A 57,146-nucleotide genomic window follows, 5' to 3' on the forward strand; every position below is an offset into this window, starting at 1 on the left:
ACGTCCTCCCAGCGGTCGAGTTCGCCTGCGTCCAGCGACAGTTGCTCCGAGAGTTCCGAGCGGCGGGCCTCGGGCAGGTCGCCGAGCAGGTCGAGGCCGCGCGCGAGCACCCACGCGGCGGTGGCGTTGGTGTAGGCGTTGTCGTCGATGCCGGGCGTCGAGGCGTCGGGATAGGCGTCGCGGTACCAGTCCGGTCCCACGACCCCGCAGAGTCCTCCTACGGCACATGAGCCGGTCGGCCCACGAAAGGAGCCCGCTTGGACCCTCTGGACCGGCTCGGCCGGATGCGAGGGTGGAGACCGGCCCCCACCGAAGGAGGGCTGGCCATGTCCGAAGCAGCCCCGAACCCCGCTCCCAGCACCCCGCGCCCGGCACTGCTCAGCTTCCTGGGCGGCGTGGGAACCGTCACCGGCAGCAAGTTCCTGGTCGAGAGCGACCATGCGCGGATCCTCGTCGACTGCGGTCTCTTCCAGGGTTTCGCGACCTTGCGGCGTCGCAACTGGGAGCGGTTCGCCCGCGACGCAGCCGACATCGACGCCGTGGTCGTCACCCATGCCCACCTGGACCACTGCGGCTACCTGCCACGCCTGGTCCGGCAGGGTTTTCGTGGACCGATCCTCACCAGCGCCCACACCGCCCGGCTCGCCGGGATCGTGCTGCGCGACAGTGCCCGCCTCCAGATGGAGGCCGCACGGCATGCCGACGAGCACGGCTGGTCCAAGCACCGCCCGGCCAAGCCGCTCTACGACGACTCCGACGTCGAGAAGACGCTGGCGTTCTTCGACCCCGTCGCGGTCGACGAGGACGTCGAGATCATGGCCGGCAACCGGTTGACGCTGCACCACGCCGGGCACGTCCTCGGGTCGGCCTGGGCCCACCTGACGCTGGAGGACGGCCACACCCTGGCCGTCTCCGGAGACCTGGGGCGCCCCGGACACCCGCTGCTGCTGCCACCTGAGCCGTTCTCGGGCGCCGACGTCCTGCTCATGGAGTCGACGTACGGCGACAGGCGCCACGACGAGGAGTCCGGACGCTCGGAGTTCGCCTCCGTCATCGGCCGGACCCTCGCCCGGAACGGCACCGTCGTCATCCCCGCCTTCGCCATCGACCGCACCGAGGTCGTCCTGCACGAACTGACCCGCCTGCGCGAGACGGGCGTGCTGCCCCGGTCCGTACCGGTGTACGTGGACAGCCCGATGGCGCTGGCCGCGCTGGACGTGTATCAGGACGCCGTACGCGAACGGTCCGCCGAACTGCGGCCGGAGATCCTGGCCCGGGGCGAGGCCGACCTGAGCCCGGCGCCGTTCCTCGCCGCCCGCACGGTCCAGGAATCCATCGACATCAACAGCGCGCACGGCCCCGCCGTCATCGTCTCCTCGGCCGGCATGGCGACCGGCGGCCGGGTCCTGCACCACCTGCACCGGCTGCTCCCCGATCCGCGCAACGCGGTCGTCGTGGTCGGCTTCGCCGCCGCCGGCACCCGGGCGCGGGACCTGGTGGGCGGTGCCCGGACGCTGAAGATGTTCGGCGAGTACGTGCCCGTACGGGCCGAGGTCGCCGACGTGCCCCACTTCTCGGCCCACGCCGACGCCGGCCAGATCATCGACTGGCTGCGCGGCGCCCCTCCCCCGCACACCACCTACCTCGTCCACGGCGAACCGGCCGCGTCCGAGGCGCTGCGCGACCGCATCGACCACGAACTGGGCTGGACGGCCGTCGTCCCCCGCTCCGGGGAGGCCGTCCTGGTCCGGTGAGGCGGGCCCTTCGGTCCCCTGGTGTGACCTGCGCGGCCCTGCCCGTGCCCGCACGCCGCGCGGGAGCCTGTGAGGGAAGGGCTGGAGGACATCATGAGCACCACGCGGACGCTGCTGAACGAGCTCTCCCCCGAGGCGCGTGACCGGCTCCTGGAGCACTCCCGCCCGGTCCACTTCGCCGCCGGGACGCGCATCTTCCACGAGCGGCAGCGCGCCGACCGGTTCTGGATCATCGAAACCGGCAGGGTCGATCTCGACACCCATGTCCCGGGGCACCGCAACGCCGTCGTGGACACGCTCGTGGGCGGCGCCCTCCTCGGTTGCTCCTGGAGCATGCCGCCCTACCACTGGCACCTCGGCGCCACGGCGGTCACGGAGGTCCGCGCCCTCGAATTCGATGCCCAGGCCGTGAGGGAGCTCTGCGCGGAGGACCTGTCCGTCGGTGAGGCGGTGTTCGCGTGTGTCGCCGCGACCATGGCGCGGCGGCTCCTTTCGGGCCGCAGCCGTCTCATCGACGACGTCATGCCGCCCGTATGGGCGGAACCCCTCGCAGACGCCCGGTGAGGAGAGAGCCATGACCACCCAGCCGTTCACCGTCGCCGACGTGATGACCAAGAAGGTCGTCGCCGTCCTGCCCGGCGCGGAGTTCAAGGAGATCGTCACCACCATGGAGCGGTGGAAGGTGACCGCCGTGCCCGTGGTCGAGGGGGAGGGCCGAGTCGTCGGAGTCGTCTCCGAAGCGGATCTGCTCCTGAAAGAGGAGTTCCACGACCATCGGGTCGGCCTCGTCGAGCAGATGCGACGCCTGGATGCCACCGCCAAGGCCGGCTCCCGCCGGGCCAAAGACCTGATGACCTCGCCCGCCGTCACCGTCGCCCCCGAGGCGTCACTGCCGCAGGCCGCGCGCCTCATGGCCGCCCATCGCGTGAAGCGGCTGCCGGTCGTCGACGCAAGCGGCGTGATCCAAGGAATCGTGAGCCGTGCCGACCTCCTCAAGGTCTTCCTCCGCCCGGACGACGACCTCGCCGCCGAAGTGCGCCACGACGTCATCGAGCACCTGTTCCCCCTCTCCCGCCACCAGGTCGACGTCCATGTCGACGGCGGCGTCGTTACCCTTTCCGGCGAGGTCCGCGACAGCACGCGCATCCCGCTCGCGGAACGCCTGGCACGGGCTGTCGAAGGCGTGGTGGACGTGCGTTGCGAGCTCACCGCCCCGAGCCGGACGTAGCGCGTGGGGCCGTCCCAGGCGCACGATCTCCGCCACACCCGTGGCCGTGTACGGGTCGCTGAAGAACCCGAGAGCCCGGGGTTTCGAGACGCGGAAGGTCCGGCAGCGCTCTTGGGCCGCGGACCGCCGCCCCGCGGCGCCCGTGGCTGGGGCCCCGGCACACCAGATGGCCTGGCTCCTCAGCGACTGGAGACCGAAGGGAAGCCGGTCCAGAGGGTTTGACCCGATCGCTACCGCACGCATGCCAATGCCACATTCGTGGCGGCACGCGAGGCGCGAGCCTCCCCTTGCCTGTCCATCTCGATCGGCACCGCCGCACCTCGCTCCTACGACCAGGCGGCCCAGCCCTCAAGGAGCTCCGTGAGCGAGAAGTCCCGCCGCATCGCCGCACGGATCGACGATCCCCGTGAGATCCGGCCCCGCATGCCCGTGCGGCCGGCAGGTCAGTCCGTTTCGGCGCGGGCCTCTACGTCCTCGATGCCGGACGGGCGGCCCGCACGTACCCAACGGACGTAGAACGCCCCGGCGATGAGCATGGTCGCGACGAGCGAGAGGACGGGCCAGCCGCGCAGCAGGTTGACGACGAGGGTGAAGGCAACCGCGGCGGCGGCCGTGCCGTTCAGCCAGGCGAGGACCGGCTTGCGCTCGGTACGGGCGAAGCGGGTCATGGCCAGCAGGCCGACGAGGAAGCTGACGAAGACGGCCACCGCGTAGAAGAGGACGAGCTCCTGCTCCTCACCGGCGGCCGCCACGATGATCACCGCGGCAGCGGCCAGGTAGACCACGACGGACCAGTACGGGGTGTGGTGTCGGTTGGTGCGGCCGAGTACGGCGGGCAGCACGCCGGGCCGGTCCGCCGTACCGGCGAGCGCCTTCAGGAGCCCTGGGCCGGCCTGGAAGGAGGAGCTGGCTGCTGCAAGGAGCAGCAGGGAGCTGGTGAGCTGGAAAGCCCCGTAGAGCCAACCGGATCCGGTCGCGGCGTGGGCGATGTCGGCGATCTGGGTGGAGTCCTCCCCGGGGATGCCGATGCGCAGCTGGACGGCGAGGGCGGTCAGCGCCAGGGTCAGGCCGCCGACGATGACGAGGAGCAGGGCGAGGGTGCCGCGGCCGAAGCGGCGGCGGTGGGTGTCGTCGAGCTGGCCGAGCTGGGCGATCGCGGTGGAGGGCGCCTCGACGCCGGTGGCCAGGGCCATGGCCACCGGGAAGGCCAGGACCACGGCGAGGGCCGCCGATCGCCCCGGGTCGGTCGACGCGGGCGCCGTACCGGCCCCGTGCGGCGATACGAAGCCCTGGACGAGGACCGCGACCGCGACCAGCACGAACAACACGGTCATCACCGCGAACAGCAGCCGCCCTCCGTGCCCGAACCAGGTCAGTCCCGCCACCGCAAGGAGCAGGAGAAGGGCGAGCGGGATCCGCCAGGCGCTCATGGCGGGGAAGAGCGCGATCACGGCGCTCGCGGCGGCCGCGATGGAGATCCCGATGGTCAGGACGAAGTCGACGACGAGCGCGCCGATGGGCACGAAGGTCCAGCGCGGACCGAAGGCCCGCCCGGCCGCCGCGGCCGCTCCCCCGCCCTTGGGAAACCGGCGGACCAGCTGCCAGTAGTTCGCGGTCACCACCACGACCAGCCCCACGACCAGGCTCATCGTGGGCAGGAGCAGCGCGAGGTCGCCGTGGAGGGCCCGCAGGGCGGCCTCGATGGCGTAGGCGACCGACGAGACGGGGTCGGCGATGACGGCGAACGCGAACGCGAAGAACAGGACAGACCTGCGCGGTGCGCGCCGCCCGGTGGGTACCTGCGCTGTGGCAGGCGCGGCGGGCTGCTGTATGGCGGTCACGAGAAACGCCCTTCGGGCAAGAGCCGGTCGCATGGACGAGCCCATGCGTGCTCGGCCGCCGACCAGACTTCCCGGCACACCAAGCATCAAGAATACGTCAGCAAAGCGTCAAAGAGTAGCCGAAATACGTTGCGCTCCAGGCGACTTGGTCCACTGAAGAGCCGGCCGACGTGCTGCTGCTCGCCCTCGTCGCGATCACGATCCAGGCATGGATCACCAATCCCAAGGGGCACTGAGGACCCCGCCTACGCCACGCGCGCCCGGCGCTGGTTCTGGGCACTCACCGTGACAGCGGTCTTCTCCGCAGGCCGGCTGTACGACGGGCTGCGGGCCGAGCCGGGCCCGCCACCAGACTCCTCGTCCTGGGTAACACACTCCTGCCGGTCGATTCGCTCGTCCAAGCGGCCAGGAACCTGGCCAGGATCGGCCGCGGACACGGCGGTGGTGCGCGCCCTGACCGGCAAGGGCCGCGGAGCGATCGGCGTCTCGGAGGGCACCGTCGCCCTCGGCGTCCTGGGCAACTGGATGCCCGTGTCACGACGGTACTCGCCGCGGCGGGCGTCCTCCTCGCCCACCCGCGCCAGCGCGCCCTCGTGAGAACGGCCCTGAGCGCGACCTTCGCGTGCCTGGTCGTCGCCATCGGCCTGGTCATCGCCCGCCGCTACTACCTGGGCCACCTCCTGCACTTCCTGCGGATCGCCCTGCGCACCGCTCGTGCTCAGCCCTGTCATCGCCCTCGGCGCCTACTTCATCGGCCCCGGCCGGCTGGCCCGCGCCACCCGCTCCACGGCCGAGCGCGGCGCCGGCTTCGCCGCCGGCTGGTGGAGCGGCCACGGGGTCCACACCGACCCGGTGGGTACCTGGGCGGAGGCCCACCGCCGGTGGCTGGACCTCGGCACGCTGCTCCTCGTCGCCCTGCTGGCCGCCGACGGCCGCAGTGGAGCGAAACCGGACAGGGTCTGACGGCAGAAAAAGAGATTCGAGCCGAGTCCGCACCCGCTTCATATCGCCGGCGTCCAGACCTCGATCAGGTCCTCCGGCTCCCAGGGCCCCGAGCGGGTCTTCGCGGCCTGCGCCGCGGACGACGGACACGGACGTCTCCTTGTGGGCCGTACGGCCCTCCCCGAGCCGAAGCGAGCGGCCCATCCTGAGAGACGGGGCCGCCTTTCGAACGCGCGAGAAGGTGACAAGCGATGAGGCACCGCAGCGTCGCGGATCTGATGACGCCCACCGTGGTCAGCGTCGTGCCGGACACGACGTTCAAGGAGATCGCGCGGCTTCTGGACGAGTTCGACATCACCGCGGTGTGCGTGGTGGACGGGGCGAACCGGCCGCTGGGTGTGGTCTCGGAGGCGGACCTGGTACGCCGCCGTGCCGCCGGGGCCGGGCTCGACACCGCGGGCGCGCTCATGTCGAGTCCCGCCGTCGTCGCCCGACCCGAGTGGAGTGTGGTGCGCGCCGCGCGTGTGATGGACCGGGCCGGCGTCAAGCGCCTGCCCGTGGTCGACGAGGACGGGCAGCTCGTCGGCGTGCTCAGCCGCAGCGACCTCGTCCAGCTGTTCCTGCGCAGGGACCGGGCGATCCAGGAGGAGATCGTCGAGGACGTGATCACCCACACCCTGGGGCTGAGCCCGTCAGCCCTCTCGGTGGAGGTCACGGACGGCAGGGTCACCCTCAGCGGCACGGTCCGCCGCCGCAGCCTCGTTCCGGTGCTTCTCCGGCTCTGCAACAGCGTCGACGGTGTCGTGGGGGTCGTCGACCGGCTCACGTACGAAGACGACGACCTGACGAGGACGTGACGATCATGGACGACCTGAGTGCCTCGTACGCTCCCGTGACGGTGACAGCCGAACTCGACAGTCGGCTGTCCCGCTGGCTGTGGCTGGTGAAATGGATCCTGGTGATCCCCCACTGGATCGTGCTGTTCTTCCTTTGGATCGCCTTCTTCGTCGTGACGGTGATCGCGTTCTTCGCCATCCTGTTCACCGAGCGCTTCCCCCGGGGCCTGTTCGACTTCAACCTCGGCGTCCTCCGCTGGTCCTGGCGCGTGTCGTACTACTCGTACGGTGCCCTCGGCACCGACCGCTACCCGCCCTTCAGCCTGGGCCCCGAATCCGACTACCCCGCCCGGCTCGACATCGCCTACCCGGAGCGGCTCTCCCGCTCGCAGGTGCTGGTCAAGTGGTGGCTGCTCGCCATCCCGCACTATCTGGTGATCGCCTTCTTCACCGGCGGGATGGAGGTGCACTGGTGGAGCGGCGGCCTGATCACGCTCCTCACGCTCATCGCGGGCTTCGCCGTGGCCTTCACCGACCGGTATCCGCGCGACCTGTTCGCCCTGATCGTCGGCCTGAACCGCTGGGTCCTGCGCGTCGCCGCCTACGCGAGCCTCATGACGGACACCTACCCGCCCTTCCGCCTCGACCAGGGTGGTCACGAGCCGGCCGTGGGCGCCGCGCGCTGACGACGGCGCCGCCTGGCGCGCCGGAGCTCGTCCGTGCCCCACACCAGGACCGGGAACATCGCGATGAGCAGGATGACGTCCAGGGGGAGGGCTGCTGTGCCGAAGAGGTGCTGGAGCGGTGGCGCGTAGACGAGCGCTGCGGTGAACGCGAGCTCGAAAGCGATGCCGGTGAGGAGCAGCGGGTTCGAGAACACCCCGATGTCCCGCAGCGCGGCGTGGTCGGTGCGGGCAGCGAAGGCGGTGCCTACCTGGCAGGTGACGATGCCGGCGAAGGTGGCCGTCGTGGCCGTCACGTAAGCGTGGTGCAAGGGGCTGCCCGTGCCTGTGGGATCGCCCGGCTGCCAGCCCGCGCGCCAGAGCACGTAGAAGTAGCCCGCCATGACGAGGGCCGCCGACACCAGACCCAGATAGCCCCAGCTGCGGACGAGCATGTCGCGGGAGATCACGCCCTGGTGCCGTGGCCGGGGCGGCCGCTGCATGATGCCGGGCTCGGAGCGCTCCCGGCCGAGGGCGAGGGCGGGCAGCGTCTCGGTGCCGAGGTCGATGGCGAGGATCTGCAGCACGGTGAGCGGCGGCGGTACCGCGCCGGCGGAGAGCGCGAAGACGAGGAAGGGCACGATCTCCGGGGTCGCGTGGGCGAAGATGTAGACGATGAACTTGCGGACGTTGTCGTAGACGCGGCGCCCGGATTCGACCGCGGTCACGATCGTGGCGAAGTCGTCGTCGGTGAGCACCATGGTGGCGGCCTCGCGGGCCACGTCGGTGCCGGAGCGTCCCATTGCCACCCCGATGTGGGCGCGGTGCAGCGCGGGGGCGTCGTTGACCCCGTCACCCGTCATGGCGACGATCCGGCCGTGGGCCCGCAGGGTGTCCGCCACCTTGAGTTTCGTCTCGGGCGAGGAGCGGGCGAAGACGACCTCGGCGTCGCCCTCCACGAGGAGCCGGTCGAGCTCGTCGTCGCCCAGCGACTCGGAAGCCGTGACCACGTGCAGGCCGGGCACTCCGATGCCCACCTCCCGGGCCACCGCCGCGGCGGTGGCTCCGCTGTCCCCCGTCACGATGTGCACGCACATCCCGGCCTCGTGGCAGCGGCGGACGGCCTCCCCCACCTCGGGGCGCGGGGGGTCGTACAGCCCGACCAGCCCGAGCGGCGCCAGTCCTGACTCTGCGTCCTGACGGCGAGACGGCGGCTCCGCGCCCGGCGGCAGGTCGCGTACGGCGACGGCCAGGACCCGCATACCACCCCGGGCGAGTTCATCCGCCGCCGATCGGGCGGCGTCCGTGGCAGGGCCCGGACGGACACGGGCCAGGACCGCCTCGGGCGCTCCCTTGGCAACGATCCGCAGGCGACCCGTCGCCTCGTCGTCCTGCACGACCGACATCAGCCGCAGCCGCGGATCGAAGCGGAACAGTCTGCGCCGTCCCGCGTCGCGCCGGGTGAGATCCACCGGAGCCCCGTGGTCGGCGGCCCCGGTGACGAGGGCGGCCTCGGTCGGATCGCCGTGCAGCTCGCCCTCCTCCTCGCGGGTGACGGTGGTGCACAGCGCGCTCGCCCGCACCAGCTCCTGCGCCCAGGGGCCGGGCTCCGCTCCGTGCTCTGGGGTCCAGAGAGCCCTCAGACGCATGCGGTTGCGGGTCAGCGTGCCGGTCTTGTCCGTGCAGATGACGCTCGTGGAGCCGAGCGTCTCCACGGCGCTGAGTCGTTTCACCAGGGCGCCCTCGCGGGCCAGCGCGCGGACCCCGACGGCGAGGGCCAGCGTGATGGTCGGCAGCAGTCCCTCGGGGACGTTGGCGACGAGGAGCCCGATGGCGAACATGAGGGAGTCGGTCACCGGCAGTCCGACAGCCACTCCGACGACGAGGAACAGGGCTCCCATGCCGGTGGCGACGCCGGCGATGAGCCAGGCGACCTTCTTGACCTGTCGTTCCAACGGGCTCGCCTCGCGCCGGGTCCGTTGGCTGAGGGCGGCGATCCGGCCGATCTCAGTGTGGTCGCCGGTGGCTAACACGGTGGCCCGGGCCTGTCCCTCGACGCAGGTCGTCCCGCTGAAGACGAGGTTCGGCTCCTCCAGCAACGGGGCGCCGAGGAGTCCGGCCGCGGCCATGCGTTCGGCGGGAACGGACTCCCCCGTGAGCATCGACAGATCGACCTCCACTCCGCCTTCGGTGACGCGCGCGTCGGCGGGGACCTTGTCGCCCTCTTCCAGGAGGATCACGTCGCCCGGCACCAGGTCACGCGCCTCCACGGTGAGCGGCCTGCCGTCGCGTACGACGAGGGCGTGCTCGGGCAGATACCGCGCAAGGGTCTCCACCGCCCGCTCGGCCTGCCGTTCCTGAAGCAGCGCGAAGGCCGCGTTGACGGCGATGACCGCCAGGATCGCCCAGCCGAGCACCCCGAGATCCGCGACGAAGGCCAGTGCGGCGGCGGCCCAGAGCAGCAGTGCGAGGGGGTGGACCAGCTGCCCGACCAGCTCCCGCGCGAAAGAGGAGCGGGCCTTGCGTCGTACCTCGTTGGGCCCGTGAACGGCGAGCCGGCGGGCGGCCTCGCGGGCGGACAGCCCATCCGGCCCGGTGGCCAGTTCCCGGCGCAACCTGGGCAGGGGCTCACTGGGGTCGAAGGGCAGCGCCGGGGCAGGGGCGGTGCTCGGGCCCGCTGCGGTTCGCCCGGCAGCGCGGTCAGTCACCGTCGCCCCCGGCACCACTGCCCCGGTGCAGGCGGCCGGACCACACGGGTTCCACTTGCTCCCACTCCCGTTCCCAGGCCGCGAGCCGGTGGCCTTCGCTCCGCCGCCGTACGAGGAGGACCACGCCGGCTCCCGTCACCCCGACGGCACCCGCTGCCGCCATACCGCCCGAGAGAGAGGTGAACGCTCGGTCCGCAGCGCTGCCCGGGGGTCGGGTGGGGGACCCTGCGTCGTCCACCCAGATCGTCACGACGCGGCCCGGGGGCGTCCTCGGCGGGACGTGGATCGTCCCGGAGCGGCGGACGTGCTCCGGCTGTTCCCACACCGCCGGTGCGAGGGCCTGCGGCTTCGTGCCGTACCCGGCGGCGGGTGTCTCCTTGGCCGGCCCTGTGGTGGTCGCCTGCACCTGATGACGGTGGGCGGCGAGTTCACGATCGGCCCTCGCTCCGGCGTTCCACAGCATTCCGCCGGCCACGGCGCCGCAGACCATGGCGATGATCAGGACGAGGACAAAGACGGCACGCCCGCGGGATCCTTCCACAAGCGGGCTGGACCCACTGCCCGAAGGCTCCTGGTGAGTCATGCCGCACCTCCCGCCGGGTGTGGCCGGATGAGGAACCGCGACACCGCTCAGGGGGTGGTGTCCAGTTCCGTTCCCATGTGGTGGGTCCATGCCCGGATCCGTTCCGGACTGCGGAAGTCGCCGCCCGGCAGGACGACGGCGTCGAAGCCGTCGTCCCGGAGCGTGTTGCCGATCTCCCGGGCGATCCTGGCGGTCCTGCCGGCCTTGCTGCCGTAGGCGACCGGGACTCGCTAGGGGTTCACGACGTGGTGCCTTCGGGCGGGGTGCCGCCTCGCTTCACCGGGATGGTGCGTGCGGTGCCGGTCTCCTGTTCGGGCATCGGGACGCGGATGGTGAGGATGCCGTCCTCGTACGACGCCTCGACGTCGTCGGCCGGGATCGTGGCCGGGAGACGCACGGTCCGGCGGAACGATCCGTAGCGGAACTCCGAGTGCTCCTTGTCCTCCGTGCTCTCACTGTGCTCCGCACTCACCGTGATCAGGTTGTCGTCGACGGTGAGGGTGACGTCGTCGGGGTCCATTCCGGGCAGTTCGGCCCGCAGCACGTACCCGCCGGCGTCGCTTGACACCTCCACGGGAATGGAGTGAGCAGCCGTCGCGGGTCGCCAGCCGGGCAGCCCGGGAAACTCCCGGTTGAACCAGTCGTTGAAGTCGGGGAAGAGGCTGTGCCTGCGTTCCACCTTGCCTCCGGCCATTGTTCTGCTCCTCGTTCCCGGGGCCCAGGGCGGTCGCCGTGGGCCCGATTCGGTACGGACGGGCGGTGGACCGGGTTACGGGGCCGGTCCGACTCCGTAACCCCATCGTCCGCCCGCGAGGTCACATGGCGCAGCATCCAAGGGGGCTGTCCGACGAGGCCGAACGGGCCGCACCGGGACCGACCGGCCCCTTGCGCCACGGTTCCGGTGCTTTCAGCGGCAGATCTCCTCGACGAAGTGGCCCACCCGTTCCTCCGGAAGGTGCCGGGCCAGGTCCGCCTCGCTGATCATGCCGACCAGTCGGTGGTCGTCGATCACGGGCACGCGGCGGACGCGGTGCTCCTGCATCGTGCGGAGCACCTGCTCGCTGTCGGCGTCCACGTCGACCGTGACCGGCTTGCCCTGGGCGAGAAGTCCGGCCGTCATGTGGTGGGGGTCCTTGCCCTTGGCGAGGCACTTCACCACGATGTCCCGGTCGGTGATGATGCCGTGCAGCCGGTTGTCCGGCCCGCAGATGGGCAGTGCGCCGACATCCAGTTCGCTCATGCGCCGTGCTGCGTCCATCAGAGTTTCGTTCTCCTGCACGCAGCTCGCACCGGTGTGCATGATCTCCCTTGCGGTCGTCATGGCCGCGGCCTCCTTTCAGGCCCCCCCTCACTCGTGATCCGGCCGATAGGCCGTTCATTCAGAGTTCAGGGGAAGAGCGTCGACACCCTGATGGTGTGCACGGGGCGCAGGGGAAGCCGGTTCGTTCCCTCCGCGGGTGGCTGGTGCTTCTCGGGGCGACCGCGGCGCGTGTCTGTGGTCGCCGGTCGACCGGGCTTGGCCGTCGGCCCGGCGTCCCGGGCGAGTCGGTGCCGTGTCTTCCTGGGCATGGTCACTTCTCCCTTCCTCCAGTGCCTCTTTCAAGCGTCGCCTCCGCGCGGGCCACGTGCCGTTTGACGGCTGCGAAGCTGTCCGGCGCCACGGAGATGGAGTCGAGGCCCGCGTCGACCAGGATGGCGGTGAACGCCGGATCGTCGCTGGGCCGCTGCCCGCACAGTCCGACAGGGCGGCCGGCCACGTGGGCTCGGGCGGCGAGGACCTGGACACTGCGGACGACGGCGGGATCCCGCTCGTCGAAGACATGGGCGAGGGCCTCGGAGTCACGGTCGACGCCGAGGGTGAGCTGGGTGAGGTCGTTGCTGCCGATCGAGAACCCGTCGAAGCGTTCCGCGAAGTCCTCAGCGAGGATGATGTTGGCCGGTATCTCCGCCATGACATAGACGCGCAAGCCGTTCTCACCTCGTACGAGTCCCTCCTGCGCCATCACCGCGAGCACCTGGTCCGCCTCTCCGAGGGTGCGGCAGAAGGGGATCATGACGACCACGTTCGTCAGTCCCATCCCCTCACGGACCCGGCGCAGCGCACGGCATTCGAGGGCGAATCCCTCGCGGTAGCCGTCGCTGTAGTAGCGGCTCGCACCACGCCAGCCGATCATCGGGTTGGACTCGTCCGGTTCGAAGGGCCGGCCGCCGAGCAGCCTGGCGTACTCGTTCGTCTTGAAATCACTGGTCCGGACGACGACGGGGGCCGGCCAGCGGGAAGCGGCGATCCGGGCGATCCCGTTGGCAAGGCGCTCGACGAAGTACTGTCCGCGGTCGAGGTACCCCTCGGCGAGCCGGTCGATCACGTGACGGTCGTGTGGATCGAGCCGCTCCGGGTGCAGCAGGGCCATCGGGTGGACCTTCACCTGGTGGGCGACGATGAACTCAAGACGCGCGAGGCCCACCCCGTCGGCGGGGAGCCTCCACCAGCGGAACGCGGCCGATGGGTCGGCCAGGTTGAGCATCACCCGGGTGCGCGTGTCGGGCAGCTCCGCGAGGTCGGTCAGGATCTCCTCGTACGCCAGCAGACCCTCGTGAACCCGTCCGTGCTCGCCCTCGGCACACGAGACGGTCACCTGCCTGCCCTCCTGGAGAACCTGGGTGCCGTTGCCGGTGCCGACGACGGCGGGGACGCCGAGTTCGCGGCTGACGATCGCGGCGTGCGAGGTGCGTCCGCCGTGGTCGGTGACGATCGCCGACGCCCTCTTCATGACCGGTTCCCAGTCGGGGTCGGTGACTCGGGTGACGAGAACCCCGCCCTTCGGGAAGCGGTCGAGGTCGGCAGGGGCGTCGAGGGCGACGACCGGGCCCTGGCCGATCGCCTCGCCGACCGCGATGCCCTCCACCAGGGGTGCGCTCGGGACGGCGGTCAGCCGACAGCGGCGCAGGGTCGTGGACCGCCGGCGCGACTGCACGGTCTCAGGGCGCGCCTGGACGATCCAGAGTTCGCCGGTGAGGCCGTCCTTGGCCCATTCGAGGTCCATGGGGCAGCCGTAGTGTTCTTCGATGGCGGCCGCCCAGGCGGCGAGCTCGCGGATCTCCGCGTCGGCGAGTACCCGTTGGTTCCGCTCGGCGTCGGGGGTGTCGACCGTGCGTGTCAGCCCGGTGTCCGCGTACACGGTCTTCAGCCGCTTGGTGCCGATCCGCACGTCGATCACGGGGTCGAGGGAAGGGTCCTTCATGCTGGGCTTGAACACCGTGTACTCGTCGGGGTCGACCTGTCCGCTGACGACGGTCTCGCCCAGACCCCAGGCGGCGCTCACCACGATCACCTCGGGGAAGCCGCTCTCCGGGTCGAGGGTGAAGGCGACGCCGGCGCCGGCGAGGTCGGAGCGGACCATGAGCTGGACGCCGACGGAGAGGGCGACGGCGAGGTGGTCGAAGCCCATCCGCTCGCGGTAGTCGATCGCCCGGTCTGTGAACAGGGAGGCGTAGCAGCGTCGGCACGCCTCCAGGAGCGCCTCGGGTCCTCGTACGTTCAGATAGGTCTCCTGCTGTCCGGCGAAGCTGGCCTCGGGCAGGTCCTCGGCCGTCGCGCTGCTGCGCACGGCCACTTCGGGTGTCTCCCGGTCGCTCTCCTCGGCCAGCCGCTCGTACGCGGTCAGGATGGCGTCCCGCAGCGGCGCGGGCAGTGGCTGCGTGAGGAAGAACGAACGGATGGCCGCCCCGACCTCGTCGAGCGGGGCCCCTTGGTGCAGGCGGCCGACCTGCTCCTCGACGGAGTCGCGCAGTCCGTGGCTCGCGAGAAGTTCCTCGTACGCCTCGGCGGTGGTGGCGAAGCCCGGCGGTACGCGTATGCCCGCAGCGCCGAGCCGGTTGGTCATCTCTCCCAGCGAGGCGTTCTTGCCTCCCACCCGGCCGACATCCGAGCGGCCCAGCTCCGTGAACCGTACGACGCGTCCCATCGGTCCCATGACATCCTCCGTGCTCCGTGGTCTCGGGCGTCCTCAGTACGGGAGCTGTCGGCCGGACGGGGTGCGCAGATCGAGGGAGCTCGGCCTGCGGGGCTGTCGGGGCCGGGGGCTGATCCGGATGCGCTGCATCGTGCTCACCTCTCCGGGGAACCGGCGGACGGACCGGGGTCGTCCTCTCGCCCCACCGTCCCGCGCGGAGGCCGTAGCGCCCAGTGCCGAGCGGGTCAGCGGGCGGGGGCCGGTGGGGTCGTACCGGAACGGGACCGATCGGCCCATGCAGGGTCGCCGGTCCGCCCCTCGCGCCACGGGAGGGGGACGGTGATCACGGGACACATGGCGCGGTGCAGCAGGCCGTGGACCGTCGAGCCCAGCCGCATGCCGGAGTAGCCGCCGCGGCCTCTGCGGCCGACGACCAGGGCGAGGGACTGCTGGGACACCAGGGCGAGTTGCTCGACCGGGTGTCCTCGAACGACCTCTTGGGAGATGGCGACGTTCGGATACCTCTGCGCCCACCCGGCCACTGACTCTGCCAGCAGCCGACGGCGTTCGGCCAGCCCCTCGGCCACGTCGTCGTGGGCGAGGACGGAAGGGGGCCAGACCCAGACGGCGCGCAGTCGTGTCTCGCGCAGGCTCGCCTCCGCAACGGCGAAAGCGACTGCGGCCCGTGAGGACTCGCTTCCGTCTACGCCGACGACGAGGGTCGGTGGGTGCACGGCGCCGTGTTCGGGTTCGCGGACCACGACGACGGGGCATTCGGCCCGCGCAGTCAGCGGGACGACCACGGAACTCTCGCTGAACGCTTCGGCCGCCCTGCCGAGACGGCGCGAGCCCACGACGACGAGTGCGGCGTGCGCCGCCAGGTCGTGGAGCACGGTCGCCGGCACACCGTTCACGAGTTCCGTCGCGGTTCGCAGACCGCCGTGGAGTTCCCGTACGAGGTCTTCGGCGTTGGCGATCGCCGACTCCGCTCGGAGTCGCAGGACTCTCTGGTGGGCAAGCGCGTCGTAGCGGAGCCTGTCGTGGGCGGGCGGTACGGCGACGACCAGACGGAGCGCCAGCCCTCTTCGCACGGCCTCGTCGGCGGCCCAGACAAGAGCGGGGATCGACTGCTCCCGGGGGTCGATTCCGAGCAGTATCTCGTTCACGTCTCCTCGACCCGGGTGGCGAAGGCGGGTGGGACGATCTCCACCGGTGAGCGGGCGTGGTGGAGCAGGACGTGGGCGACGCGCCCCAGGGACGGACCTGCGCCCAGAACACGGTGTTCTCTGCCCATCACGAGCAGATCGGTGTGGGCACTCGCCTCCACCAGGATCCCGGGCGTGCTCGTGCCCGTCTCGACGTGATGACTGACGATGAGCCCGGGATAGAAGTCACGCACGCGGTCGGCGAGCGCCTTGATCTCGTGCACGCGCTGCCGCGCGATCTCGTCGAGGTCGTCCAGCATGGTTGCGACGCTGCCGACGTGGGTGAGCACGTTCCAGACGCTCACCAGTCGCAACACCGCCTTACGGGCGTCCGCCTCGGCAGCCGCGACGAGCAGCCACCCGAGATCCGAGGCGCCGTGCACCGCTGCCGTCACCGAACCCGACTCTGGGCGGTCGCTGTCACCACGGACGACGATCACGGGCGTCTCGGCACGGGCCGCCACGCCCAGACCCACGGAGCCGAGCATGAGCGCGGAGAATCCTCCGAGGCCCCGGTTGCCCACCACGATCGTGCCCCGGTGGCCGGCGGCCGCCCAGAGGCCGGCGACCGGCTCCTGGCGGCTCAGTTCCTTCGTGACGGCAAGGTCGGTAAAGCGCTCTTGGACCGTGTCCGCGGTCTCGATCAGCAGGTCGCGGCCCGCTTCGCGTACCGCCTGGATCGTCTCCGCATGGGCGAAGAGGGCCCGGCGGTCGGTGTCGGCGGCGTGGACGAGATGCAGGGTCCGCCCCCGGCGGTCCGCCTCGGCGGCGGCCCAGAGAACAGCCGTGCGCCCGGAGGGGGACCCGTCGACTCCCACGACGACGTTGCCGAGCTCCGGTCGAGCGGGGATCTCGCTGGTCATGGCTTCCTCCTCCGAGGTACGCCCGGCGCTCGGGGCACGTCCCAGGGGGCGACACCTCCCACGCTGACACCGTGGTGGGCGTGCTCGGGATGGGCCGTTCGGCCCCGATCGAGACCTGCCCGGCCCTGCTGCCGGGAGGCGCGGGACCACCAGCCTGGGATTCGGGATGTCCTCTCCGATCCGGACCACGCGCGGAACGGAGAGGACACGACTGAGGAGGCAGGCCATGACTGCTCAGGTCACCGTCGGTCTGGACGGCTCGAAGGAAAGCCTCGCCGCCGTGGGCTGGGCGGCGACGGCAGCGGTGCTGCGTGAAGTGCCCCTCCGGCTGGTGCACGTGGAGGAGTGGCCGAACACCCCTGAGGTGCCCCTGCCATACGCCCGCACCATGGGCGAGCGGAGCGAGAGTCTCCTGCGGGATGAGGCGGACCGCGTGCGGAAGGACCACCCCGGCCTCGAAGTACTCACGGAGCGTGCGCGGGGTCGGGCGGCCGAGGAACTGACGGCCGCCGCGAACGAGGCGGATCTGACAGTGCTCGGATCGCGTGGGCTCGGTGGCGTCCGGGGCTTCATCGTCGGCTCGGTCTCCCTTGCCGTCGTCGGCTCGGCGCGCCAGCCCGTCGTCCTCGTGCGCGCAGAGGGCGCCCCCGTGACTCCCGAAGGCGGAATCGTGGTCGGCGTCGACATCTACCACCCGTGCGAGGCCCTGCTCGCGTTCTCGTTCAATGAAGCCGCCCGCAGGAACACGCCGCTGCGCTTCCTGCACAGCTGGACGCTTCCCGCCTCGTACGGCTACGCGGCCGTCATGGACCCGGGGATCGGCGAGGAGCTGGGCGGCCACCTCCTCGGCGGTCTGGACGACCTGGTGGGTCCGTGGCGGAAGCGGTACGCGGGCGTGGACGTGGCGGCCACAGCGGTGGTGGGCTCGCCTGCCTATCAGCTGGTCGAGGCGTCACAGAACGCGCAGCTTGTCATCGTGGGACGCCGGAATCGCAAAGTCCCACTCGGCGCGCATCTCGGCCATGTCGCCCACGCGGTCATCCACCACAGCCCCGCGCCGGTCGCCGTCGTCCCTTTGCCGTGATCTCTACGGATGTCGGCGGCTCAGGAAGAGCGTGTAGCGCTCGGGATCGGCGTCGTACGTGGTGGCGCAGTGGGTGGAGCAGAAGTGGAGTGGGCCTGCGGGACTGTCTCGGTGCTCGGGTGCGGTCGTGGGGTCGACTTCCATGCTGCACACGGGGTCGACGGGCATCTCGCGTCCGTCCGGGCCGTCCTTTTGGCGCGTCGTGTCGGTGGCGGTCTCGACGTCGGGTCGCGTCGGTGTGTCGCCCGCTTCGGGCAGAGGTGCGGGGTGCCAACGGCGCAGGCGGGAGGCGTTGGTGACGACGGACAGGGAGGACAGGGCCATGGCGGCCGCGGCGATGATCGGACTCAGCCGGATGCCCCAGAGGGGGTAGAGGGCGCCGGCTGCGAGCGGGATGCCAACGGCGTTGTAGACGAGGGCGAAGAACAGGTTCTGCTTGATGTTGCGCATGGTCGCCTTCGAGAGGCGGATGGCCGTGACGACTCCGGCGAGGGAGCCGGAGATGAGGGTGATGTCGGCGGATTCGATGGCGACGTCCGTGCCGGTGCCGATGGCCAGTCCGACGTCGGACTGAGCGAGGGCGGGGGCGTCGTTGATGCCGTCGCCGACCATGGCGACGGTCCGGCCTTCGGCCTGGAGGCGGTGGATCTCGTCGGCCTTGTGCTCAGGCAGCACCTCCGCCAGGACTCTGGGGATGCCGACCTGGCCGGCGATCGCGGCGGCGGTGCGGGCGTTGTCGCCGGTGAGCATGACGACCTCGGTGTCCAGGTGTCGCAGGGCCGCGATCGCCTGGGCGGAGTCGTCCTTGACGGTGTCGGCGACGGCGAGCACCCCGGCGGGGCGGCCGTCGACCGCGGCGAGGACGGGTGTCTTCCCCTCGGCCGCCAGGTTCGCGGCGACGGTGTCGAGAGGGGTGGTGTCGACGCCGGTGTCGTGGAGGAGCCGGCTGGTGCCGGCCAAGAGGGTGTGGCCGTCGGCCGTGGCGCGGACGCCCTTGCCGGTGACGGAGTCGAAGCCGGTCGCGGTCGGCGGCTGGAGACCGCGGTCGCGGGCACCGGAGACGACGGCCTGGGCGAGGGGGTGTTCGCTGTCGGTCTCGGCAGCGGCGACCAGCCGCAGGAGTTCTGCCTCGTCGACTCCGTCGACGGGGCGGACGTCGGTGAGGACCGGCTTGCCGACGGTGACCGTGCCGGTCTTGTCGAGAACGACGGTGTCGAGCTTGTGGGCGGTCTCCAGGGCTTCGGCGGAGCGGATGAGGATGCCCGCCTGCGCGCCTTTGCCGGTACCGACCATGACCGAGAGAGGGGTGGCCAGGCCGAGGGCACAGGGGCAGGCGATGATCAGGACGGCGACGGCGGAGACCAGGGCGAGGGTGAGCGCCGGTGCGGGTCCGATCGTGTACCAGAGAGCGAACGTCGCGATCGCGATGCCGATCACCACGGGGACGAAGTAGGCGGAGATCGCGTCGGCGAGGCGCTGGATCGGAGCCTTGGACGCCTGCGCCTGCTGCACCAGCCGGATGATCTGGGCGAGCACGGTGTCCGCGCCGACCTTGGCCGCGCGCACCCGCAAGGAACCGGTGGTGTTGACGGTGGCGCCGATGACACCTTCGCCCGCGTGCTTCGTGACCGGCATCGGCTCGCCCGTCACCATCGACTCGTCCACGGCGGACGAGCCCGACAGGACCTCGGCGTCGACGGGGATCTTCTCCCCGGGGCGGATGACGATCTCGTCCCCGACGACCACCTCGTCGACGGGCATCTCGGTCTCGGCGCCGTCGCGCAGGACGCGTGCGGTGCGGGCCTGCAGCCCGATCAGAGCGCGGATCGCCTCACCCGTGCCGGCCTTGGCCCGCGCCTCCAGAAGACGGCCCAGCAGGATCAGGGTCAAAATGACGCCGACCGCTTCGAAGTACACCTCCCGTACGTCCTCGGGGAGCAGCCCCGGGGCGAGGGTGACGAGCAGACTGAATCCGTAGGCGGCGCTCGTGCCCAGGGTGATCAGGGAGTTCATGTCCGCCGACCGGTGGCGCAGGGCCAGCCAGCCGATGACGTGCACAGGCCGGCCGGTGTAGAACATCACCGGCGTGATCAGTGCGAGCTGGAACCAGTGGTTCAGCATCCAGCCGGGCACCCACTCGGCGCCGAACAGCTCGTGCGCCATCACGGCGAACAGCACCGGCGCGGTGAGCACCGCGCCCACGGCGACGCGGCGGGTCAGGTCCTTGATCTCCGCCTGGCGCTCGGCGATGTCGGCCGCCTCCGCGTCCTCGGCCGCCGGCTCCCCCGCGCTCGGCGCCGCTTCTTCTCCTGACACCGCGCCCGGCTCCGGTGCTCTGCCGTCGGCGGGTTCGACGACGAGGGTCCCGTGGATCATGTTCATGCCGCAGGCGAACCCGTAGGTGCCGGGCCGGTCAGGGTTCAGCCGCACGGTCGTGCGGGTGTGGGCGGGAAGGCCGGCTCCGACCTTCAGATCGGGGAACACCACGCGGGAGGTGCATTCGCCGGCCTCCTGCCGGTCGAAGACGAGTTCGACCGGTGTGCCCTGGCGGACCTTGATCAGGTTCGGGCTGTAGCCGCCCCGCACGGTCACGTCGACCCGCTGTACACCTTCCTCCACGCGGACCGTGCCGACCTTGCGCGGTCCGAAGAAGTACCAGCCCAGGACGGCGATGAGCCCGGCGGCGGCCAGGATGACGACGACGTCCGCGACGGACATGGCACTCGCCTCCTCGTGCCTGCTCTCCCAGCCTCCCGCTCAGCATCCGCGTCGGCCACTCTCGGCCGACACGGACTGACCGGCCCGCCGAGGAGGAGCATCGCAAGTCTTGCCACGTCCACGCGCTGCCGCTGGTGTCGGGCCCTCGGATAGGCGCATCATCGCTGTCTCGGCGCAACTTCAGTGTCGACGGAGAGCAGTAGCCATGACGAACACGCATCCGATGGATCGGCAAGCGGTGTACGACGACTACGAGCGCGTCCGGCAGACCTTCCACCGTCTCCTCGATACCGCCTCAGAGGCTGCCCTGGCCCGGGCTACCGACGGAACCCGGTGGAACAACGAACAGCTGCTGTGGCACATGCTCTTCGGCTACATGGTCACCGTGCGGCTGCTGTTCCTTGTGCGCTTCTTCGGGCGGCTTCCCGCAGGCGTGGGGAAGGGGTTCGCCCAGGCACTGGATGCAGCAACAGCGCTGTTCGACCTCATCAACTATCTCGGGCCGTGCGGGGCCGTGAAGGTCTACGGGCGACGCCGGATGGACGCTGCGTTCGACCGCCTCATCGACTCACTCCACCGCAAGCTCGCGGCGGAGTCCGAGGCCGCCCTCGCCCGCGGCATGCCCTACCCGATGCGATGGGATCCCTTCTTCAAGGACTTCATGACGCTCGCGGACATCTACCGCTACCCGACGCAGCACTTCGACTTCCACCACGCTCAGCTCACCCTGGACGGTGCCCGCTGACCCCGAAGGCGTCCCGGGCCGTCTCATCAACGGGCCGATCGGCACACCTGCCTGGTCCGGACGGCCCTAGGCGGTCCTTGCGGCCGCAGAGAGGCTGGAGGGGACATTTCCCGCGGCCACCGATCCCACCGCCGGGCTGAACGGCCGGGAAGGGTGACGAGCATGCCCAGGACGAGCAGGCTGACCGCCGCCGTACTGGCGGCCCTCGTGCTGTCAGGCACACCGGCCTCTGGATGCGCGGCCGGCGACAGCACCGGCGGCACGTCCCCCAGCCCAGCCGCCGCCCACCCCCACCCCGCGAGCAGCGATTGCTGGAGGCCAGGCGTCTCGGGCGACGACTGGGACGACTGGGAGTCGTGGGAACCCGGCATGGGGCCGGGCATGATGGGCCGCGATGACTGCGACTGGGGTCCCGGCATGGCGAACGGGCACTACTGGCAGCGTGGCGACGGCACCCCGGTCAAGACCCTGGACCAGGCCCGCCGGCGGGCCGAAACCTTCGCCGACCCGCTCGGCCTGCGTGTCGGCGAGGTCATGCAGTTCTCGAAGAACTACTACGCCGAACTGGAAACCCCTGACGGGAAGCCGGCCACGGAGATCCTCGTCGATCCGTCCGACAGTGACACCGGAATCGAGTACGGGCCGGCGATGATGTGGAACACCGACTACGGCATGCACCACCGCGGCCGGACCCAGACCCGGATCTCCCCCGACCAGGCCCAGAACCGCGCCCAGAAGTGGCTGCGTGACCGGGGCAGCGGCCTGACCGCCGGCGAGGCCGAGGCGTTCCCCGGCTACTACACCCTGCACACGCTGCGCTCGGGGAAGATGGTCGGCATGCTGTCGGTCAACGCTTCCACCGGCGCCGTGTGGGACCACACCTGGCACGGCACCTACGTCGCCACCAGCGAGCACTGACGCCGCGTCCGCCCCTGACCGGGGCCGTCAGCCATGTGCTGACGAACGCTTCTCTGCGCGATCGTCAGAGCCGGACGGGGCGGGCACCGCCGCCGAGATCACGCCTGGTCAGCAGGCCCGTTCGAAGTGCCGGGCGCGCCCGGCACCCGGATGCGGCGGCCGGTCACGCGACGCGGCGTGAGCGTCACCATGGTGTCGCGCCCCTCCCCGGCCCACGGCTCCGGGCGGCCGGCGTCCGTGATCCTCCGTACCGGGGCCTCGTCCGACACCGTGCGTACCGGACCGACGAGGAGCACGCTCCAGCCCTGGCTGAAAGCCTCGTCCAGGCGGTCCTCCTCGAAGGCGACCTCCGCGCCGGATCCCGAAGCGCGCGCGAGGGACGAGTCGGCGGCGGTCATGAAGACGATCTCTCCGTCGACGACTCGATAGTTCACAGGGAAGACCGCCAGGCCGTCCCCTCCCTCGACGGCGACCCGGCCGACGCCGTGGCCGTCGAGCAGCTCCCAGCACTCCGTCTCGCTGATCTCCTCCATCCGTGCCCGGTGTCCGGCGTGGCCTCCTCCGGGCGCGAGGTCCGCCTTGTACCCGGTGAGGTCCTGGACGGTGGTCTCCAGGGCGTTCGCGAGCCGGACCAGGAATTCGACGCCCGGGGTCGGCACCTGCTCCTCGACGTAGGCGATGAAGCCTGGTGCGGAGCCGGCCCGCTCGGCCACCTCCTCCCGGGACAGGCCCAGCTGCGTGCGCCGTGCCGCGACGCGACGGCCCAGGTCGCTCGTGGCGTGCGGCGCGTGCCGGTCATCGGCCGAGTTCATCACCGGTCTCCTTCCATGGGCTCCGGATTCCGCTGGGGTACGACGGCGACCGGGCACGAGGCGTGGTGCAGGGCGCGGTGGGCGACCCGGCCGAGTTCCAGGCCGACGAGCCCGTCCCTGCGTCGCGCCCCGACGACCAGCAGGTCGGCGGCGGCGGAGCGCTCGGTCAGTACCGTGTGGGCGGGGCCCTCGACCGAGCTCCTGCGCAGGCGGACCCGGGGATGGTCGGACGCCGCGGCCTCCAGGGCCTTGTCGAGCAGTTCGGTGGACTCTTCCGCGAAGGAGGCTCCCCCGGCGCGCTTCATCAGCAGGTGGTCGGCCGGTCCGTGCGCCGGTCGTCGCCAGGCGCGGACGACGTCGAGTTCCGCGTCCCGGGCCGCCGCCTCGCGGAAGGCGAAACGCACGGCGGGCGAGTCGACGTCGTGTTCTCCGACGCCGAGCAGCACGCGTCCGTGGCGTGCCTCCAGGGCGTGCCGGTCCCCCCGGACGACGACGACCGGACAGGGGGCCCGGGCGGCCACGACGAGGCCGACGGAGCCGAGCAGAAGGCCGGCGAACCCGCCGCGCCCGTGGGACCCGACGACGAGGACCGCTCCCTCCTGCCCCTCCCTGAGCAGCGCGGTGGACGCGTCCTCGGCCAGGACCGCCGTGGTGAGGGGGAGGTCGGGGGCGCGGCGCCGGGCGCGTTCGGCCGCGGTGCCGACGATGCCCTCCGCGAGGACCTGGCCCGAGGGCCGGTCCGTGGCCCAGGTCGGCACAGCCCCTTCGTACCGTTCCCACAGCGAGGCGTGGACGATCCGCAGGGGAAGCCCGTGCCGTACCGCTTCGTCGACTGCCCAGTCCAGGGCCGTGAGACTGGCGTCGGACCCGTCGACTCCCGTCACCAGAGGCGACTCCATCGTGTCCACCCGCCTTTCCACGTCGTGGGGCGGCCTGCTGCCACGCTCGCACCAGCCTGCGGGCGCTGGGTAGGGCCGGTCGGCCCCGGGCGTGGTCCGCCCGGACCACGCGTGGAGGTGGCACCCCCAGACACGGCTGAAGGAGGGGCCCATCCGCTTCTCGCGGATCCTGATCGCGCGGTGCACGGCTCGAAGCCGCTTCCCCGCGTCCCTGGGGCGGGCCCCTCCTCACTTTCAGGAAAGCACCGGTCGACGGTCCGTGCCAGGGCTGCCCGGGTCGGGACGTGCCCCTTTCGGCCCTTGCCGCTGCCGCCCTGCGGCGACACGCTCTCAGCAGCAGGACTCGGGGCGCAGGAGTACCGGAGGCCGGTCATGAAGCACCCACGTACCGTCGACGACGTGATGACCCATGCGGTGGTCTCCGCCAGGCTCGACGCACCGGTCAAGGAGATCGTCCGGTCCATGAGGCGCTGGGGCGTGAGCGCGGTTCCCGTGCTGTCGGCCGAGGGGCGGGTGGTCGGCGTGGTGTCCGAGGCGGACATTCTCGGCAGGGTTCCGGGAGAGGACAGCATGGGATCGGTGACGGCGGGCAGCCTGATGTCGGCGCCGGCCGTCACCGTGTCGCGCGGTGCCACGATCGCGGGGGCCGCTCGGCTGATGGGGCGGGGTCGTCTCAAGCGGCTTCCCGTGGTGGACGAGGACGGCCGCCCGGTCGGTGTCGTCAGCCGGGGCGACCTGCTCAAGGTCTACCTGCGCCCCGACGCCGAAGTCGCCGAGGACGTGAGGCACGAACTCCTCACGCACCTGATCCCGGAAGGCGACACCGCCCTCACCGTACGGGTCGCGGACGGCGCGGTGACGCTCACCGGGCGGCTGCCCGAGTCCGTATCCGCGGATCTGGCTCTGCGGCTCGCCCGGGCGGTCCCCGGCGTGGTGGACGCGGCCGCGGAGTTCACGACCGCGTAGCGGCCTTCGCGCCATGCGTCGCGTCATGCGTCGGAAAGTGCTGGACCCGCGCGTCCGGGCCCGGGAACACCAGAGTGACCCGGCCCGTGTCCGACCATCGGACGTCGAAGGGGGGAGTTCCGTCGGTGTGGTGCAGCCCGACGATCTCACCGTCACGCCCCTCGTCGCCGACCGTGGCACCACCCACGATCAGCCGGTCTCCGACATGAGCCCACAGCCCGGCGCGTGGCCTCTCCTGGGCTTGCCGTGTTCCGGTCGCGGTCATCGCTCTCGCCTCCCGGCCCCGCGCGCCCGGCCGCGGCCTCCCCGAGACCGGTGCTCTCGCCTCCACCATGCGTCCTGGCCGGCCGACCGTCATAGGGGCGAACAGTCCCGGAAGGGGACCATTCGGCTCTGCCCGAGGGTCGGCTCCACGCAGCAGGGTGAGATCTACCGGGGCCCGCCACGTCCCGTGAAGGAGGACCGTCATGCAGCACCGTACGGTTTTCGAGGTGATGACCCACTCCGTGGTCACTGCCGCCCCGCAGACCTCGTTCAAGGAGATCGCCCGGCTCTTCGCCGAGAACGACGTTTCGGCGGTCCCGGTCGTCGACCCGGACCGACGCCTGCTCGGCGTGGTCTCGGAGGCCGACCTGCTGCGGACCACCGCCGAGCTCCCCGATCTGGAGGGCCGCTCGGCGGGCGTCCGTCTCCTGTCCCAGGAGCGCGGGCTGCCCGACGCGGAGACGGCCGCCCAGCTGATGACCTCGCCGGCCGTCACGGCGCAGCCGGGCTGGAATCTCGTCGAGACTGCCCGGACGATGCACCGCAAGGGGGTGAAGCGGCTTCCCGTCACCGACGAGACCGGTCGGCTCGTCGGGATCATCAGCCGCAGCGACCTGCTGCGCCCGTTCCTGCGCAGTGACACCGCGATCCGCGACGAGATCGAGCACGACGTCCTGTCCGACACCCTGCGCCTCGCCCCCGACACGATCCGTGTGACCGTCGACGACGGAGTCGTCAGGCTGACGGGCCGGGTCGACGAGCGCGCTGACATCCCCGTGATCGTGCGGCTCTGCCGCTCGGTCGACGGAGTGGTCGCCCTGCACGAATCGATCGATTACTCCTACGACAACCTCGCGCTCGACGTGGAGCCACCGCGATGAAGGCCCTGTGGGTGGCCCCGGTCATGCCCGACTACGAGAGCGCCCGGGACACGTTCTCCTGGCGGCGCGAACGGTCCCGGCTCGCCGGGCTGCCGGACGGCGGCATCAACATCGGGTACGAGACGGTCGACCGGCACCTGCGTGAGGGCCACGGCGAACACGTCGCGCTGCGCTGCATCGCCCGCGACGGATCGACGCAGACGGTGACCTTCTCCCGGCTCGCGGCCGAGAGCTCCCGCTTCGCGCACGTGCTGGAAACACTGGGCGTGGAACGCGGTGAGCGGGTGTTCACCCTGCTCGGCCGCCGGTTCGAGCTGTACAGCACCGTCCTCGGCACGCTGCGGGCCGGACGAGTCCTGTGCCCCCTGTTCACCGCCTTCGGTCCCGAACCAGTCGTGCTGCGCATGGAGTTGGGCAACGCCAGGGCTCTGGTCACGACCCGGGAGCTGTACGAGCGCAAGGTGGCCCCCATACGGTCCCGACTTCCGCACCTGCGCCACGTCCTGCTCCTCGACCCCGGCACCGACCCGCCCCCGGACACCCTCTCCTTCCCCGCTCTCACGTCCGCCGCACCGGACGAGTACACCGTGGGACCGACCGATCCGGCCGAGCCGGCGCTGCTGCACTTCACCAGCGGCACGACGGGCACTCCCAAGGGCGCGATACACGTGCACGAGGCCGTCCTCGCCCATCACGTCACCGCCGCCTACGCCCTGGACCTGCACGAGGGCGACGTCTTCTGGTGCACCGCCGATCCAGGATGGGTCACGGGCATGTCGTACGGCATCATCGCCCCGCTCACCCACGGGGTGACGACCGTCGTCGACGAAGGGGACTTCGCCCCCGCCCGCTGGTACGGGATCCTCGCCGACCAGCACGTCACCGTCTGGTACACGGCCCCGACCGCGCTGCGCATGCTCATGCGGGCCGCACCACGCAGCGGCGATTCCACGCCTGCCGCGCGCCACGACCTCTCCGCGCTCCGCTTCGTCGCGAGCGTCGGCGAGCCGCTCAACCCCGAGGCCGTGCACTGGGGCCAGGAGGTGCTCGGGCTGCCGGTCCACGACACCTGGTGGCAGACCGAGACGGGCGCGATCATGATCGCCAACTTCGCGGCCGATCCCGTACGGCCCGGTTCGATGGGCCGACCTCTTCCCGGTGTCGAAGCGGCCGTACTGGCATGCGGCGAGGACGGCCGGGCCGCGGTCACCGGCGGACGCGTCCAGGTTCTCCAGGAGCCGGGTGTCCAGGGCGAGCTCGCCCTGCGGGCGGGCTGGCCCTCGATGTTCCGCCGCTACCTCCACGAGCCGAGCCGTTACGAGGCGTGCTTCGCCGACGGGTGGTACCTGACCGGCGATCTCGTCAGCCGCGACGCCGACGGCTGGTACTGGTTCGTGGGCCGGGCCGATGACGTCATCAAGTCCGCGGGGCACCTCATCGGCCCGTTCGAGGTGGAGAGCGCGCTGATGGAGCACCCGGCGGTCGCCGAGGCCGGTGTCATCGGACGTCCGGACCCGCTGGCCGGCTCGATCGTCAAGGCGTTCGTGCTGCCGCGCACCGGGTATCCGCCCGACGACGAACTGCGGCGCGACGTCATGGCGTTCGCCCGACGGAGGCTCGGCCCGGCCGTCGCCCCCCGGGAGATCGAGTTCGTCGAGGACCTGCCCCACACCCGCAGTGGAAAAGTGATGCGCCGCCTGCTGCGGGCCCGCGAACTCGGCCTGCCCGAGGGCGATGTGTCCACGCTGGAGACACCCGAACCGGCCGGGACGGCCGACACGTCCGGGAAGGAGCCGTGATGGCCACCGCACACGGCGGCACGTCCGCCGGGACGTCGCAGACGAAGCGCCCCCGTCGCACTCGTGGTGCCGCGATGCCCTCCCCCACTCCTACGGCGGCCCACGACCTGGACCTCCTGCGGCAGATGCTGCTCATCCGGCGGTTCGAGGAACGGTGCGTCGAGCTGTACAGCGCGGCGGCGATACGAGGCTTCGTCCACCTGTACATCGGCGAGGAGGCGGTGGCGGTCGGCGTCCACCAGGCGCTCGACGAGCGGGACGCGGTGGTTTCCACGTACCGCGAACACGGCCACGCGCTGGCCCGTGGGGTACCGCCCGAGGCCGTGATGGCGGAGATGCACGGGAAGACCACCGGGTGCAGCCACGGCCGCGGCGGCTCCATGCACCTCTTCGACGCCGGCCGCCGCTTCTACGGCGGCAACGCGATCGTCGGCGGCGGACTGCCCCTCGCGGCCGGTCTTGCCCTCGCCGGCCGGATGCGCGACGAGTCCCGGGTGACCTGTTGCTTCTTCGGTGACGGGGCCTTCGCCGAGGGCGAGTTCCACGAGACCGCCAACCTGGCGGCCCTCTGGGAACTGCCCGTGCTCTTCGTCTGTGAGAACAACCTGTACGCGATGGGGACGGCCCTCGCGCGCGAACACGCCCAGACGGACCTCTCCCTGCGGGCCGCGTCGTACGGCATGGCGGCCTGGGCCGTGGACGGCATGGACGTACACGCCGTGGAGAAAGCGGCGCGCGGGGCTGTCGAGTCCATGCGCGCCGGCAACGGACCGCATTTCCTGGAGATGCGGACGTATCGCTTCCGAGCACACTCGATGTACGACCCGGATCGGTACCGACCGAAGGACGAGATCGAGGAGTGGAAACGGCACGACCCTGTCACGGGCCTCGCCGACCGTATGACCGCGTCCGGTCTCCTCGATGCCGCCGCGCTGGAGGCTCTGAACCACGAGGTCACGGAGGAGATCGACCGAGCCGTCCTGACGGCCGAACAGGCTCCCGAGGAGCCGGCCGAAGACCTGCTGCTCCACGTCACCGGTCGACACGAGGAGGCTCCGTCATGAGCACGCGTACGCGGCCGCGGGCGCACCCCGACGACGGCACCACCACCTACAGGGAGGCCCTGCGGGAGAGCCTGCGCGAGGCGCTGACCACGGACGACCGGGTCTTCCTGATGGGCGAGGACGTGGGCCGCTACGGCGGGTGCTTCGGCGTGAGCCTCGGCCTCCTGGAGGAGTTCGGACCGGATCGCGTCCGGGACACACCTCTGTCGGAGTCCGCGTTCGTCGGAGCCGGCATCGGCGCCGCCCTGGCCGGGATGAGGCCCGTCGTCGAGATCATGACAGTCAATTTCAGCCTGCTGGCCCTTGACCAGATCCTCAACAACGCCGCCACCTTGCGCCACATGTCCGGCGGACAGCTCGGAGTGCCACTGGTGATCCGCATGACGACCGGCGCGGGACGACAGCTGGCCGCCCAGCACTCCCACAGCCTCGAAGGCTGGTACGCGCACATCCCCGGGCTCCGGGTCCTGGCGCCGGCCACGGTCGACGACGCCCGCCATGTGCTGGCAGCTGCGCTCGCCGACCCCGACCCGGTCCTGCTCTTCGAACACGGCAGCCTCTACAACGCGGCCGGCATGCTCGATCCGGCGGTCCATGACGTCGACCTGGACCGCGCGGCCGTCCGCCGCGAGGGCACCGACGTCACGGTCGTCGCGTACGGCGGCTGTGTGGCCAAAGCCCTCGAAGCCGCGGAGGCGATGGCCGGGGAGGGGATCAGCGCGGAGGTCGTCGACCTGCGGACGCTGCGGCCCCTGGACGACGCCACGATCGTCGGCTCGGTCCGGCGGACCCACCGGGCCGTCGTGGTGGACGAGGGCTGGCGCAGCGGCAGTCTGTCGGCCGAGGTCGAGTCGCGTATCTGTGAACAGGCGTTCTTCGACCTCGACGCGCCCGTCGAACGGGTCTGCAGCGCGGAGGTCCCCATTCCGTACGCCCGCCGGCTGGAGGAGGCGGCGCTCCCCCAGCCGGCCGGAATCGTGGCGGCGGCGCGCCGGGTGGTGAGCTGAGATGGCCGAGTTCACGATGCCGTCGCTCGGCGCCGACATGGACGAGGGCCTGCTTTCCCAGTGGCTGGTGCACCCGGGTGACCCGGTGACGCGGGGCGACGTCATCGCCGTGGTCGAGACCGCCAAGTCCGCGATCGAGGTGGAGTGTTTCGACAGCGGCACGGTCGAGGCCCTCCTCGTCGACGAGGGCACCACCGTGCCGGTGGGCACCCCGCTGGCACGTATCGGCACGACCGCCGGGAGCCGGCCCACCGAAAGGCAGCCCACCGCCCGAAGACAGCCCGTCGAAGGCCCGCCGCCGTCGACACCCCTGGTCCGCCGACTCGCCGAGGACCGGCACGTCGACCTCGCCGCCGTCCATGGTTCGGGCCCGGGAGGCAAGATCACACGCACGGACGTGGAACACGCGGAACCGAAGCCGGGATCTGCGCCGGCACCAGAGCGCGACAAGACCGCGCCGACGCCACGGCCGGCGAAGCCGGCGCGCAGCGACGACTCGACGGGGAAGCGTCCAGCTCCAGTGCGCGTGAAATCCTCACCGCTCGCGCGGCGGCTGGCCACGGAACTCGGCGTCGACCTCGCCGAGGTGACCGGCACGGGGCGGGGCGGCACCGTCCGTGCCGAGGATGTCCGTTCCGCCGCAGCCGCCGAGGGCGCACCGCGGCCGGCCGTCCCGGATGCGGCACGGGCGGCCACCGCCCGGCTCATGAGCCGGTCCAAGCGGGAGATCCCGCACTTCTACCTCTCCACGACCGTGGACATGGCAGCGGCACTGGAGTGGATGCACGCGCGCAACCGCGAACTGCCTCTGTCCGCCCGTCTGGTGCCCGCCGCACTCACCTTCAAGGCCGTAGCGATGGCTGCGCGCAAGGTGCCCGAGCTCAACGGGCACTGGGGCGACGACGGCTTCGTCCCGGCGGAGGAGGTACGGCTGGGCGTCGCCGTTTCCCTGCGGGGCGGTGGCCTTGTCGCCCCGGCCCTCGCACACGCCGACACGCTCTCCGTGGCCGAGGTGATGGCCGCGGTCAAGGATCTGGTGGCACGGGCACGGGGCGGTCGGCTCCGCGCGTCGCAGACCGCCGATCCCAGTCTCACCGTCACGAACCTCGGCGACCAGGGCGTCGAAGCGGTGTTCGGCGTCGTCTACCCGCCGCAGGTCGCGCTCATCGGCCTCGGCAGAATCGTCGAGCGGCCGGTGGCCGTGAACGGCCTGTTGGGAGTGCACCCCGTGCTGACGGCGACGCTGTCCGCCGATCACCGAGCCGCCGACGGTGCCACCGGCGCGCGTTTCCTGACCGCCATGGACCGGCTCCTGCAACAACCGGAGGAACTGTGAACCACTACCAGGCCAAGGAGTTCGTCCGGCAAGCCGTGCAGCGTGTCGTCCCCGGCGCCGAGTTCACGGGGCTCGATCCCCGCGTGTCTCTGCGGGACACGTTCGAGATGGATTCGCTGGACTTCCTCGAGTTCGTCGAGGCGCTCGCCGAGCTCAGCGGGACGGAACTCACCGAGGACGACTATCCGGCCCTCGACACCTGGGACGGCTGCGCCGCTCGCCTGGTGGGCGAGGAACGTACGCCCGCACAAGAAAGGAGAGGGTGATGCGTCACCGCAGGATCGGCGAGCTGATGACACGCGAAGTGGTGAGTGTCCGCGGCGACGCCTCGTTCAAGGAGGTCGCCCGCACGCTCTCGCAGCACCGGGTGACCGCCGTTCCCGTACTGAACGGCGGGGGCAGGGTAGTTGGGGTGGTTTCGGAGGGGGATCTGCTGCGCAAGACCGCCGACCAGGCCGCCGCACCGGGTGATCGGCCGGCCGTTCCGAACCTGGAGGCATGGGAGCGCGCCAAGGCCGAGGGGACACGGGCCGAGGAGCTGATGTCGGCACCCGCCGTGTGCGCCCGCCCGGACTGGACCGTGGCGGAGACGGCGCGGCTGATGGAGGTCCAGGGCATCAAGCGGCTCGTCGTCGTCGACGACGAGGACAGGCTGGTGGGCATCGTGAGCCGCCGCGATCTGCTCGGCATCTTCCTCCGCCAGGACGACGACATCCGCCGGGAGATCGTCGAGGACGTGCTCCGCGACACGCTGCGTCTCGAACCCACCGCCCTCACCGTCGGGGTGCGCGACGGGCGGGTGGACCTCGCCGGCCGGCTGCGCTTCCGGGGCATGATCCCGGCGATCGAACGCATGGTCGCGACCGTCGACGGCGTGGTCTCGGTCTCCTCCACCCGTCTCACGTACGACACAGATGACACCACACGAGGAGGTACGCGGTCATGACCCGGAACATCGTGGTCGGCCTGGACGGCACAGAACAAGCGACGGCCGCCGCGGAATGGGCAGCCGAGGAGGCGCTGCTGCGCGGCACCGGCGTGCACCTGGTGTACGCCAGGGAACCGGTACCGGAGAGCGTGCTGTCATTCATGCCACGAGGGTCCGACGAGACGTGGGCCGAGGAGATGCTGTCGCGCACCGCCGCACGCCTGCGCGAGCGCCGTCCCGGCCTGGCGGCGACCACCCGCCTGCTGCCTGCGGGGTCCGTGCCGGGCCTCGTCGCCGCGGCCGAGGAGAGCGAGCTGCTGGTTCTCGGTTCACGGGCCCTCGGCAGTGTGGCCGGCTATCTGCTCGGCTCGGTCGGCCTGACGGTCGCCGGCGCGGTCGAACGGCCTGTCGTGCTGGTACGGGCCGGCAGCGGGGCGACCGATCCGAGAGGCCCGGTCGTGGTCGGGACCGACGTGCGACAGCCCGTGGACGCCGTGCTGGGTTTCGCCTTCGAGGAAGCCGCCCGGCGTGACTCCCTGGTCCATGTCGTGTACGCGGAGCAGCTTCCGCTGTTCGCCGGCCCCGGGCCCGCCATGGTCCCGGACATCCGCCTTGCCGTGGCTCCGGAGATCGAGCGTTCGCTGGATGAGCTGCTGGACCCTTGGCGCGCGAAGTACCCGGACGTGGGGGCCGCCGCCCGCGTGGTGGTCGGATCGGCCGGCCTCGAACTGGTCGAGGCTGCCGGGGACGCCGCGCTCGTGGTGGTGGGTCGGCGTACTCGCCATTCGGCTCTGGGCGCACACATCGGGAGCGTGGCCCACGCGGTGCTGCACCACAGCCCAGTGCCTGTGGCCCTCGTGCCCCACGCCTGAACTCGGTGCCGATCAGCCCTCGGGTGCCGTCGGCCGCAGCCGTACCGCCGTGACCTTGTACTCCGGACACGAGGTCACGGTGTCGGCGTGCTCCGAGGTGAGGGAGTTGACGCCGCTGGCCGGGAAATGGAACGCGCAGAAGACCTGTCCCGGAGCGAGTTCCGTTCCGACGCGGGCGACGAGTCGCGCCTGTCCGTGGCGGCTCTCGACGGTGACGGGAACGCCGTCCCGCAGTCCGTGGCGTGCGGCGTCCTCGGGATGCAGGTCCAAGCGGTCGTGCGCGTCCAGAAGAAGGTTGCCGCCGCGCCGGGTCATGCTCCCGGAGTTGTAGTGGGCCCATCGGCGCCCCGTGACGAGCACCAGCGGATAGTCCTCGTCCGGCTCCTCGCCGGGCGGCAGATAGGGAGCCGCCGCCAGGTGGGCGCGCCCGTCGGGAGTGGCGAAACCGTCGGCGTACAGAGTGCGTTCGCCCGGCTGGTCCGGCGCGGGACAGGGCCAGGGGACGGCCCCCTCCCGTTCGATCCGTTCGTGCGAGAGGCCGGCGAAGAGAGGCGTCACGCGTCCGCACTCGACGAGGGCCTCCGCCGGGGTGGAGCAGCCCAGGTCGGCACCGAGGGCGTCGGCGACGGCGTGCACGACCTCGAAGTCGGAGCGTGCCGTGCCGGGCGGAGTCACCGCCGGCCGTACGCGCTGGAAGCGGCGGTCGAAGTTGACGAAGGTGCCGTTCTTCTCCAGCCAGGAGGCCACGGGCAGGACGACATCGGCGTGCCGGGCGGTCTCGCTGAGGAAGAGCTCGTCGACGACGACCAGCGGGCAGGTGTCGAGGGCCTCAGCGACCCGCCGGCTGTCGGGATCGGTCGTGCAGACGTCCTCACCGATGACCCACAACGCCCGCAGCCGGCCCTCCCGAGCCGCCGCGAACATCTCGGGGATGCGCATGCCCGGCCGTTCGGGAACCGGTCGGCCCCACACGGCCTCGGCACGGGCGCCGGCCCCCGGGTCGGTGACACGGCCGTAGCCCGGCAGCAGATCGGGCAGGGCGCCCATGTCGGACGCACCCTGCACGTTGTTCTGGCCGCGCAGGGGGCTGATGCCGAACCCGCGGCCGGTGCCTCCGACGGCGCCGCGCAGGATGGGGAGGTTGGCCAGGGTCCGCACACCGTCGGTGCCGTGCAGGTGCTCGGTGACCCCGAGGCCGTACAGGACCGCCGGCCGCTCGGCGCGGCCGTAGAGCCGGGCGGCCCTCCTGATGTCGTCGGCGGGGACACCGGTGATCTCGGCGACCCGCTCGGGCGGGTACTCGGCCAACAGGTCGGTGAGTTCGGCCAGCCCGGTGGCGCGGTCGCGGAGGAAGCCCGAGTCGGCCATGCCCTCGTCGACGAGGACGTGGGCGAGGCCGTGGAAGAGGGCGACGTTGGTGCCTGGGCGGGGGCGCAGGTGCAGGTCGGCGTGGCGGGCGAGGCCGACGGATCGAGAGTCGGCCACGATCAGGGTGGCGCCTGCGAGTGCGCGCTGGAGGAGGCGGGCGCCGACGACGGGGTGGGCCTCGACGGGATTGGCGCCGACGACGAGGAGGCAGTCGGCGGCCTCGACGTCGTCGAAGGGGTCGGTGCCCCCGGCACGCCCGAAGGACGCCGTGAGGCCGGCGGCGGAGGGGGCGTGGCAGAGGCGGGAGCAGTTGTCGACGTTGTTGGTGCCGATGACGGTCCGCAGGAACTTCTGGACGAGGTAGTTCTCCTCGTTGGTGGCGCGGGCGGAGGAGATCGCGGCGACCGCGTCGGGGCCGCCGTCACGTACCGCGGCGCTCAGGCCGTCGGCGATCCGGGCCACGGCCTCCGCCCAGCTCGCGGGCCGCAGGACGCCGTTCTCACGGAGCAGGGGCTCGGTGAGCCGCTCGGCGGAGCCGAGGTATCCGTACGCGAAGCGGCCCTTGACGCAGGCGTGGCCCTGATTGACGGGCCCGTCCCGGGCGGGAAGCACGGCGGCGACCCGGTCCTCGCGGACGACGACGTCGAGGGTGCACCCGACCCCGCAGTAGCCGCAGGTGGTGCGCACGCGGTCGGCGGGCGCCTGCCGTGAGGTGAGGCCCTGACCCGGCCCGGGCTGGGTGATCGCCCCCGTGGGGCAGGTGTCGACGCAGCCGCCGCAGGACACGCAGTCGGATGCGGCCCAGGCGCCGCCGGTTCCCGGGGCGACGACCGTGTCGGCACCGCGCCCGGTGAGGGTGAGCGCGAACGTGCCCTGGACGTCGGAGCACATCCGGACGCAGCGCCCGCACGCGATGCACAGGTCCCGGTCGAGATGGACGTACGGGTGACTCTCGTCCCGACCGCGCGTAGGAGCACCGGCCGCCGTGTTCGCCGGAATCTCCAAGGACCGGCACGCCTCTGCCAGTTCACTGTGTGCGCCATCGGCGAGCGCGTGCGGTGGGAGCGACGAGGCGATCAGGGCGACCGCGTCCCGGCGCAGGTTCCGTACGCCTTCGTCGGCGGTGTCGACGGTGAGGCCCGGTGTCGCGGGCGTGACGCATGCGGCGACGGTCCGACCGTCGGCGCGGACCAGGCAGGTCCGGCAGGAGCCGGCCGGTCGGAGGCGGTCGTCGTGGCAGAGGGCGGGCAGGTCGGCTCCGGCCTCACGTACCGCGTCGAGCAGCGTGCCCCCGGAGGGCGGTTCGACCGGAACGCCGTCGACCTGGAGCCGGGTCATCGGTCCCATCCTTCCAGGGCCGACCCGTAGGCACGGGCCAGGCTGCGGACGGCGGCGGGGACACGGCGGCCGAAGGCGCAGAGACTCGCCTCGCCCATCAGCCGCGTCAGCCGCTCGTAAGACTCACCCGGCCCGCCCCGGCCCTGCGCGAGTCCGAGCCCTCCTCGAGTGCCGAGCCGGCAGGGCGAACAGGCTCCGCAGCTCTCGTCGGCGGCGAACTCCCAGACGTGTCGCAGGAGTTCGTAGGGATCGGTGCTGGCGTCAAAGGCGACCAGGCCGGCGTGGCCGAGGGCGGCGCCGTGCGCGGTGAGCGCGGCCGTGGTGAGCGGGACGTCGAGGGCGGTCCCGGCGAGGAAGCCGCCGAGGGGTCCGCCGATCTGCAGGGCCACGAGCTCACGGCCGTCCTTGAGACCGCCGCCGAACCGGGTGACGATCTCGCCCATGGGAGTGCCGAGTTCGACCTCGTAGGCCCCAGGGCGGGCGAAGCGTTCGGACAGGCACACCAGCTTGGTGCCAGTCTCGTCCGGTACGCCGCGTCGGGCGTAGGACGCTCCGCCGTGGGCGACGATCCAGGGCACGGCTGCCAGCGTCTCCACGTTGTTGACCACCGTCGGCGCGTCCCACAGGCCGTGGTCCGTGGGGTACGGGGGCCGGGGACGCGCACAGCCGCGAGCGCCTTCGAGGCGGGCGATCAGGGCGGTCTCCTCACCGGAGACGTAGGAACCCGCTCCCTCGACGACCTCGACGAACGGCCGCGGACCGGCTGCCCCGGCGGAAGGAGCCAGGTCGCCCGCCTCCGTCGCGCGTGCCACCGCCCGGCGCAGCCGAACCATCGCTTGCGGATACTCGGATCGCACCAGGACGATCCCCCGCCCTGCGCCGCAGGCGAAGCAGGCCAGCGCGAGGCCCGCGAGTACGCGCTCGGGGTCCTCCTCCATGAGCAGCCGGTCGGCGTACGAGCCCGGGTCGCCCTCGTCCCCGTTGGCGACGACGACCGCGCCCGGCCTCCCCGCCACCGCGGCCCACTTGTCGGCCACCGGGAAGCCGGCGCCGCCCCGCCCGCGGAGTCCCGAGGCGGCGGTCTCCTGCTGTACGTCATCGGGCCGCAGCCCAGTCACCGCTGCCCGCCACACGTCCCAGGCGTCCTGCCCTCCCACGATCCCGGCGAGCAGGACGGGCGCACCGGTGGTGTCGGCCGCGGGGATGCCCGGGGCGCGCGGTTCGGTCCGCCCGCGGAGTTGGTCGGCCAGGTCCGGGCCCGTACGGGGAAGGGTGCCGTCGAGGGCGGCGGGGCCCGCGTAGCAGTAGCCGAGGCAGTGCACGGTCTGCAGCGAGGTGGCACCCGCCTCGTCGACCGTGCCCGCCAGCACGCCGAGAGCGCGCTCGACCTCCGCCACATACTGGCCACCCCGCGCCGCGAAGCACGCCGTCGCGGTGCACACCCGCACATGCCGCTCGCCGCGCGGGGCGGCGAGATCGGCGAAGAAGGTGGCCGGGCCGAGCCCCGCGGCGTGCGGGAGTCCGACTGCCTCCGCGACTTGGGGCGCCCACTCCGAGGGCCCTTCAGCGGTAACCGATCTGGCACGCTCCAGCGCGGCCGACAACAGCCCGCCGCGCCCTCCGCGCCGAGCCGTCAGCTCACGGAGCGCGTCCGAGCGGCGGCCCGGCTCCCCGGACATCCTCATGCTCCCAGGGTGACCGGCCGTTCCCCCGCCCGCATCCCGGCCGGCCATGGGGCTCACGGTTCCGCGCTGCGCAGGGCGGTCAGGCGCCGACGGTACTCCTCCTCGTCGATCTCACCACGCGCAAGTCGCTCGCTCAGGATCTGCTCGGCCGACATGGCGGGCCGAGACCCCGGCGGTCGATGCGAGGCGCGATCCAGTGTGCGAAAGAGCATCACCGCGATGGTGATGAGCAGGCCCCAGAACAGCACCATGCCGGCCGACATGGCGAACCAGCCCCATCCGTTCATGCCGTCGCCGTACCAGAACATCATCGCCACTCACACTCCCGGCGGCGGCCGGCAGGAGCAGGACGCCCCGCCTCGGGTCCCTCCGCCACTCCCACCGTGCGCCGCCCCAGGACGCCCGCACAGGGGCCGACCGGCCCCTGACCGGGGGCCGGACGGTCACGGAACGGAACGAGCGGCCCTTGGAGCCGGGGCCCGGCGGCCGGAGAGTGGGGGAACAACACGGCTCACGCCGTCCACGCGGATCGCTGCCGGGAGGCCACCATGGACCGGAACACGGGGAGCCCGCCGGTCGCGGACGCGCCGCGGCCCTGGCAGATGCTGCTCCTCGCCACCACCGGGTTCGCCCTCTGCTTCTGGGCGTGGGCGCTGCTGGCCCCCCTCGGCCCACGGCTCCGGGACGACCTCGACCTCAGCTCCTTCGAGCAGTCCCTGGTGGTCGCCGTGCCCGTGGTGGTCGGCGCGCTCGGCCGGATCCCGGCGGGGGCGCTGACGGACCGCTGGGGTGCACGCCGGGTCTTCCCCCTCGTCGCGGCCCTGACGATCCTCCCCGTGCTGTACCTGGGGCACCTGGCCGACTCGTTGGTCGAGGTGCTCGCGGGCGGCTTCCTCCTCGGGCTCGGCGGAACGGCCTTCGCCGTCGGCGTACCGTTCGTCAACGCCTGGTACCCGCCCGCACGGCGTGGCGTCGCCCTCGGCGTCTTCGGCATCGGCACCGGTGGTACGGCCCTGTCGGCCTTCACCACCGTCCAGCTCGCTGATGCCGTCGGCCGTGCGTTCCCCTTCGATCTCGTGGCGGGCTGCCTCGCGGTGTACGCCGGAGCGGCCTGGTTCCTCCTGCGCGACAGGCCGGGGCGGGCGACGGCGACGGGGTCGCTGCTCTCGCGCACCGCCCTGGCCGTGCGGACACCGGCCACCTGGCAGCTGGCGTTCCTGTACGCCGTTTCCTTCGGCGGCTTCGTCGCGTTCAGCGTCTACCTGCCGACCTACCTCACCCGGGCCTACGACCTCGGCCGCTCCGACGCCGCACTGCGCACCGCGGGCTTCGTCGTCCTCGCCGTGGCCATGCGGCCCGTGGGCGGCTGGCTGTCGGACCGCATCCGTCCCGTACCTGTACTGACGGTTTCCTACGGGATCGTTTCGGTGTGCGCCCTGGTCGCGGCGTTCGAAGCGGACCTGGCCCCCGTGGGAACGGCGGCCTTCTTCGGCATGGCCGCAGGCCTGGGCGCCGGGTCCGGGGCGGTCTTCGCCCTCGTCGCACGGCTGGTACCGGCCGAGCGGGTCGGCTCGGTGACCGGAGTGGTCGGTGCGGCGGGCGGTCTCGGAGGCTTCTTCCCGCCCCTCGTGATGGGAGCGGTCGACAGCGTCGCGCACGACTACACATGGGGGTTTGTCCTCCTCGCGCTCACCGCGACGGCCGCGGGCACCTTGGCCGCCACCGCGGTCCGGCGACGCGCCCGGGCGACCGCGGACGCCTGATCGCGGCAACGTCGATTGGGCCCTTCGGCCCCTCTTCGGGGCCTGGGTGGCCGTAGCCCCCCATTCCTTCGGAGGGTGGTATGGAGAGCATGAACACCGACCGGGCACTCCTCGTCGCCACCGGCGTCAGCAAGATCTACCGGACGGGCTCCGTCGAGGTCACCGCCCTGCTCGACCTGGACCTCCTCGTGCGCCACGGCGAGATGGTGGGAGTCATGGGACCGTCCGGTTCCGGGAAGACCACGCTGTTGAACTGTCTGTCGGGGCTCGACGACATCGACGGCGGCCGGGTGGAGGTGGACGGCCACGACCTGTTCGCGATGACGGACGCGGCGCGCACGGAGCACCGGGCCCACACCATGGGCTTCGTCTTCCAGGCGTTCAACCTCATCCCCGTCTTCTCCGCGGTGGAGAACGTCGAACTGCCCCTGCTGCTCGTGGGCACCCGGCCGCGTGAGGCACGTCGCAGGGCGCTGGCCATGCTCGACCGGGTGGGCCTGGGCCACCGCGTCGAGCACCGGCCGAGCGAGATGTCCGGCGGCGAACAGCAGCGGGTTACCATCGCCCGCGCGCTGGCCGGACGCCCGGCCATCGTGTGGGCGGACGAACCCACCGGCAACCTCGACAGCGCGATGGCCGACCAGGTCATGGACCTGCTGTGCGAGCTCAACCGGGACGAGGGTCAGACGATCGTCCTGGTCACCCACGACAGCGCCATCGGCGCGCGTGTCCCCCGACTGATCCGGATGCGCGACGGGCAGCTGGTCGACGACGTCCGCCGGCCCGTCATCGCCCCGGCTGCGATCCGCGACCTCCCCATGGGCTGACCATGTACCCGAACCTCCTCATCCCGCTGCTCACCGCCCTGGCCCTCGCCCTCGCGGCCCTGGTGCTGGTCGCGGTCCGGCAACCGGTGTCACGGCGGCTGGCCTTCCGGCAGGTCGCCCGCCGACGCACCGAGGCGGCACTGGTGATCGGCGGATCGATGCTCGGCACGGCCATCGTCATCGGGGCCTTGGTCGTCGGCGACACCTTGAACTTCTCCGTACGACAGGAGGCGTACCGCACCCTGGGACCGGTGGACGAACGCGTGGTCGCCCCTCCGGGGCCGACTGGCCGCGCCGTCACCGAACGACTGTCCGGCCTGGCGGGAAATCCCGACGTCGACGGAGTCCTGAACGCCCGGGCGACCCAGGCATCGGCCGTCAGCACCGCCGACGACCGCACGGTCGCCGAGCCGCGCGTCCTGGCCTGGCAGATGGACTTCGCCAAGGCGTCGCGCTTCGGCGCGGCGGGAGGCGACTCCGGTCTCGGCGGGCCTGACCCGAAGCCCGGGCAGGTCGTGGTCAACGAGCCGCTGGCCCGGTCCCTGAGCGTGGGAGCCGGGGATCCGGTCACGGTGTACCTGTTCGGGGCACCGCGGACGTACCGGGTCGAGCGTGTGGTGCCGGAGCAGGGCCTCGCCGGTGTGGGCCTGGGCGGCAGGCTGAACCGCGACGTGTTCCTGCCACCGGAGACCCTGGACTCCGCCGCCCGGGCCGCCGGTGCGGAGCCGCGCTCGGTCACCTTCGTGTCCAACCGCGGCGGCGTCGAAAGCGGCGAAGCCCTGACGGACCGGGTGACCGCCGACATCCGGCAGGCTCTGGGCCCGCTCGCCGGGCAGACCGCGATCGACACCCCGAAGCACACCGTCCTGCGGGACGCCAAGCAGGCCGGAGACTCCCTCGGAGCCCTGTTCCTCATGATCGGCAGCTTCAGCATCATCGCGGGCGCCCTGCTCCTGGTGAACATCTTCGTGATGCTCGGCGAGGAGCGGAAGTCCCAGATGGGCATGGTGCGGGCCGTCGGGATGAAGCGCTCGCGGCTGGTCGGGTCCTTCACCCTCGAAGGGTCGACGTACGCCCTGCTCTCCGCCCTGCCGGGCGTGGCCATCGGGGTCGCCGTCGGCTGGGGCGTCGCCGTGGTGGCGGCGCAGATCTTCCAGGGCTGGTCGGTCGGCGGAAGCAGCATCCGCATCGCGTTCGCCCTCACACCCACCAGCGTCCTCAACGGACTTGCCATGGGCCTGCTCATCGCCTTCGCCGCGATCCTCGCGACCAGCGTGCGCATCAGCAGGTTCAACATCATCGCCGCGATCCGCGACCTCCCCGCCACACCCGGGCAGGGCCCACGCCGCCGCCTGCTCGCGGTCTCCACCGCCCTGGCCGTCCTGTGCGCGTTCGTGGCCGTCCCGGCCGTGGCGCGCAGCCAGCCCGACGCGACGTACCTCATGCCGGCGCTCGCCCTCGCCTTCGCCACTCCAGCGCTGCTGCGCGTCCTCCCCCGTCACACGGTCACCACCCTGGTCGCCGGAGCCGTACTCGCCTGGACGCTCCTGGCACCCGTCATCCGCCCCCGGATCTTCGACACGCCCTCCATGTCCGTGTACGTCATCCAGGGAGCCCTGGCCGCCTTCTCCGCCGTGGTGCTCGTCAGCGACAACCAGAAGACGCTGCTCCGCCCCGTACGGCGACTCCTCCAACGCCCGACGGAAGGCGGTCTCGCGGCACGGCTCGCGGTCGCCTACCCCTTGGCCAAGCGGTTCAGGACCGGCGCGACGCTGGTGATGTACACCTTGATCGTGTTCGTCCTCGTCCTCCTGACGGAGATCTCGGGCATCCTCCGCGCCGGCGTCGACGGCGTCGTCGCCGACGCCACCGCCGGATACTCCCTGCGGCTGGACTACAACCCGCAGGTCGCCGGCGAACGACTCGCCGCCGAGCTGCGGGCCGGCCCCTCGGCTGCCGGGATCTCCGCGGTGACACCGCTGGTCAACGCCACCGGCAGGGCCACCGACCCGGGGCACCGCAGCACCCAGCCCCTCGACATCGCGGCCGTCGGGGTGCCCGACGGCGCGATCACGGGCATCACGTTCCGGGAGCGGCTGCCCGGCCTGGAGAACGACCCCGCGGTATGGCGGGCCCTCGCCTCCGACCCCCGCTACGTCGTTCTCGACAACTTCTTCGGCAGCACCGGCGGCCCGGCGGGCGACTACTACGACCCAGGGGACACCCTCACCCTGACGGATCCCCGGACCGGTCGCAGCGAACAGAAGGTCATCGCCGGTGTGCTCAGCAACGGCTTGGTCTTCTACCCGGGTACGGGGGCCAGTTCGACCACGTACCCCGTGGTGCTCAGCGAGCAGGCGACGCGTCAGCTCTTCGGCACCCAGGCACAGAACGCCTCCGCACTGGTGAGCACCAGCCCCGGAACCTCCCCCGACGCGTTGGCGACCCGGCTCCAGGGCGAGCAGCTGTCGTCCAGCCTGGTCGCCACACCCATCGAGTCTGACATCCGCCGGCAGTTCGACTCCAGCACCGCCTTCTTCCGCCTCATGCAGGGCTTCCTCGCCCTGGGCCTCGGCGTCGGCATCACCGGCCTCGGCGTCGTCATGGTGCGTGCCGTACGCGAACGCCGCCGCACCATCGGCATCCTGCGGGCCCTCGGCTTCCGGGCACGGACCGTCCAGCGGTCCTTCCTCGGGGAGAGCACCTTCATCGCCCTGGAGGGAATCGTCCTAGGATCCCTCCTCGGCGTCCTCACCACCTGGCTGATGTACAGCAACAGCGCCGCGTTCGAGGGCCTCGAAGGCGGGTTCCCGGTCGAATGGACGAGCATCTTCGGCCTGGCCGCAGCGACCTTCGCCGCGTCGCTCCTGGCCACGATCGGGCCGGCCCGTCGCGCGGCCGCCATCCGCCCGGCCCTCGCGGTCCGCGTCACCGAATGACGAGCACCCCAGGACGGCTCGTCCGACCGACCCCGGTGGTCAGGCGTCGTCGTCACGCGTTCCGCTTCCCCGCGCACGGCCTCCTCGCCACATGTCGAGCTCCCGGGCGATGCCGTCCGCCCAGGCGTCGATCGCCGCCCAGTCCCGGTGGTCCCCGTAGCGGCAACCAAGCAACCGGAACAGCAAGGCACCCTTCCGGTCGAGGTGCTCGCGCCGGATCACGCCCGAGAAGCGCCCATGGTCCCGAGGACGGACGACCTCGACGAGAGCAGCAATACGCGGCTGCACCATGCGTTCGGCAAGCCGGCGCAGCGGCCCGGGCAAGGCGGCGGTCATGCCGACGCTGAACATCCACGTCGGTCGATCGCCCAAGCGATCGGCGTTGTCCCTGACGAAGCCTTCTGCCGCCGGCAGCCAGGCGCCGTCATGGACCGCGCTGCCCAGCACGAGCGCGTCGCCCGGCAAGGGCCCCTGTCCCTCGGAGGACGCGCGCAGCGCCTGGGTCTCCACATGGTGCCCGCTCAGGCGCAACCGCTCACCGATCCGGTCGGCGATCTCCTGCGTGGAGTGATGTTCGGACGCGTAGAGGACCCGAACGGAGGCCATTGCGGCTCACTGCTCCGTGCCGGGAGGCCGGTACCGGACGTGTCCCGCTCTGCGCAGGGCATCCAGGGTGTCATCGACGGTCAGGAGAACGGTCGTCTCGAAAGAGCTGAGTGCGCCACCTCCACTGATCGCCAGCGCGACCGCAGCCATGGAGACGTTGTCCGGAGCTTCCCACAGGTTGTAGCCGTCATGCGTGCCGAAGGCGTACCAGAAGCCGTGGAGCTTCCCACCGACGGACTCGATGTACGACCGGGCGGCCTCGGCGCGGTCCTCAGGGTGCCCGATCAGCCTCGCCCAGGTCTCCGGCGTGTAGCTGAACCTCGACAGATAAAGCGGCATCGGGTCTCTCCTTCGTTTCCCCCACGGATGCCCGCGCGGGGGTGGAGAGTCGCCGGATGGCCCCGCAGATCCCCCGAACAGCGGGCACGATGACCGGCACAGCCCACCATTGACGGCGAGTGTGCGGCCCGGGCCGTGCGCAGAGGGTTTGCGTCTGGGGCGGCGGGGGGCGGCGACCGCTCGACGGCCCGGGGGGTGTCAGAGGGCGGGAAGGCTTCCCGGGCAACGGTCGACCTACCCGACCGCGGTCCTCCAGTGCGCCCCATGAGCCGACACGACGGACGCCTGCCTCCCGACCACCGCGTGCGCCGCTGCTCGGTCGCGCTCTTCGTCGGCGCGTCCCTCACGAGCGCCCTCGGGCTGGTCCTCGACAACATGTGGCTGCTCGCCGCCGACGCGTGGCACCTCATCGCAGTCGTCACCCTTGAACTGGTCTACCGCTCCTGACCATGCGCGTCAAAGGACCTCCCAGGCCGTCGGCAGCGACTACGAGGCATGCTCCGTGGCGACCTGTCGGCCCACCCCTCGCTTGTATGCCAACTCTCCGCCGCCACGGGCCGGCAGTCAGAGGTCCACTCCGTGCCGACCAAGATCCGGGCCATACGCGGACCAGCCGCCTGCAGGTTGCCCGGATTGTGTCCGTTTCCGCTGGTCAGCGGCTGCGCGAGGTGTGTACCACCAGTACACCAAGAATCTTCTCGTGTCCTACTCGCCGAAAAAGCTCGGCTTCTTCTAGGGGCACACGAAAGGGCGCCTGAACTGGACTTTTCCCCAGGCAGGCGCCCATCGGCCGCGTCGGCCAGCACGAGATAGGCGATGCGATGCAACTCCCGGTTCTTCCCACTGCCATCCCACTCCGGACCAGCTCTTCCGGTCTCTTTCCGGTCCAAGTCCGGTCCGTCTGAGGGGGAGTACAGCCAGAAGGAGATGCCGGCATGGCGGAGGTCATACGGCCGCTTGGCCACGCCTGACGTGAACCTGGTACACGCTGCCGTCATGAAGAGGGGCCTGCGGGGGATTCTCCCGCTCGGCCACGCGCGCGAGCGTCGACCGGACCCGGGAGTTCAGGGCAGGGTCGACGCTCGCGCCGGTCATGCGGTCACACGCGTCATGCGCGCGGTGGGTCAGCGGCGTAGTTTCAGGCGGTGCACCCCGCCGTCGACCGTGCCGACGTAGAGCGTGCGGCCGTCGGGGGCGGCGGCCAGCCTCGTGGTGTCGGTGTTCTGCAGGCCGCTTGAGATGTTCTCCCAGGTGAGGCCGCTGTCGGTGCTGCGCAGTACTCCCCGGCCGCCCTGGACGAGTCCGGACTCCCGGGAGCCGGCGGTGGCCGCGTAGAGCGCTCCGTCCACCCGCAGCAGGTCCGAGACGTGGACCGCGAGCGGGCCGGTGTCGGCGGTGCGGAAGGTCCTGCCGTCATCGGTGCTGACCCGGACGGACGATCCGCCAACGACCAGGCGTCTGCCATCCATCACGATCGCGGAGACGGGGCCCTCGGCGACCTTGGTCTTGGTGACGCCGCCGTCGTCCGAGCGGTAGAGGCCCGAAGCGTTGCCGAGCCAGAGGCGCCGCGGATCGCGCGGGTCACCGGCCATGGCATCGAAGGACCTCTCGTGGAAGAGGTTCTTCCACGTCCTGCCGCCGTCGGACGTCGCGAACAGCCCGTCGCCGAAAATGCTCCTGAAGCTGATCGCCACCCGGTCCGGGTCGGCCGGGTGGACCAGGATCGAGGTCGGTATCTCCGACGACGTGCCCTTCACCTGCCAGGTCCGGCCGGCGTCACCGCTGCGGGAGACCTCGAAGAGGCCGGTCGCGGTGCGCCGGACCTGCCACACCACCTTGGTGTCCTCGGGCGAGACGGCGATGTGCGAGGTGAGGCGACCGGTCCTGCCCTCCGCCCCGGACTGGCCCCACTCGGGGCCGGCGACAGGGATGGCGGTGCGGTAGGTGCCGCTCACCGTTCCGGCGAGCAGCTGGTCGCCGCTGGCCGCGAGGGCGAAGGCGGTCAGGCCCTGGACGCCGATCCTCCGGTATCCGGTGCCGTCGGCGGAGCCGCGGTACAGGCCGTCCTGTTCGCTGGAGACGGTCACCGAGCCGTCGGCCCAGCGGTCGTAGTCCATCGCGATGGCGGCCTTCGAGGGGGCGGGCACCGGCTTCCAGGTCCTGCCGTGGTCGTGGCTCACCTGCCCGGCGCCGAACAGCGCGCGCAGGTACAGGTCGCCGCCGGAGGCGGACAGCCCGTTGCCGCCCTCCGCCAGGGGCAGCAGGGTGGACCAGGTGCGGCCCTTGTCGTAGGAGCCGCGGACGCCCGTACCGGGGACGTAGGCCGCCAGCACGGTGGAGTCGGCCGCCATGCCGCGGACGGTGTTCACGGGCTCGTCGAGAAGGAGGTGCGCCGTACCGGGGTCGCCCTTGCCGACGCCGTCGATCCGCCAGACGCCGTCGAAGGTCGCCAGGTAGAGGGTGTCGCCGACGAGGGTCGCGTCGCGGACGTCACCGGTCACGCCGGTGGGGTACGTCGCCCAGCTGTCGCCCGCGTCCGTGCTGACCAGCACTGTGTCGTCGACGATCGCGGCGAGGGTACGGGTCTGCTCGTCCGCGACGAACTCGTCGATGTGCGCGTCGGGCACGTCGAGCTTGCGCCAGGTTCGGCCGTTGTCGTCGGTACGCAGGATCGTGCCCCGGCGGGTGGGGTCGGCGGCCGTGTTCACGGCGTACCACCAGCGATCGGGGCGACGGGCGTCGACCACGACCGCCCCGGTGCCGTTGCCGTCGGCGATCGGCAGCCTGCCCACCTGGCGCCAGTGGGCGCCGCCGTCGGTGGTCAGCCAGGGGGCGGCCTTCCGGAACTGGGTTACGACGGCCTGTTGGGGCCGGGCGGGCGAAAGCGCGACGTGACCGGCCTCGCTGTTGGGGCCGATGGGCTCCCAGCGGTTGCCGCGGCTGTCGGCGGGGGTGACCTCGAAGGCACCGGTTCCGGTGATCCGCCGGCCGTCGGTGGTCGTCGCCCGCACGGCCAACCGGTAGGCGCCGGCCGCCTTCCCGGTCACGTCGGCCTGGTAGTACCCGGCGCCGTTCATGGTGGTGGGCAGGGTGAAGGCCTTGCCGTGCGGCGGCGTGACCCTGATCTCCGGCGGCGCGTTCAGGGCGGCCGGGGCGGCGATGTGCACGGTGGAGCGGCCGTCGCTCGGATCGGGGGACGCCTGGACGACCAGGTGCCGGACGACGAGCAGGTACGGCACCCGGAGGGCCGGGCCTCGCACGGGGGTGGCCGTGATCCGGCCGCTGATCTCCGTGTCGGTGGTCGGGCGGTCTGCACGCAGGGTGACGTCGACGGTTGCCGACCCCCCGGCGGGGACGGTCACACGCGGCGGAGACACGGCGGTGGGCCCGGTACTGCTGAGGGTGACGGTCAGCGGTGTCCTGCCGGGGTTGGCCAGGCGTACCTGCGCGGTGCCGCCGACGGTCCTGTCCGCCAGGTCGGCGAGGCCGAACGACACGGTCGTCGGGGAGGCGCTGAGGGTGGCCGACGCTGCGGCGGCCACGTCGAGCCGTCCGTTGCCCTGGGCGGTGGGGCCGGTGCCGGCGAGCTGCTTCGCGGTGCCGACCAGGGCGGACCTGATCTCGTCGGGGTCCTGGTCCGGGCGCAGTTGGCGCAGCAGGGCGGCGGCTCCGGCGACATGCGGGCTCGCCATCGAGGTGCCCGACATACGGTAGACACCGGGTGCGTACATCGAGGTGGGGATGGTGGAGCGGATCTCCACGCCGGGTGCGACCAGGTCGGGCTTGAGGCCGAAGCCGGTGCCGGGTCCGCGCGACGAGAAAGAGGCGATCTCGTCGGTGGAGTCGGTGCCGCGCAGGGTGACGGACACCTTCCCAGCGGCCAGTTCGCGGCTCAGCTGGGCGTACTGGGTCGTGTCGATGCCCATGACGACCAGGCGGTCCATGCGCAGCGAGTCGCCGGAGGCGGCGGTCCGGGTGAGGTCGGGGCGGGCGGGGGTGGTCGTGGCGCCGACCGTTCCCGGTGTGGCGGCGAGCACGGGTCCGCCCCCGGCCGGAAGGCCGCCGAGCACCGCGAGCGCGCCACGTTTCTCGGCTTCGCGCGCCCAGTCGATGTCGTTCTGGCTCAGGACATCCGTACTGGGCGCGACGAGGATGTCGGCCCGCAGGATCTTGCCCCGTACGTCACCGACCCGCTTCCAGTCCTCGACCGTGCCCGCGCCGACGTCCACGAGCGGCGCGGTGACCGGTTCCCGAGGCGGGTTCGCGGACAGGACGCCCCGGTACGTCTGGATCAGCTCGGGCTCCTTGCCCGCCAGGTACGCGCTGGGTATCCGCAGCCCGCTGGTGGAGGCGCCGACCGCGATGACGCCGTCGGCCGACGCCGGAGTGTTGACGGTGCCGCTGCCGGGACCCTCGTTGCCGGCCGCGGCGACGACGACCACTCCGGCCCGCACGGCGGCGGTCGCCGCGCGGCCCAGCGGATCGGTGCCGTCACCGGGGCCGCCGAGGCTCATGTTGATGACGTCGGCCCGCTGGGGGTTGGCCGGGTCGGCCGCCGCCTCGATGCCGGCGATGATGTCGGAGGTGTAGCCGCTGCCGTCGGCGCCGATGACCTTGTAGGCCAGCAGGCGCGCGTCGGGCGCCATGCCGGTGACGCCTCCCTTCCTGACCGCCTTGCCCGCGATGATGCCCGCGACGTGGGTGCCGTGACCGTTGTCGTCCATCGGGTCGTCGTCGCCGTTGGCGAAGTCGAAGCCGCCGACGACCTTGTGCCCCTTGCCGAAGCCGCCGCCCAGGTCGGGGTGGTCGTAGTCCACACCACTGTCCAGGACCGCCACCACGGTGCCCTTGCCGGTGGCCTTCACACCGGCCGGGTCCTCGCGCTTCCAGACCTCGGGCGCACCGGTCAGCGGAACGCTGATGTCCGTGCGCACCTGTATCCGGGTGTCGGGTCGGACGGCGACGACGCCCGGCAACGCGGCCAGCCGCGCCGTCTCGGAGGCGGGCACCGTCATCGCCACGGCGTTGACGAGCAGGCCGAGTCTGCGAGGCGAGGCGGGGTGCAGTCCGGCTTTCCCCACCGTCCTGACGAAGGCGTCCTGCCGTGCCGCCAGGGCCCGTCGGGCGTCGCCGACGGCGGAGGCGGTTCCGGCGGTCAGGGAGGTGAGCGAGCCGCCTGGGGCGGCTGCCACGGCTGCGTCTCCGGACAGCTCGACGATGACCCGCTGGTTCGGGTCGGGTGACTTCGCGGTCGCGGTGCCGGGTGTCGCGGTGAGCGTCCCGGCCAGCGCGACGGTGGTGACCGTGGCCGCCGCCAGGCGTCGGCTTCTTCGTGGGTTCTTGGCCATGGGCAGAAGTCCTAGCGCCGAAGTCACGCTCCGTACAACGGATCTTGGCGGCCCATTGCTGCACTTGGCACAAGTGGGCCAGGATCCGCACATGACGAACGAGCTCACCGCGGCAGGCATCGATCCGTTCGACGAGAGCGTCTACCGGGCTGTGTTGACCCGGCGTACGGCGGCCCCGGCCGAGCTCGCCGCCGACCTCGGCTGCTCCCCTCTCCGCGTCGCCAGGGCGCTGGACCGACTGCACGACCACGGCCTGGTCGGGCGGCTCGCGGGCGTCCGACGCCGGTACGCGGCGATCGAGCCGGGAGCCGCGGTCGAGTCACTGGTACGAGCCAGGACCGCGGAGTTGGACCGGGTCCGTTCGGCGGCGAGCGAGCTGTCCCGCCTGTTCGCGGCGGCCCAGGCCGGCACCGCCGGGGAGGACGAGGTGGAGATCACCACCGGCCGCGAGGCGCTCGGCCGCTGGTTCGTCCGCCTCCAACAGGAGGCGCGCGAGGACGTCATGACACTGGATCGGCCGCCGTACGCGCTGACCACGTCCAACCCGGTGGAGAGCAACGCGCTGGGGCGCGGGGTGCGCTACCGCGCGGTCTACGCCCCCGAGGCGCTGGAGTGGCCGGGGGTGCTCGAGGACATTCGGGGACTCGTGAGCCGTGGCGAGCAGGCCCGGGTGATGCCGGGCCTGCGGATCAAACTGGCCATCGCGGACCGCCGACTGGCGCTGATGCCCCTCTCCCTGGACCTCGATGGCGTGCGCGCTGCGGTCATCCGCCCCTCCACGCTGCTGGACGCCCTCACCGACTACTGGGAACTGTGCTGGAAACAGGCCCTGCCGCTCGACGCCCCCGCCCAGGACCCGCTCGGCGAGGAGGACCGTCTGGTGCTCACCCTGCTGGTCAGCGGCCTCAAGGACGAGGCCATAGCCCGCCAGCTCGGCTGGTCGGTCCGCACCATGCGCCGGCGCATGAGCCGCCTCCACGACCTTCTGGGCGCGGTGAACCGCTTCCAGGCCGGTGTCGTCGCGGCACGCCGCGGCTGGATCTGACCCGCCGCCGAGCCGGGGCCGATCTCGCTGGTCAGCGCGGGTTCATCGGCTGCACCACCAGCGGACGAAGACCCTTTGTTGCAGCTACTTCTCCGAGGCGCTTGAGCTCTTCTGGCAAGTGAAGTCGGGTGCCTGGAGGGAAGTCGGGCCGGCGGCCGGACCGATCCGGCGAAGGCTGCTGCCGAGGTCCGCCGAGCCGGGTTCGAGCCCCTGGAGACCTACCCCGGCAAGACCACCGACCGGTGGCGCTGCCGCTGTGCGTGCGGGATCGAAGCCATGGTGACCTTGACCGGCATCAGGCGGGGCCGAACCAGGTGCGGGACGTATTCCAAAGACCACACCGACTGATCGGCACGTACCGCGGCGTCCCCCTGAGGGCGCCCGCTCCCCGCCAGGCATATGAGGTGCCGGTGTTTGCAGGCACCTGCCGCACTGCAAGAAGGATCCCGGCACCGCGCAGTGCTCAGCAGCGGACGGCGATCGCCTGGGATGCGGTACTCCGCCGGGTCGCGGCGACGACCGGCGGAGAACGCATCGCGTGCGGCGACGTCGACATCGATCGGTGTACCGGCCCGGGCTCAGCTCTTGCGGGGCCACGAGGTGTGGAACCTGGAGGAGCACAGACTCGCGGTCGCCTAACAGATCCGGAACGGGCGGCCGAAGCGTACAGACAGGCCTTGCGAGTACAGCAGGCTCGCCGGTGAGGACGCGGCTACCGTCAGACCCGTGGCGGCCTGCACGAGTTCGTCCTCCAGCAGGAGCAGCGCCGCGTCCTTGAAGCGCCATGGCTCGTGGTAGAGCGGCCAGTAGAACGTCCGCCCCCAGGCCCGGGCGTGGAGACCCCATCTGGCGGTCAGGAAGTTCTCCCGCGCGTCCGGGCTGCGCTCCTCGCCCTCGACCGCAGCCCAGAGGCGGGAGCGAGGACGCTGCCGGCCCTTGCGTCGAACGGCGTAGAGGATCCTCTCTTCGAAGCGGCCGCAGCGGGCGGACGCCCAGCGGTAGGGAAGCCCGAACACTCCGTTCGCGGCGATGACGGGAAGCAGACGGTTGCAGTCCAGGCTCAGGAACACCACCCCGCGCCGGCCGGCGGCATCGACGCTGTAGAGGCGTACATTGATCTCCTCGAACCGGCCCGCGAAGGGCAGGACGGGACCGCGCGACAGACGGAGATCCCTCATGCCGAAGAAGACGAGGCCCACGTAGGTCTTCCCGTCGAGCACATCCGGCCGCGTTCCCGGGGGAAACAGGCCGGCGACGGCGTCAGGCGACACCTCCCAGTGCACGAACACCAGGTCGGTCCACCGCTGGCGGAAGATGCTGCCGGAAGACGGCTGGGGACCGGCCGCCGACGCCGGTCGCGGCGCCGCGTCACGCTCCTCCCGGTGCACGGGTGGGCCCTCGGGACCGCGGCAGGACGTCGCCATGGCTTCCTTCTCCTCTCCACCCGAAAACGCAGACAGAGGCCGACCCGGGCCCCGGGGCGCAGGCGCCTCACCCTACGCCCCAGCGTTCGGCAAGCACGGCGCACCGACAAGTCGCATCGTTCATGCATTGAAGTCGCCAGGCTTCCCACGACCGCCGTGCGTGATCAGCCGGGCGTCGCCCTGCGGCACGAAGACCCCCGTGCGCGGTGAAGCCCGGACATCTTCACCGCACCGGAGGTCTTCGCCATGGTCAAGACCAGTCGGCGTTCACCACGCTCGTGATCAAGACACCTGGCTCTCGCAGGTGGCGGCGAACGTCGCGCGGGTCACCACGTCCGACGCGGCGCCCGTGGTGTCCACCCAGACGGCGCGCTGGCCGTCACCGAGGGAGGGTGCCATCTGCGTACCGGAGGAGCAGGAGACGCGCTGGTACGCGGCGGTTCCGTTCACGACGTCGGCGGTCGGCGCGACCTTGATCTTCCAGGGGCCGGACCAGCTGCCGAAGCCGCCCCAGAAGTCGGTCGTCGAGTACGCGAAGTAGTCGTCGGTGACCGAGAACTGGCCGATGTACATGGACGTCGGCGCCTTCAGCTTCTTGGTCTGCGTCAGGTCTGCGACCGGCGCCGTCTCGACCGAGTCGCTGCGGAAGACGAACGCCTGGGTGTTGCGCCAGAAGATCCGGTCCGAGGTGAGCTGGACGTCGGTGATCTGGCCGAACAGGAAGCCCGCCATGCGCTTGGCCTGCTTCTTGCCGGTGGCGATGTCGTAGACCGTCCCGTAGGTTCCGTCGGCGCCGCCGGCCCACGCGATCGTGCCGTTCCTCATGGCCAGGCGGGCGGCCCGGGTGCCGGGCTCGGGCGTCACGTTCACCGTGGTTCCGTCGGCCTCGCGGAGCATGACGTCCTGCTCGCCGTCGGCGGTGGTGGAGATGTAGGCCAGGGCTCCGGCCTCGGTCACGGGCTCGGTCTCGTCGGCGCCGGGGGTGTCGACGATCTTCTTGATCTCGCCCTGGCCCTTGTCGGCCGCGCCGTAGATGCCGACGCCGTCGGCGGCGACCCGGGTGAAGACGATCCGGTCCCTGTCGAGCGAGGGGTCGAGCAGGTAGGCGTCGTCCTGGGCGAGTTCGTGGTCGGACTTGCCGTCCTGCTTGCTGAACCGGCCGACGGTGATGCCGAACGCGGCCGATCCACGGTCCCAGGCGACGGCGTCGCCGTGGGCGATGGCGTAGACGTCTCCGCTGATCTGAGCGGCCTGTTCGTCGACGCCGCCGTACACCTCGTAGGCGGGCAGGACGTCGGCGCCGAGGGTGGTGCCGTCGTGTGTGCCGCCCTTGCGCTCCCAGCCGTCCTCGATGCCGTGCGCGTCGAAGGCGGCGGCGATCTTCGCCTGGTCGCCGTCGGAGACCTTCAGGGACTTGGCGGCCAGCGTGATCGCGGTGCGCATCTCGGTGAAGCCGGACAGCGGGGTGAGGTAGTTCTGCGCCGCGCGGTAGACGATCCGGTCGGCGAGCTCGGTGTCGATCGACTTGCGCATGTCCCAGAGGGCGCCGCCGACGATGGTGGAGTTGTAGTGGACCCCGCCGTTGTCGATGTCGAGCGGGATCGGCTCGTAGTCCTTCTGGGCGTTGCGGCCGTCATTGAGGTCGCGCAGCGCGCACTCGTCCAGCGGCTTGGTGCCGTTGCACAGGTGTTCGCCGACGAGCCCGGAGGTGGGGTCGTCCATGGCGATGCCCTTGTCGGCGGTCTCCATGGCGTTGCCGAAGTAGTCGGAGATCGCCTCGTTGAGGGCACCTGACTGGTTGAGGTAGACGAGGCCCGCGCTGTGCTCGGTGACGCCGTGCGTCATCTCGTGGCCGACGACGTCCAGGCCCACGGACAGCGGTACGCCGTTCATGTGGCCGTACACCATCTTGGTGCCGTCCCAGAAGGCGTTGGCGTAGTCCTTGCCGTTGTTGGCGACGTTGACGACGGAGTAGATCGTGCCGCCCTTGCCGTCGACGCCGTCGCGGCCGATCTCGTTCTTGTAGAACTCGTAGACCTTGGCGGCGTTGAGGTGGGCGTCGACGGCTCCGGAGGCGGTGTTGGCGCCGTCGAAGCGGTCGGTGGCGGACCGCACCAGCGGGACGTCGTCGGTGACCGGGCCGCCGGCGACGTCGAGGTAGCCCTTGCGCCGGGCGTCGTAGGTGCGGATCTGACCGCCGGTGACGGGGTACATGGCTCGGGTGGAGTCGACGAGTGTGTGCGAGCCGTCGGCCGCCTTGTCGGCCTCCAGCCGCGTCTCGTGGCCGTCGACGCGGACACCGGTGGCCTGCGCGGGCGCGGCATCGGCGGCGTCGACGTTGTTGTAGGAGAGGGCGAGGCCGCCGACGCGGGCGTCGACGTACGCCTCCTGGCGGACCGGACTGCCGTCCTTCTTGACGCCGGTGACGGTGAAGTGCCAGGCCAGTCGGCCTCCTCGGGCGTCGGGCAGCACGGTCAGGCCGTGTGTGGCGGTCCTGGCGCCCTCGACACCGCGCAGGTTCGCGTCGAGCAGGAACAGGCGGCGTTGCGCGGTGTCCTGGTCGACCTGGGGGGTCGTGGAGACGGTGAGGTTCGTGTAGAGGGTGCCGGTCGCGGAGGTGATCCGGCTGCCGTCGTCGGCCGGCTGCGTCTGCACCGCGTACTCGGCGCCGAACACCGGGACGCCGTCGTGCTCCTGGCGGAATCGGACGGTGGACTGGTCGCCGTCCTTGGTGATGCGGGCCGTCTTCAGATCGGACACGGGCACCTTGTAGGTGTCCTCGTGGTCCGCGATGTGGGCGCGGGCGGCCTGGGCGGGTGTTCCGCTCCGGACCTTGTCGTCCAGGCCCTGGGTCATGAGCGGCGCCACCGGGACCGGCGTGCCGGTCGTCGCGACGGTCCCGGGCACCTCGTCGGCGGCCCAGGCGGGCCCCGTCAGCAGCGCGGAACCGGTGGCGGCGGCCACCACTGACGCAGCCACGGCCCGGCGTATCGGTCTCATTGCCACAACGTCCTCCCCAACACATGCGGAAACGTGGAGTTCAGGAGCCCCACGTGATCGGTGGGTCGATGGTTTGCCACGCGAGGTGCCCGCTACAAGGGATCACTGGTGGCGCAAAGTGGCCCAGGCGTACTTACGTCTCGGCCGGAGCTCTCGTCGAGCCAGCCGGCCGTCGCCGCGTACCCGCCGAGCTGGAAGCGGGTGGTCGCGTTCGCCCGTGCCATCAGAGCCCGGATCCTGCGCTGCACGGTGCGGTGTCCGAGGCCAAGTTGGCGGGCTATGGTGACGTCGGTGAGGCCGATGTGGAGCAGCGCGAGGATGTCGCGGTCGACTCTGTCGAGGAGGGCGTCGGCAGGGTGCGCCTCTCCGGCACCCATCCGTAGCGGAGTGGCCTGGGCGTAGCACTGCTCGAAGAGGGACTGGAGCGCGGTGAGCAGGCCGCTGCGGTGCACGACGAGCGCGATCGGTTCGGTCTCCTCGCGCCGGGGGTCGAGCGGCAGCATCGCCGTGCGCCGGTCCGCGATGATCATCTTGATCGGCACCCGGTCGGTGACGGTGACGCTCTGCCCCTGTTCGGCGAGCAGGGTGACGGCGGCGGCGGTCTCCGGCCGGTCGAACCAGCCGCGCTCCAGGACCGAGCGCAGCAGCACGCCGCGTGCCATGGAGTCGCGCTCGACCTCGTCGAGGCCCTCCTCGGCGGAGAGCGCGACGGGCACGCTGCGGGTGGGGACCAGTGAGCAGACCTCGTGCTGTGCCTCCCGCCCCATCGCGAGAAGTCGGCGCCGGATCGCGGCGGCGCCGGACAGCACCTCGACGGGAGCGCCGGAGGCGCGGGCCTGGGCCGCCCGGTGCCGTTCGGACAACTCGGCGACGAGGCCCTCGACCTGGTGGAGGGCGCCGCGGCGGGCCTCGACGAGCGGGCCGAGAGCGAGGAGCGGGGAGGCCGCGCGGTAGCGCGGTGCGGTCCCGTACGGCCCGATTCGGGCACTGGCCAGGCCCCGTTCCACGAGCATGTCGAGCGCGCGGGTGACCTCATGCGGAGTCAGCGGCCCGGTGAAGGCGGCGGGTTCGCTGTCCGGCCGGTCGACGAGCCGTCGGTAGACGGCGTCCTCCGCAGGGCCGAGGCCGAGCAGGGAGAGCAGGGAGACGTCCGCCGGGGCCGAGGCGGTGTGTCCCCGCCTGGAAGGACGCGGTTCGTCGTTCAGCTTTCAGGCCTTCCGTCAGAGAGCGGGCGAAGAGGCGGCGCAGCCTGCCGTCGTCGGGTGGGGCGGTGCGACCGGGCCGACGACCACGAAGGCGCCGCCGGCGCGTGGTGGAGCGGCGTCCTTCCACGGAAGACCGGGCTCGCCGAGAGGGGCTCCCGCGAGGGGCTCCCGCGAGGTGCGAAGTCGGTTCGCGGGAGCCCCTGCCCTCAGGGGATGATCATGTTTCTTCCTGTCCAGGACGGACCCTGGGCGCCGTCACTTCAGGCTGAAGGCGCGGATCACTTCCTGGTGGACGCTCAGTCGGTCCGGCCCCTGGGCGGAAGCGCGCAGGGAGACGAACGCCCCCGGGCGGTCGGGCGTGGTGAGCCGGGCGGTCCAGCGGCCGTCCGCCTGCTTCTCGAGGGGGATCTGCTGCCAGGTCCGACCGTCGTCGTAGGACGCCGACAGAGTGGCGGCGTCACCCTTGAACCGTTCGCCGTCGAACCAGCCTTGCGTCTCCGCTCCCAGGCCGAGGGTCAGCGTGCGTCCTGCCGGCGCGTCGCCCCGCAGGTCGACGGGGACGTCGAAAGACAGGTTCAGCAGCTTGAGACCGTGCTGGGAGTAGTCGTCAGCGGCGTTCGGGTGATAGGTGAACCCGTACTCGGTCGAGACCTTGGTGGAGGTCCGCCACAGTTCACCGTCGCGCGAGGCCCGGGCCACGATTCGGTAGGGCCTGGTCTCGGGCGGCAGAGCCGCCGAGAACGCCCGTCCGGGAGCCTGCTTGACCAGACGCTCGCCGTCGAAGAGGGCGATGGTGCCGGCGTCGTACTCGTCGCCGGGCATCGAGCCCGAGTGTCCGGGGCCCGAGTCCGACCACATCGGAACGTTGACCTGGATACCTCGGGTGTCCGTGACGGTGCTGACGAATCCGGGGCCGAAGCGGGGATGCTGCACGGGAGCGAACCAGTTGCCGGTGTAGGCACGGTCCGCGCGGAAACGGTCCTTGTCGCCCCGCTGCTCGATGCCGGGCGTCTCGCCGGCGCCGATGCGGTGGTTCTCGTACCAGAAGCCGTCATCGTACGGCGGAGAGACGTACTCGGTCCGTACGTCCGGGTACTTCTCGTACTCGGTGAGTCCCACTCCCCGGCCGCGCCCGATCTCGCGGACGGGGACGTAGACGCGGATGCCGCCGCCCAGCACGTCCTTGTCGCCGTGGTAACGGCTGGTGACCTTGGCGAGCTCGTCCTCGGTGGGCCGGTAGGCCAGCGCGGTGTCGGGGATCGCGTCCTTGTAGACGCGTGCCAGGTCGAAGAGGTAGTCGGCGAAGCGCTTCTGCTCCACCTTCAGGATTCCCCGGCCGCCCTTCGCCTCGGCGATCAGCCGTGCTCCCTCCTCGGCGCGCACGGAGGCCG

At 71.6% G+C, this 57,146-nt stretch carries 45 protein-coding genes and 1 pseudogene (1 of these 46 running past the window's edge); 23 read left to right on the top strand and 23 right to left on the bottom strand.

Annotation, left to right across the window (positions count from 1 at the left end):
- A pseudogene (locus ACFYUZ_RS20055) lies at positions 1-206 on the bottom strand (hypothetical protein); the annotation flags it as partial.
- Between the two features lie 120 nt (positions 207-326).
- Between ACFYUZ_RS20055 and ACFYUZ_RS20060 the strand changes: the two are divergent.
- The 3 genes from ACFYUZ_RS20060 to ACFYUZ_RS20070 all read left to right on the top strand — a co-directional run bounded on the left by ACFYUZ_RS20060 (position 327) and on the right by ACFYUZ_RS20070 (position 2,982).
- On the top strand, positions 327-1,754 hold the full coding sequence (locus tag ACFYUZ_RS20060) for an MBL fold metallo-hydrolase RNA specificity domain-containing protein (protein ID WP_389311026.1): 1,428 nt from the start codon (positions 327-329) through the stop codon (positions 1,752-1,754).
- A gap of 93 nt (positions 1,755-1,847) precedes the next feature.
- Positions 1,848-2,318 (top strand): cyclic nucleotide-binding domain-containing protein, encoded by a 471-nt coding sequence (locus ACFYUZ_RS20065; protein WP_389311028.1) that lies wholly within the window; start codon positions 1,848-1,850, stop codon positions 2,316-2,318.
- 10 nt (positions 2,319-2,328) lie between these two features.
- Positions 2,329-2,982, top strand: coding sequence for a CBS domain-containing protein (locus ACFYUZ_RS20070; protein ID WP_389311030.1), 654 nt, complete (start codon positions 2,329-2,331; stop codon positions 2,980-2,982).
- Between the two features lie 443 nt (positions 2,983-3,425).
- Here the strand turns inward: ACFYUZ_RS20070 and ACFYUZ_RS20075 are convergent, their stop codons facing one another.
- The gene (locus ACFYUZ_RS20075) at positions 3,426-4,823 is read right to left on the bottom strand and encodes an amino acid permease (protein WP_389311032.1); all 1,398 of its coding nucleotides are present in this window, start codon (positions 4,821-4,823) and stop codon (positions 3,426-3,428) included.
- Between the two features lie 245 nt (positions 4,824-5,068).
- On the bottom strand, positions 5,069-5,554 hold the full coding sequence (locus ACFYUZ_RS20080) for a hypothetical protein (RefSeq protein ID WP_389311034.1): 486 nt from the start codon (positions 5,552-5,554) through the stop codon (positions 5,069-5,071).
- On the opposite strand from ACFYUZ_RS20080, the gene ACFYUZ_RS20085 reads away from it, so the two are divergent.
- The 3 genes from ACFYUZ_RS20085 to ACFYUZ_RS20095 all read left to right on the top strand — a co-directional run bounded on the left by ACFYUZ_RS20085 (position 5,538) and on the right by ACFYUZ_RS20095 (position 7,287).
- A complete protein-coding gene (locus ACFYUZ_RS20085) occupies positions 5,538-5,786 on the top strand; it encodes a hypothetical protein (protein WP_389311036.1) in 249 nt (82 codons plus the stop codon). The genes ACFYUZ_RS20080 and ACFYUZ_RS20085 overlap by 17 nt on opposite strands.
- Before the next feature lie 230 nt (positions 5,787-6,016).
- On the top strand, positions 6,017-6,622 hold the full coding sequence (locus ACFYUZ_RS20090) for a CBS domain-containing protein (RefSeq protein ID WP_389311038.1): 606 nt from the start codon (positions 6,017-6,019) through the stop codon (positions 6,620-6,622).
- Positions 6,623-6,627: 5 nt separating this feature from the next.
- A complete protein-coding gene (locus ACFYUZ_RS20095) occupies positions 6,628-7,287 on the top strand; it encodes a DUF4389 domain-containing protein (RefSeq protein ID WP_389311040.1) in 660 nt (219 codons plus the stop codon).
- On the opposite strand, the gene ACFYUZ_RS20100 is transcribed toward ACFYUZ_RS20095, so the two are convergent.
- The 6 genes from ACFYUZ_RS20100 to ACFYUZ_RS20125 form a co-directional block, all read right to left on the bottom strand.
- A complete protein-coding gene (locus tag ACFYUZ_RS20100) occupies positions 7,257-9,878 on the bottom strand; it encodes a cation-translocating P-type ATPase (protein WP_389311042.1) in 2,622 nt (873 codons plus the stop codon). The two genes, ACFYUZ_RS20095 and ACFYUZ_RS20100, sit on opposite strands and share 31 nt — an antisense overlap.
- 914 nt (positions 9,879-10,792) lie before the next feature.
- A complete protein-coding gene (locus ACFYUZ_RS20105; RefSeq protein ID WP_389311044.1) occupies positions 10,793-11,248 on the bottom strand; it encodes an Hsp20/alpha crystallin family protein in 456 nt (151 codons plus the stop codon).
- 213 nt (positions 11,249-11,461) lie between these two features.
- On the bottom strand, positions 11,462-11,875 hold the full coding sequence (locus tag ACFYUZ_RS20110) for a CBS domain-containing protein (RefSeq protein WP_389311046.1): 414 nt from the start codon (positions 11,873-11,875) through the stop codon (positions 11,462-11,464).
- A gap of 250 nt (positions 11,876-12,125) precedes the next feature.
- Positions 12,126-14,528, bottom strand: coding sequence for a phosphoenolpyruvate synthase (gene ppsA, locus ACFYUZ_RS20115; RefSeq protein WP_389311048.1), 2,403 nt, complete (start codon positions 14,526-14,528; stop codon positions 12,126-12,128).
- A gap of 224 nt (positions 14,529-14,752) precedes the next feature.
- Positions 14,753-15,673 (bottom strand): universal stress protein, encoded by a 921-nt coding sequence (locus ACFYUZ_RS20120; protein WP_389311050.1) that lies wholly within the window; start codon positions 15,671-15,673, stop codon positions 14,753-14,755.
- Entirely contained in the window at positions 15,670-16,575 is a 906-nt protein-coding gene (locus ACFYUZ_RS20125) for a universal stress protein (RefSeq protein WP_389311052.1), read from the bottom strand. Before ACFYUZ_RS20125 ends, ACFYUZ_RS20120 begins: the two co-directional genes overlap by 4 nt.
- A 226-nt stretch (positions 16,576-16,801) precedes the next feature.
- On the opposite strand from ACFYUZ_RS20125, the gene ACFYUZ_RS20130 reads away from it, so the two are divergent.
- Entirely contained in the window at positions 16,802-17,659 is an 858-nt protein-coding gene (locus ACFYUZ_RS20130; RefSeq protein WP_356073195.1) for a universal stress protein, read from the top strand.
- A gap of 3 nt (positions 17,660-17,662) precedes the next feature.
- On the opposite strand, the gene ACFYUZ_RS20135 is transcribed toward ACFYUZ_RS20130, so the two are convergent.
- Positions 17,663-20,377, bottom strand: a complete 2,715-nt coding sequence (locus ACFYUZ_RS20135; RefSeq protein ID WP_389311054.1) for a heavy metal translocating P-type ATPase — start codon at positions 20,375-20,377, stop codon at positions 17,663-17,665.
- Positions 20,378-20,582: 205 nt separating this feature from the next.
- Between ACFYUZ_RS20135 and ACFYUZ_RS20140 the strand changes: the two genes are divergently transcribed.
- Both ACFYUZ_RS20140 and ACFYUZ_RS20145 read left to right on the top strand, forming a co-directional pair.
- Positions 20,583-21,122: a DinB family protein gene (locus ACFYUZ_RS20140; RefSeq protein WP_389311056.1), complete on the top strand. Its 540-nt coding sequence runs from the start codon at positions 20,583-20,585 to the stop codon at positions 21,120-21,122.
- 162 nt (positions 21,123-21,284) lie between these two features.
- Positions 21,285-22,040 carry a hypothetical protein gene (locus tag ACFYUZ_RS20145; RefSeq protein WP_389311058.1) on the top strand — a complete coding sequence of 252 codons (756 nt, stop codon included), beginning with the start codon at positions 21,285-21,287 and terminating at the stop codon, positions 22,038-22,040.
- A 98-nt stretch (positions 22,041-22,138) separates the two neighbouring features.
- On the opposite strand, the gene ACFYUZ_RS20150 is transcribed toward ACFYUZ_RS20145, so the two are convergent.
- Positions 22,139-22,852 carry a helix-turn-helix domain-containing protein gene (locus tag ACFYUZ_RS20150; protein WP_389311060.1) on the bottom strand — a complete coding sequence of 238 codons (714 nt, stop codon included), beginning with the start codon at positions 22,850-22,852 and terminating at the stop codon, positions 22,139-22,141.
- Positions 22,852-23,751, bottom strand: coding sequence for a universal stress protein (locus ACFYUZ_RS20155; protein WP_389311062.1), 900 nt, complete (start codon positions 23,749-23,751; stop codon positions 22,852-22,854). The genes ACFYUZ_RS20150 and ACFYUZ_RS20155 overlap by 1 nt, the downstream gene beginning before the upstream one ends.
- A gap of 372 nt (positions 23,752-24,123) precedes the next feature.
- Between ACFYUZ_RS20155 and ACFYUZ_RS20160 the strand changes: the two genes are divergently transcribed.
- Positions 24,124-24,717, top strand: coding sequence for a CBS domain-containing protein (locus ACFYUZ_RS20160; RefSeq protein ID WP_389311064.1), 594 nt, complete (start codon positions 24,124-24,126; stop codon positions 24,715-24,717).
- Here the strand turns inward: ACFYUZ_RS20160 and ACFYUZ_RS20165 are convergent.
- Entirely contained in the window at positions 24,704-25,186 is a 483-nt protein-coding gene (locus ACFYUZ_RS20165) for a DUF1918 domain-containing protein (RefSeq protein WP_389311066.1), read from the bottom strand. The two genes, ACFYUZ_RS20160 and ACFYUZ_RS20165, sit on opposite strands and share 14 nt — an antisense overlap.
- Between ACFYUZ_RS20165 and ACFYUZ_RS20170 the strand changes: the two genes are divergently transcribed.
- From ACFYUZ_RS20170 to ACFYUZ_RS20205, 8 genes are read left to right on the top strand one after another with little or no spacing between them, the layout of a single operon-like run.
- Positions 25,185-25,862: a CBS domain-containing protein gene (locus ACFYUZ_RS20170; RefSeq protein ID WP_389311068.1), complete on the top strand. Its 678-nt coding sequence runs from the start codon at positions 25,185-25,187 to the stop codon at positions 25,860-25,862. The two genes, ACFYUZ_RS20165 and ACFYUZ_RS20170, sit on opposite strands and share 2 nt — an antisense overlap.
- Positions 25,859-27,661, top strand: coding sequence for an acetate--CoA ligase (gene acsA, locus ACFYUZ_RS20175; protein ID WP_389311070.1), 1,803 nt, complete (start codon positions 25,859-25,861; stop codon positions 27,659-27,661). The genes ACFYUZ_RS20170 and acsA overlap by 4 nt, the downstream gene beginning before the upstream one ends.
- On the top strand, positions 27,661-28,725 hold the full coding sequence (gene pdhA / locus ACFYUZ_RS20180) for a pyruvate dehydrogenase (acetyl-transferring) E1 component subunit alpha (RefSeq protein WP_389311072.1): 1,065 nt from the start codon (positions 27,661-27,663) through the stop codon (positions 28,723-28,725). The genes acsA and pdhA overlap by 1 nt, the downstream gene beginning before the upstream one ends.
- Positions 28,722-29,732, top strand: coding sequence for an alpha-ketoacid dehydrogenase subunit beta (locus tag ACFYUZ_RS20185; protein ID WP_389311074.1), 1,011 nt, complete (start codon positions 28,722-28,724; stop codon positions 29,730-29,732). Before pdhA ends, ACFYUZ_RS20185 begins: the two co-directional genes overlap by 4 nt.
- A gap of 1 nt (position 29,733) precedes the next feature.
- Entirely contained in the window at positions 29,734-31,068 is a 1,335-nt protein-coding gene (locus ACFYUZ_RS20190) for a 2-oxo acid dehydrogenase subunit E2 (protein WP_389311076.1), read from the top strand.
- Complete coding sequence (locus ACFYUZ_RS20195; RefSeq protein WP_389311080.1) at positions 31,065-31,334, top strand: phosphopantetheine-binding protein; 270 nt, start codon at positions 31,065-31,067, stop codon at positions 31,332-31,334. The genes ACFYUZ_RS20190 and ACFYUZ_RS20195 overlap by 4 nt, the downstream gene beginning before the upstream one ends.
- Positions 31,334-32,014 (top strand): CBS domain-containing protein, encoded by a 681-nt coding sequence (locus ACFYUZ_RS20200; protein ID WP_389311082.1) that lies wholly within the window; start codon positions 31,334-31,336, stop codon positions 32,012-32,014. The genes ACFYUZ_RS20195 and ACFYUZ_RS20200 overlap by 1 nt, the downstream gene beginning before the upstream one ends.
- Positions 32,011-32,868 (top strand): universal stress protein, encoded by an 858-nt coding sequence (locus ACFYUZ_RS20205; RefSeq protein ID WP_389311084.1) that lies wholly within the window; start codon positions 32,011-32,013, stop codon positions 32,866-32,868. Before ACFYUZ_RS20200 ends, ACFYUZ_RS20205 begins: the two co-directional genes overlap by 4 nt.
- Before the next feature lie 12 nt (positions 32,869-32,880).
- Here the strand turns inward: ACFYUZ_RS20205 and fdhF are convergent, their stop codons facing one another.
- The 3 genes from fdhF to ACFYUZ_RS20220 are packed head-to-tail and all read right to left on the bottom strand — an operon-like array spanning position 32,881 to position 37,570.
- Positions 32,881-35,574, bottom strand: a complete 2,694-nt coding sequence (gene fdhF / locus ACFYUZ_RS20210) for a formate dehydrogenase subunit alpha (protein ID WP_389311086.1) — start codon at positions 35,572-35,574, stop codon at positions 32,881-32,883.
- Positions 35,571-37,259, bottom strand: a complete 1,689-nt coding sequence (locus ACFYUZ_RS20215; RefSeq protein WP_389311087.1) for an NAD(P)H-dependent oxidoreductase subunit E — start codon at positions 37,257-37,259, stop codon at positions 35,571-35,573. The genes fdhF and ACFYUZ_RS20215 overlap by 4 nt, the downstream gene beginning before the upstream one ends.
- A gap of 53 nt (positions 37,260-37,312) precedes the next feature.
- Positions 37,313-37,570: an SHOCT domain-containing protein gene (locus ACFYUZ_RS20220; RefSeq protein WP_389311651.1), complete on the bottom strand. Its 258-nt coding sequence runs from the start codon at positions 37,568-37,570 to the stop codon at positions 37,313-37,315.
- A 237-nt stretch (positions 37,571-37,807) separates the two neighbouring features.
- Here ACFYUZ_RS20220 and ACFYUZ_RS20225 point away from each other — a divergent pair, with 237 nt between their 5' ends.
- From ACFYUZ_RS20225 to ACFYUZ_RS20235, 3 genes are all read left to right on the top strand, one after another.
- Complete coding sequence (locus ACFYUZ_RS20225; RefSeq protein WP_389311089.1) at positions 37,808-39,022, top strand: nitrate/nitrite transporter; 1,215 nt, start codon at positions 37,808-37,810, stop codon at positions 39,020-39,022.
- Positions 39,023-39,102: 80 nt separating this feature from the next.
- Positions 39,103-39,849 carry an ABC transporter ATP-binding protein gene (locus tag ACFYUZ_RS20230; RefSeq protein ID WP_389311091.1) on the top strand — a complete coding sequence of 249 codons (747 nt, stop codon included), beginning with the start codon at positions 39,103-39,105 and terminating at the stop codon, positions 39,847-39,849.
- Between the two features lie 2 nt (positions 39,850-39,851).
- The gene (locus tag ACFYUZ_RS20235; RefSeq protein WP_389311093.1) at positions 39,852-42,788 is read left to right on the top strand and encodes an ABC transporter permease; all 2,937 of its coding nucleotides are present in this window, start codon (positions 39,852-39,854) and stop codon (positions 42,786-42,788) included.
- A gap of 39 nt (positions 42,789-42,827) precedes the next feature.
- On the opposite strand, the gene ACFYUZ_RS20240 is transcribed toward ACFYUZ_RS20235, so the two are convergent.
- A complete protein-coding gene (locus ACFYUZ_RS20240) occupies positions 42,828-43,394 on the bottom strand; it encodes a flavodoxin domain-containing protein (protein ID WP_389311095.1) in 567 nt (188 codons plus the stop codon).
- A 6-nt stretch (positions 43,395-43,400) separates the two neighbouring features.
- On the bottom strand, positions 43,401-43,733 hold the full coding sequence (locus tag ACFYUZ_RS20245; RefSeq protein ID WP_389311097.1) for a GYD domain-containing protein: 333 nt from the start codon (positions 43,731-43,733) through the stop codon (positions 43,401-43,403).
- A 264-nt stretch (positions 43,734-43,997) separates the two neighbouring features.
- Here ACFYUZ_RS20245 and ACFYUZ_RS20250 point away from each other — a divergent pair, with 264 nt between their 5' ends.
- The gene (locus ACFYUZ_RS20250; protein WP_389311099.1) at positions 43,998-44,180 is read left to right on the top strand and encodes a hypothetical protein; all 183 of its coding nucleotides are present in this window, start codon (positions 43,998-44,000) and stop codon (positions 44,178-44,180) included.
- Between the two features lie 677 nt (positions 44,181-44,857).
- On the opposite strand, the gene ACFYUZ_RS20255 is transcribed toward ACFYUZ_RS20250, so the two are convergent.
- Entirely contained in the window at positions 44,858-49,081 is a 4,224-nt protein-coding gene (locus tag ACFYUZ_RS20255; RefSeq protein ID WP_389311101.1) for a S8 family serine peptidase, read from the bottom strand.
- A gap of 91 nt (positions 49,082-49,172) precedes the next feature.
- Between ACFYUZ_RS20255 and ACFYUZ_RS20260 the strand changes: the two genes are divergently transcribed.
- Positions 49,173-50,126 (top strand): helix-turn-helix domain-containing protein, encoded by a 954-nt coding sequence (locus ACFYUZ_RS20260; RefSeq protein ID WP_389311103.1) that lies wholly within the window; start codon positions 49,173-49,175, stop codon positions 50,124-50,126.
- Positions 50,127-50,761: 635 nt separating this feature from the next.
- Here the strand turns inward: ACFYUZ_RS20260 and ACFYUZ_RS20265 are convergent.
- The 4 genes from ACFYUZ_RS20265 to ACFYUZ_RS20280 form a co-directional block, all read right to left on the bottom strand.
- Positions 50,762-51,550: a YqjF family protein gene (locus tag ACFYUZ_RS20265; RefSeq protein ID WP_389311105.1), complete on the bottom strand. Its 789-nt coding sequence runs from the start codon at positions 51,548-51,550 to the stop codon at positions 50,762-50,764.
- A 282-nt stretch (positions 51,551-51,832) separates the two neighbouring features.
- The gene (locus ACFYUZ_RS20270; protein ID WP_389311107.1) at positions 51,833-54,529 is read right to left on the bottom strand and encodes a M4 family metallopeptidase; all 2,697 of its coding nucleotides are present in this window, start codon (positions 54,527-54,529) and stop codon (positions 51,833-51,835) included.
- Between the two features lie 113 nt (positions 54,530-54,642).
- The gene (locus ACFYUZ_RS20275) at positions 54,643-55,563 is read right to left on the bottom strand and encodes a helix-turn-helix transcriptional regulator (RefSeq protein WP_389311109.1); all 921 of its coding nucleotides are present in this window, start codon (positions 55,561-55,563) and stop codon (positions 54,643-54,645) included.
- Positions 55,564-56,010: 447 nt separating this feature from the next.
- Positions 56,011-57,146 carry the 3' portion of a S8 family serine peptidase gene (locus ACFYUZ_RS20280; RefSeq protein WP_389311111.1) on the bottom strand. It continues 2,446 nt past the right edge of the window, so the window shows 1,136 of its 3,582 coding nt (coding positions 2,447-3,582); its start codon lies off the right edge, out of view; the stop codon is at positions 56,011-56,013.

This window comes from Streptomyces sp. NPDC004266, assembly GCF_042874095.1.
Classification (GTDB): Bacteria; Actinomycetota; Actinomycetes; order Streptomycetales; family Streptomycetaceae; genus Streptomyces.

Coding starts and splice junctions, on each gene's coding strand:
- ACFYUZ_RS20265 (WP_389311105.1), bottom strand. CDS start 51,550: ATGGCGACGTCCTGCCGCGGTCCCGAGGGCCCACCCGTGCACCGGGAG.
- ACFYUZ_RS20155 (WP_389311062.1), bottom strand. CDS start 23,751: ATGGAGTCGCCTCTGGTGACGGGAGTCGACGGGTCCGACGCCAGTCTC.
- ACFYUZ_RS20245 (WP_389311097.1), bottom strand. CDS start 43,733: ATGCCGCTTTATCTGTCGAGGTTCAGCTACACGCCGGAGACCTGGGCG.
- fdhF (WP_389311086.1), bottom strand. CDS start 35,574: ATGACCCGGCTCCAGGTCGACGGCGTTCCGGTCGAACCGCCCTCCGGG.
- ACFYUZ_RS20130 (WP_356073195.1), top strand. CDS start 16,802: ATGACTGCTCAGGTCACCGTCGGTCTGGACGGCTCGAAGGAAAGCCTC.
- ACFYUZ_RS20090 (WP_389311038.1), top strand. CDS start 6,017: ATGAGGCACCGCAGCGTCGCGGATCTGATGACGCCCACCGTGGTCAGC.
- ACFYUZ_RS20140 (WP_389311056.1), top strand. CDS start 20,583: ATGACGAACACGCATCCGATGGATCGGCAAGCGGTGTACGACGACTAC.
- ACFYUZ_RS20215 (WP_389311087.1), bottom strand. CDS start 37,259: ATGAGGATGTCCGGGGAGCCGGGCCGCCGCTCGGACGCGCTCCGTGAG.
- ACFYUZ_RS20110 (WP_389311046.1), bottom strand. CDS start 11,875: ATGACGACCGCAAGGGAGATCATGCACACCGGTGCGAGCTGCGTGCAG.
- ACFYUZ_RS20095 (WP_389311040.1), top strand. CDS start 6,628: ATGGACGACCTGAGTGCCTCGTACGCTCCCGTGACGGTGACAGCCGAA.
- ACFYUZ_RS20065 (WP_389311028.1), top strand. CDS start 1,848: ATGAGCACCACGCGGACGCTGCTGAACGAGCTCTCCCCCGAGGCGCGT.
- pdhA (WP_389311072.1), top strand. CDS start 27,661: ATGGCCACCGCACACGGCGGCACGTCCGCCGGGACGTCGCAGACGAAG.
- ACFYUZ_RS20185 (WP_389311074.1), top strand. CDS start 28,722: ATGAGCACGCGTACGCGGCCGCGGGCGCACCCCGACGACGGCACCACC.
- ACFYUZ_RS20250 (WP_389311099.1), top strand. CDS start 43,998: ATGAGCCGACACGACGGACGCCTGCCTCCCGACCACCGCGTGCGCCGC.
- ACFYUZ_RS20230 (WP_389311091.1), top strand. CDS start 39,103: ATGGAGAGCATGAACACCGACCGGGCACTCCTCGTCGCCACCGGCGTC.
- ACFYUZ_RS20225 (WP_389311089.1), top strand. CDS start 37,808: ATGGACCGGAACACGGGGAGCCCGCCGGTCGCGGACGCGCCGCGGCCC.
- ppsA (WP_389311048.1), bottom strand. CDS start 14,528: ATGGGACCGATGGGACGCGTCGTACGGTTCACGGAGCTGGGCCGCTCG.
- ACFYUZ_RS20125 (WP_389311052.1), bottom strand. CDS start 16,575: ATGACCAGCGAGATCCCCGCTCGACCGGAGCTCGGCAACGTCGTCGTG.
- ACFYUZ_RS20070 (WP_389311030.1), top strand. CDS start 2,329: ATGACCACCCAGCCGTTCACCGTCGCCGACGTGATGACCAAGAAGGTC.
- ACFYUZ_RS20260 (WP_389311103.1), top strand. CDS start 49,173: ATGACGAACGAGCTCACCGCGGCAGGCATCGATCCGTTCGACGAGAGC.
- ACFYUZ_RS20080 (WP_389311034.1), bottom strand. CDS start 5,554: ATGACAGGGCTGAGCACGAGCGGTGCGCAGGGCGATCCGCAGGAAGTG.
- ACFYUZ_RS20240 (WP_389311095.1), bottom strand. CDS start 43,394: ATGGCCTCCGTTCGGGTCCTCTACGCGTCCGAACATCACTCCACGCAG.
- ACFYUZ_RS20165 (WP_389311066.1), bottom strand. CDS start 25,186: ATGACGGTCCTCCTTCACGGGACGTGGCGGGCCCCGGTAGATCTCACC.
- ACFYUZ_RS20145 (WP_389311058.1), top strand. CDS start 21,285: ATGCCCAGGACGAGCAGGCTGACCGCCGCCGTACTGGCGGCCCTCGTG.
- ACFYUZ_RS20255 (WP_389311101.1), bottom strand. CDS start 49,081: ATGGCCAAGAACCCACGAAGAAGCCGACGCCTGGCGGCGGCCACGGTC.
- ACFYUZ_RS20220 (WP_389311651.1), bottom strand. CDS start 37,570: ATGATGTTCTGGTACGGCGACGGCATGAACGGATGGGGCTGGTTCGCC.
- ACFYUZ_RS20170 (WP_389311068.1), top strand. CDS start 25,185: ATGCAGCACCGTACGGTTTTCGAGGTGATGACCCACTCCGTGGTCACT.
- ACFYUZ_RS20060 (WP_389311026.1), top strand. CDS start 327: ATGTCCGAAGCAGCCCCGAACCCCGCTCCCAGCACCCCGCGCCCGGCA.
- ACFYUZ_RS20205 (WP_389311084.1), top strand. CDS start 32,011: ATGACCCGGAACATCGTGGTCGGCCTGGACGGCACAGAACAAGCGACG.
- ACFYUZ_RS20235 (WP_389311093.1), top strand. CDS start 39,852: ATGTACCCGAACCTCCTCATCCCGCTGCTCACCGCCCTGGCCCTCGCC.
- ACFYUZ_RS20200 (WP_389311082.1), top strand. CDS start 31,334: ATGCGTCACCGCAGGATCGGCGAGCTGATGACACGCGAAGTGGTGAGT.
- ACFYUZ_RS20190 (WP_389311076.1), top strand. CDS start 29,734: ATGGCCGAGTTCACGATGCCGTCGCTCGGCGCCGACATGGACGAGGGC.
- acsA (WP_389311070.1), top strand. CDS start 25,859: ATGAAGGCCCTGTGGGTGGCCCCGGTCATGCCCGACTACGAGAGCGCC.
- ACFYUZ_RS20160 (WP_389311064.1), top strand. CDS start 24,124: ATGAAGCACCCACGTACCGTCGACGACGTGATGACCCATGCGGTGGTC.
- ACFYUZ_RS20105 (WP_389311044.1), bottom strand. CDS start 11,248: ATGGCCGGAGGCAAGGTGGAACGCAGGCACAGCCTCTTCCCCGACTTC.
- ACFYUZ_RS20135 (WP_389311054.1), bottom strand. CDS start 20,377: ATGTCCGTCGCGGACGTCGTCGTCATCCTGGCCGCCGCCGGGCTCATC.
- ACFYUZ_RS20275 (WP_389311109.1), bottom strand. CDS start 55,563: ATGCTCGTGGAACGGGGCCTGGCCAGTGCCCGAATCGGGCCGTACGGG.
- ACFYUZ_RS20150 (WP_389311060.1), bottom strand. CDS start 22,852: ATGAACTCGGCCGATGACCGGCACGCGCCGCACGCCACGAGCGACCTG.